This window comes from Dactylosporangium sp. CA-152071, assembly GCF_050936335.1.
Lineage (GTDB): Bacteria > Actinomycetota > Actinomycetes > Mycobacteriales > Micromonosporaceae > Dactylosporangium > Dactylosporangium maewongense.
In genome coordinates this window covers 1,877,410-1,934,208 of the sequence record NZ_JBNJMZ010000002.1, presented here as the reverse complement: position 1 = coordinate 1,934,208, position 56,799 = coordinate 1,877,410, and the positions used below count along the sequence as shown (strand labels likewise).

The following is a 56,799-nucleotide window of genomic DNA, read 5'->3' as shown; positions in this document are numbered from 1 at the left end:
GTGTGCACGTGGTCGCCCGCGCAGCCCGCCGGCAGGCGCTGCTGCGCTGGGCGGGCGGGTCCGCGTTCGGCGCCCTGGCCCTCGCGATGACCGGCATGGGCGTCGGCGCCGCCGTCAATGCCCGGGCCGGCGAGGTGCTCTTCGCGGCCGCGGGCGCCCTCGCGGTGTTCGCCGTGGCCACGGCCGTCGCCGGCTGGGTCCTGTCCGTGCGGGCCGGACGGGCGATCCGCGACGGTGTGACAGCACCGGACCTGCCGCTGGAGGGCATCCAGTGGGCGCGCAGCACCGAGGAAGGGGGGCGGGTGCGGGTGTCCGTCGGCATGGCCGACGGTGAGGTGCACGAGTTCGCGGCGGCGGGCATGACCGGCGCGGACCTGGTCCGCCAGTTCGCCGGGCTGCTGAATGCCGACGGCGGCCCGCCCGGCGGCTCCCCGGCGCCGGAATGAGCCCGGAAACACCCTCCTACTACGGCGGATAGGAGTCGCTGGTACCGTGGTGGCTCGCGTCTGATCGAGGAGCGCCGGTGGGGGACTTCTTCGCAGGGGTCGCCGCGGGCGGCCCCCTGCTGGCGGGAATGGCCGTAGCGCTGCTGGCGGGTGTGGTGAGCTTCCTGTCGCCGTGCGTGCTGCCGCTCGTGCCCGGCTACCTGTCCTACGTCACGGGCCTCGCCGCCACCACGCTGCCGGGACCGCGACCCGTGGCGTCCGGGAGCACGACGTCCGGGAATGCGACGTCCGGGAATGCGGCAGGAGGCGCGGTGGCCGCAGCGCCGGCGGCCGGGCGTGGCCGCATGCTCGCCGGTGCGTGCCTGTTCGTCGCTGGGTTCACCGTCGTGTTCCTGCTGACCGGGGTGACGTTCGCGCATGCCGGTCGCCTGCTGTGGCAGCACGCCCGGACGGTCGAGGTCGTCGCGGGGGCGCTGACCGTCGCGCTGGGACTGGCGTTCGCCGGCCTGCTGCCCCGGGTGCCCAGCGAGCGCCGGCTCCGGTTCCTTCCCCGCGCCGGGCTGGCCGGTGCGCCGATCCTCGGGGCGACGTTCGGGCTCGGCTGGGTGCCGTGCGTGAGCCCGACCCTCGGCGCGGTGCTGTCGCTGGCCGCGGTGGACGCGACGGTCGGCCGGGGGCTGCTGCTCGCCGCGGCGTACTGCGCCGGGCTCGGTCTGCCGTTCCTCGCCGTCGCGGTCGGCATGCGGCGCGGGCTGGCCTTCATCACCGCGACCCGCCCCTACCGCCGCGCCATCAACGTGGCGGGCGGCGTGATGCTGATGGTGGTCGGTCTCGCGCTGCTGACCGGCGCGTGGACCGAGTTCATCATCTGGCTGCGGGTGACCGTCGGGCCCGGAGTGATCGGCATCTGAGAGAACGTCCGGCGCGGCGGGATCGCTGCCACGCGGCGCGAGCCCCTGAGCGAGGCGGAACGCGCGCCGCGTCAAGCCGGGTTGACAGCGACCACACCAAGGTCCCCGGCTCGCGATGAATACTACTATCGGGACTAGTAGTAGGTCGAGAGGGTCTAGCCGACCGGGATTCTGGCGGTGACCGTCGCCTGGTTGATGTCGTCGACGCGGACGGTGACGCGCATGTCCCAGGTGCCGGCGGTGGGGAACGCGATCTGTCCGCTGGCGTGGTCCGGGGTGAGGGCCACGAGCGGCACCGTGATCGGTTCGACCTCCCTCGACGGCAGTGCGACCGTCGCCTTCCACTCCACGACCTTGAGCGGCGCGCTGCCGTCGGGTCTGCGGGCGTACAGGTGGACGGTGTTGATCCCGGTCCTGGCCGGCGAGACGTCGACGACGACCTGGAACAGGTCGCTGCTGACCTTGACCTCGACCGGCCGGCCGGGTCGGCCCGCGGCGGCCTCGACGCTGCGCGCCGGGGTCGTCTGCACCAGCACGGATGTCACGCCGAGGACGAGCACGACGACGCCGGTCTCGACGAGGACCCCGATCCGCAGCCGCCTGCGTACCGTGGCGCCGTCCACTTCCTCGTCCGCGTCGTCGGTGGCGGCCGGGTAGTTGCGGTTGGTGACGCTCCGCGCGTACGCGGCGGCCGCGAGGATGACGGCGAACAGGCAGACCTTGACGATGACCAGCCGCCCGTACAGGGTGCCGGTGAGCGCGCCGAGGGTGCCGATCTCGACGAGAGCCTGGGCGGTGCCCGCCAGGACGAGGACGGTGACGGCGAGCAGCGCCCAGCCGGACCAGACCGGCATGATGACGCCCAGCTCGCGGTGGTCGGCGTGGCGGAGCAGGAACCCGAACAGCATGACCAGGCCACCGACCCAGACGGCCATCGCGGCGAGGTGCGCGGCGTCGGCGACGACGGTGAGCACCGGGACCGGGGAGGCGCTCGGGTGCCCTGACAGCGGCCAGGTGGCGGCGCCGACGACGCTGAGCCCGATCAGCAGCGCCTGGTCGAGCCTTCCGGCGCGCAGGCCGGCGACCGGCCGCAGGAGCAGCACGGCCGCGACCACGGCGGCGAGCCGGATCAGGTGTGCGGCGCCGTAGGTGCTGCCGAGCACGTCGCCTGCGCCGTCGGTGGTTGCGTCGAGAAGGCCGCCGCCGGACGTGTACGGGATCTGCAGGTACAGCTCCAGCAGGGCGCTGACCGCGACCAGACCGGCACCGGCGAGCGCGAGGCGGACCGGACCGGTGGTGGGCAACCGGGCCGGCCACAGGGTGAGGAGGACGAGGGCCGGCCCGACCAGCAGGATCAGTCCCATGAACCCGATCCACCGCGCGGCCGACATGGTGTGCTTCACCAGGGGGTCGGTCTGGACGTCGGCGCCCGCGTCGTCGGTCGGGGTGGCGGTGACCTCGCCGTAGGAGAAGGCGAAGCCGCCGCTGATCGGGTGGTTGTCCGCGGAGATGACCCGGTAGCTGACCAGGTAGGTGCCTCGCGGTCCGTTGCCGCGCAGCGGGATGACGAGGTCGGCGCCGCGGGCCGTGACTTTGCCGGTGTCCAGGCGCCCGCCGTCCGGCGCGATGACCCTGACCTTGTCGGCGACGGGCCGGACGGGCTCGGTGAACGTGACGACGACCTCGCCGGGCAGCGCGTCGACGACGACGTCCGCCGTCGGGTTCGAGCCGACCAGCGTCGCGTGCGCGCCCGCCGGTGCGGCCGGCAGCGCGAGGACGGCGAGCCCGCCGAGCACCACCGCGGCGAACAGTGTCCGCCAGCTCATCGCAAGGTCCTCCAGAAGTCCCAGAACTCCACGCCGATCAACGCGACCAGGACCAGGAGCCAGGCGGTGAGGATCGTGCTGTGGAACCGCGCGACCGCGTCCACGATCGGCCGTCCGCCGAGGTTGTGCAGCGTCACGTACCAGAAGACGGCGATCGTCACGACCCACACGGCCATGCAGTACGGGCACAGGGCGCCGATGCGGTACACGCTCTGCACGAACAGCCAGTGCACGAAGACCACGCCGAAGACGGCGCCCGCCTGCAGCCCGAGCCACCACCAGCGGGGCAGGACGGCACCGGCGAGGACGGCGACGCCGGTGGTGACGACCACGGTGAACCCGACCAGGCCGAGCAGGGGGTTGGGGAACCCGAAGACCTCGGCCTGGTCGCTGCCCATGATCGAGCCGCACGACAGGATCGGGTTGATGCTGCACGTCGGCCGGTACGCCGGGTCCTGCAGCAGCCGGATCTTCTCGACGGTGAGCACGAACGCGGCGGCCAGCCCGAGCGCGCCGGCGACCGTGAGCAGCCACCCGAGCCTGCGGGCGTGGACCGGCATCAGCCGCCGGCCGCGAGGGCGTCGTCGACGGCCTTCTTCAGGTTGGCGTACGTGGGGGAGACCTGCAGCCGCTTGCCGTTGAGGAAGAACGTCGGGGTGCCCTGGACGCCGAGGTCGGTGCCGTCGGCCTTGTCGCGGTTGACGCGCTCGACCGTGGCCGGTGCGGTGACGTCGGCGCGATAGCGGGTCATGTCGAGGCCGAGCTGCTCGGCGTAGCCGGCGAACGTGTCCGCGTGCGAGGTCCGCGCCTCGCCCCACTCCTTCTGGGTGTCGAACAGCTTGGTGTACATGGCCTCGAACTTGTCCTGCTGCGCCGCGGCCTCGGCCGCCTGGGCGGCGTTCTGGGCGTTGGTGTGGTTGGGCAGCGGGAAGTACCGCACCACATAGGTGATCTTCCCGGTGTACTCCTTGCGGAGCCGCTCGACCGACGGGTAGGCGGCGCCGCAGGACTCGCACTCGAAGTCCAGGAACTCCACCAGGGTGACCTTTGCGTCGGCGGCGACGTCGAGGCGGTGGCTGTCCTCACGGACCAGCCGGGGGTCGGCCGCGCCGGTGACCGGCTCGGCTTCGCTGCCGGCGCCGTCGACGACGAGAAACGCGCCGACGGCGATCACGGCGGCGACCACGAGGGTGACGGTCAGCATCAGGTTGCCGTTCTGCCACCACCCGCGGGCCGGCCGCCGGGTCGGGCCGGCGCGTCGGGCCGGTGCGTTGAACGCGGAGGTGCGGGGCTTGGCCTTCTTGGTCATCGGCGGGTGGCTCCCTCGTCGGTGGCGTCGTCGGTACGTCGTGCCTCGGCGGCCCAGTCGGCCAGCTGGCGGTTGTAGGCGGCGAGGGCGTGGTCCTCGCCGGCGGCGTCGGCCCGGTCGATGGCCCGGTCGACGCGTCGCGCCTCGCGCTGGTCGGAACGCCACCACTGCGTGAGGAGCACGAGCGCGACGGCGGCGCTGGGGAGTTCACCGAACGACCAGGCGATGCCGCCACCGAGTCGCTGGTCCTGCAGCGGTGACGAGCCCCAGGGGCGGGCGAGGGCGGTGTACCAGTCGGCGGCGAGCACGGTCGTGGACTGCTGCACCGCGAGCCCGAAGATGGCGTGCAGCGCCATCGCGGCGAACAGCAGCACCATGCGCAGCGGGAACGGTGCGGGACGGCGGCCCGGGTCGACCCCGATCAGGGTGTGGAAGAAGAGGTAGCCGGCGGCGAGGAAGTGCGCCTGCATGGCCAGGTGCGCGGCGTGGGAGCGCAGCGCGAGCTCGAACAGGCCGGTGAAGTACAGCCCGTACAGGCTGCCGACGTAGACCGCGAGCGCGACGAGCGGATGGCCGAGCAGCGCGGCGGGGCGGCTGTGCAGGGCGGCGGTGAGCCACTCCCGGGGCCCGGGCCAGGTGGTCTCGCGGCTGGGGCGCAGGGCGCGCAGCGCCAGGCTCACGGGTGCGCCGAGGACGAGCAGGATGGGGGCGAGCATGCTCAACGCCATGTGCACCGCCATGTGCGCGCTGAACAGCACCGGCGCGTAGCGGGCCAGCCCGGAGCTGGTGGCGAGGACCACGACCGCCCACCCGGCGTTCCACACGACGAGGCGGTGGGCCGGCCAGGCGACGCCGCGACGCCGCAGCCGCCACCAGCCCGCGGCGTAGGCACCGACGGCGGCCAGCGCGACCGTCAGCGCGAGGGGCTCGACGAGCCATTGCGTCAGCAGCCGGCCGACCGACACCGGGCCGGGCATGGGGAAGCCCAGTGTCGCTCTCGTTCGGCACCCGGAACGTCAGCCGGGCGGTCCTGCCCGGGACGGCGTCCTCGGCGGTGACGCTGCCGGGTGCGGCGGCGACCCCCGGCAGCAGGAGCACCGCGGCGATGACGGCGCCGGCGACGGCGATGCGCTGCCACATGACGGTGAGCATGTACGTCCGTTCCTCCGATGGGGCGGTGGTCAGGTGGCGTCCGGTCCGCCGGTCTGGTCGGAGCGGCGGCGCCGCGGCCAGAAGGCGAGGGCCGCGGCGATCGCGATGAGACCGACGAGCAGCCCGACGACGAACGCGACGCCCCACGGCTGGACCGGCTCCTCCGCCGGGGCGGCGGCTTGAGACGTGGCGGCGGCGGTCGTGGGTGCCGGCGCGTTGGCGCTGGTCTGGGCCGGCACCGGGGACGGACTGCCGGCGGCCGGCGATGCGGCGGCCACCGTGAAGGTGATCTTGCCTTGGACCGGGTGCCCGTCGGTGGAGACGACGCGGTACGTGACGCTGACCGCACCGGCCACGGTCGCCGCCCGCAAGGGCTGGGTGAGGGTGGTCCCGGTGCCGGTCGGTGCTCCCGCGACCAGGTCGGCGCCGGCGGCGTCGACCACCGCCACCTGCGCCATGGCGGCGTTCGGCGACTCGCGGAACGTCATCGTGATCGCCGCCGGGCCGGTGGGCAGGCTGGCGCCCTCGGCCGGGGTGCTGCCGCGCAACGCGTTGTGCGCCCAGGCAGGCGAGGCGGTGGTGAGGGCCGTGACGACGGCCACCACCGTCAGCGCCGCGCCCGCCCGCCACCGGATCCGTCGTCGCGTGTCTGGCCTCACCGCACCCGTTCCTTCCCCTGACCTGACTCCTACGTCACGTAGTCGTTCGCCGGGACGTGAAAGTTCCCGGGTGGGGCAACTCAATCGCTCTCGGATCGCAACTACGAAGCAACATAGTAGAAGAGACCTGACTCTTGACGCGTCGTCGGTCACGCGTATTAATATGCGCATGTGAACATGTGTCGCGGGAGAGTGATGTGATGGGCCACGGACACGATCACGACCACCAGGTCACGGCGACCGGCCGGCACCGTGGCGCGCTCGCCGGGGCGCTCGCCGTCTCGGTGGCGATCTTCGCCGTCGAGGTCGTCGGTGCACTGGTCACCGGCAGCCTCGCGCTGTTCGCCGACGCCGGGCACGTCCTCGCCGACGCGGGTGGGGTGGCCCTGGCCCTCGGTGCGACGGTGCTCGCGGCCCGCCCGGCGACGGGCCGCCGCACGTTCGGGTGGGCCCGCGCGGAGATCCTCGCCGCCGCCGTCAACGGCCTGGTCCTCGCCGGAATGAGCGTCTACGTGTTCGTCGAGGGGGTCCGCCGGCTGGTCGAGCCGTCCACCGTCGAACCGGGCGGCATGGCGCTGTTCGGGTTCATCGGCCTGGCCGGGAACCTCGTCGGCGTCGCCCTGCTGTGGCGGGCCCGCAACGCCAGCCTCAACATGCGCGGCGCGTTCCTGGAGGTCGCCACCGACGCCGTCACCTCAGTTGGCGTCCTCGTCGCGGCGGGGGTGATCGCGGCGACCGGGTTCAACCGCGCCGACGCGATCGTGTCGGTGCTCATCGGCCTCGTCATCGCCCCGCGGGCGGTCCGGCTGCTGCGCGAGGCGGTCAACGTGCTCCTCGAAGCGACACCGTCCGGTATCGACCTGGACCAGATTCGTGACCACGTCACCGGGCTCGACCACGTCCTGGACGTGCACGACCTGCACGTCCACGCCGTCACGTCAGGCCTGCCGGTGCTCAGCGCCCACGTCGTCGTCCGCGACGAATGCTTCCAGGACGGGCACGCCCCACAACTGCTCGACGCGCTGCAGGCCTGCGTGGCCGGGCACTTCGACGTGGACCACTCGACGTTCCAGCTGGAGCCGGCCGGCCACGCCCGCCACGAACACCCCACCCATCCGTAGCGGCGCCCGCCGGCCGCTGCGCGAGGCCTACCGGGCCGGCCGGTCGGAGCCGCTCCTGCGCTCCTGCCTGCGCTGGACGCGGTCCTGCACGTCGGCGGTCACGTCGGCGCGGAGGCGGCGGAGCAGGAAGGCCGACAGGATCATGCTCACGACGAGCGCGATGGCGAGCTTGAACGCCGGGTCGAGGGCGATCGGCAGCATGTACATCACGCCGGCCGCGGCGACGAACAGCACGAGTCGCGCGGCGAGCAGCTTTGCTACGGAGCCCATCCGACGACTGTAGCGCCGGTCCACCGTGTACGGCCCATCGGTCCGAGCTGGTGGTCACCTCGGCATCAGGTCATGTGCCAAGCAGCTCGGCGCGGTCGGCCGGCCCGCTGGCCGGGTAGGCGTGTGTTTCGGTGGCCTTGACCGCGGCCCACAGCTGCTGGCCCGGGGCCAGGCTCAGGTGCGCGGCAGCGGCCGGGGTGACGTCGGCCGCGGCGGTGATCGGCCCGGCGAGCTGGATCCGTAGGTTGTCGCCGTGGCGTTGGATGCCGGCGACGGTCGCGCTCCACGTGTTGCGGGGGCTGCCGTCGGGCTGGTGCGGGTGCAGCGCGACCGCGGAGGGCCGGAACACGACGAACGCGTCGCCGTCGAGCCGGTCGGTGGTGGCGAGGTCGAACCCGCCGGGGAGGTGGACGGTGTGGCCGTCGGCGCGGCCGCGGTACAGGTTGAGGCCGACGAGCCGGGCGACGTAGTCGGTGCGTGGCCGGGCGGTGATGGTGGCCGCGTCGCCTTCCTGCACGACGTGGCCGTCCTCGACGATGACGAGCCGGTCGGCGAGGACGAGCGCGTCGAGCGGGTCGTGGGTGACGAGCAGCGCGGCGCCGGCGTGCTCGGCGAGGTGCCGTTGCAGCTCGGCGCGGGTGTCGAGCCTGGTGCGGGCGTCGAGGGCGGCGAGGGGCTCGTCGAGCAGCAGCAGCGCCGGGTGTACTGCGAGGGCGCGGGCCAGGGCGACCCGCTGGGCCTGCCCGCCGGAGAGCTGGCGGGGTTTGCGTTTTGCGTGCTCGGCCAGCCCGACCCGGGCGAGCCAGGCGGCGGCCTGCTCGCGGGCGGCGCGCCGGTCGACGCCGTGACGGCGCGGGCCGAACGCGACGTTGTCGAGCGCGGTCAGGTGCGGGAACAGCAGGTAGTCCTGGAAGACGACGCCGATCGGGCGGCGCTCCGGCGGGGTGAAGCGGCGCCGGTCGGGCCGGTCGAGGTCGGCGCCGTCGACGGTGACGTGCCCGGTCGTGAGGGGCTGGAGCCCGGCGAGGGCGCGCAGCGCGGTGGTCTTGCCGGCGCCGTTGGGGCCGAGCAGCGCGACGACCTGCCCCGGGTCGATCCGCAGGGCGACGTCGAGCCGGAACGTGCCCCGGTCCACGACGAGGTGCGCGTCGACGAAGGCGCCGGTCATGGGCTGGTGATCCAGCGGTCGCGGAGGCCGGCGAGGATGGCGACGGAGACGGTGAGCAGGATCAGGCTCAGCACGATCGCGGCGTCCAGGTCGGTCTCCAGGGCGAGGTAGACGGCGAGCGGCATCGTCTGGGTCGTGCCGGGGAAGTTGCCGGCGAAGGTGATGGTGGCGCCGAACTCACCGAGCGCCCGGGCCCAGCACAGCACCGCGCCGGCGGCGATGCCGGGCGCGACGAGCGGCAGCGTCACGTGCGTGAACGTGGTCCAGCGGCCGGCGCCGAGGGTGGCGGCGGCCTCCTCGTAGCGGCTGTCGGCGCCGCGCAGCGCGCCTTCGACGGCGATGATGAGGAACGGCATCGCCACGAACGACTCGGCGATGACGACCCCGGTGGTCGTGAACGGGAACGTGATGCCGAACGTCGTGTCGAGCCACTCGCCGAGCAGCCCGCGACGGCCGAAGACGAGCAGCAGCGCCACGCCGCCGACGACGGGCGGCAGCACGAGCGGGACGGTGACGAGCGCCCGGACGAGGCGCCGGCCGGGGAACTCGATACGGGCGAGGAGCCAGGCGAGGGGCACGCCGAGGAGCACGCAGACGAGCGTGGCGAGGGTGGCGCACTGCAGCGACAGCCGCAGCGCGGTGAGCACGCCCGGCTCGGTGAGCCGCTGCGGCAGCGTGGTCCAGGGTGCGCGGATCAGCAGGCCGATCAGCGGGACCGTGAGGAACAGCAGGCCGAGCCCGGCAGGCAGGAGCAGCCCGGCCGGGATCCGCTGCCGCCGGGGCGGCGCGACCGCTGGTCGCGCCGCCTTCGCGGAGTCCATGATCGGCATCGCCGGAGTTTACGGTGCCTGGAAGCCGGCGCCCGTGAGCACGGCCTTGCCCTTGTCGGACAGGACGTAGGCGACGAACGCCTGCGCGCCGGCCGGGTTCTTGGCCTTCTTCAGCACGATGATCGGGTAGTCGTTGATCGCACCGGCGGACTCGGGGAACTCGACGCCCTCGACGTCCGCCGCGGCGGTCTTGGCGTCGGTCCGGTACACCAGGGCCGCGTCGACCTCGCCGAGCTTCACCTTCGACAGGGCGGCCTTCACGTCCTGCTCGAGGGTCACCGGGGTGAGCTTCACGGTGGCGGCGTCGAGAGCCTTCTTCGCGGCGGCGCCGCACGGCACCTGCTCGGCGCACAGGGCGACCTTCACGCCGGGCTTCGTCAGGTCGGCGAGGCCCTTGATCGCCTTCGGGTTGCCCTTCGGCACCGCGATGACGAGCTGGTTCTTCACGAAGGTGGTGGCCGTGCCCTCGCCGCCGCCGGCGTCGGTGACGGTCTTCATGTTCGCCGGCGCGGCGGAGGCGAACACGTCCGCGGGCGCGCCCTGGTTGATCTGCGTGGCGAGGGCGGAGCTGCCGGCGAAGTTGAAGGTGACCTTCGTGCCGGGGTTGGCGGTCTCGAAGTCCTTGCCGATGGTCTTGAACGACTCGGTCAGCGAGGCGGCCGCGAACACGGTGATGTCGCCGGTGACCGCGGCGGCGCTGCTGGCGCTGCCGGTGGACGGCTGCGGGGCGGCGGTTTTCGTGTCGTCGGCGCAGGCGCTGATCCCCACGACGGTCAAGGCCGCGAACGCGGCCAGGCTGGTGCGGATCCAACGGGATGTCACGAGCTGGTCCTCCCCTTATTCGCGACGGCCGGGGTGGAGCGCTCCACCACGACCGTGGTCGACTTGATCACTGCGATGGCCACCGAGCCGACCTGCAGGTCGAGCTCGTCGACGGCTTCCCGGCTCATCAGCGACACGATCCGGAACGGGCCGGCCTGGATGTCGACCTGCGCCATCACCGTGTCCTTGACGACGGCGGTGACGATCCCGCGCAGCCGGTTGCGCGCCGAGGACGCACCGGTGTCGGTGCCCTCGGTGCGGACGAACTCGGCGAGATCGAGGCCGTCGATGAGCCGGTGGCCGTGCTCGTCCCGGCTGGCGGTCAGCCGGCCCGCGTCGACCCAGCGTCGGACGGTGTCCGCGCTCACGCCCAGCAGTTCGGCCGCTTCACTGATCCGGAACACTGTCACCGGCTCACCCTAGCTGTCGCATGTGCAGCAGCAAATCGGCTGTCGGGCTCGCGTCTTCGAGAGCCTGGTCTCATCAACCCAGCATCTGCATGGCGGCGTCATGACCGGGCCCGTGGGATGACCGCCCGCGTCGGCAGTGACCAGGCACGACTGGTTCACGGCCAGCAGCCCCGTCCCGGCTGACCCGGGACGGGGCTGGGTTGGGTAGGGGCCCGTCTACGGGTTGAAGACGGCGTTCTCCTCGGCGGTGAGCAGCCGTGACCGGATCAGGAAGCGGACGCCCTCGGGAGCCTCCAGGGAGAACCCGCCGCCGCGGCCCTTGACCACGTCGACGGTGAGGTGGGTGTGCCGCCACGCCTCGAACTGCGCCGCGGACATCCAGAACGTCACCGGCTCCGGGACGCCGTCGATCCGCAGCTCCTGCAGCAGCACGTCCGACCCGCCGGTGCGGAACTCACCATCGACGTAACACATCGGGGAGCTGCCGTCGCAGCAGCCGCCGCTCTGGTGGAACATCAGCGGCCCGTTGGCCGCGTACAGCTTGCGCAACAGCTCGGCCGCGGCGTCGGTGACCGCGACGCGTGACATCTCGGCCATCGGCTCAGAAGAAGCCGAGCTTCTTGGGGGAGTAGCTCACCAGGAGGTTCTTGGTCTGCTGGTAGTGATCCAGCATCATCTTGTGGTTCTCCCGGCCGATGCCCGAGCCCTTGTAGCCGCCGAAGGCGGCGTGCGCGGGGTATGCGTGGTAGCAGTTGGTCCACACGCGACCGGCCTGGATGGCGCGGCCGGCCCGGTAGGCCCTGGAGCCGTCGCGGGTCCAGACGCCGGCGCCCAGCCCGTACAGCGTGTCGTTGGCGATCTTGATGGCGTCGTCGAAGTCGGCGAACGGCGCGACCGACACGACCGGACCGAAGATCTCCTCCTGGAAGATGCGCATCGCGTTGTTGCCCTGGAAGATCGTCGGCTGCACGTAGTACCCGCCGGCGAGCTCGCCGCCGAGGTCGGCCCGCGCGCCGCCGGTGAGGACCTTGGCGCCTTCCTGCTGACCGATGTCGAGGTACGACAGGATCTTCTCGAGCTGGTCGTTGGACGCCTGCGCACCGATCATGGTGGCCAGGTCGAGGGGGTGGCCCTGCACGATCTGCTCGGTGCGGGCGACGGCGTCGTGCAGGAACCGGTCGTAGTGGCCCTGCTGGATCAGCGCGCGGGACGGGCAGGTGCAGACCTCGCCCTGGTTGAGGGCGAACATCGTGAAGCCTTCGAGGGCCTTGTCGTAGAAGTCGTCCTGGGCGGCGCTGACGTCGTCGAAGAAGATGTTGGGGCTCTTGCCGCCGAGCTCCAGCGTGACCGGTTTGATGTTCTCGCTGGCGTACTGCATGATCAGCCGCCCGGTGGTCGTCTCGCCGGTGAACGCGACCTTCGCGACCCGGGCGCTGGACGCGAGGGGCTTGCCGGCCTCGACGCCGAACCCGTTGACGATGTTGACGACGCCCGGCGGGAGCAGGTCGCCGATGAGGCTCATCAGGTAGTGGATCGAGGCGGGGGTCTGCTCGGCGGGCTTGAGCACGACGGCGTTGCCGGCCGCGAGGGCGGGCGCGAGCTTCCAGGTCGCCATGAGGATCGGGAAGTTCCACGGGATGATCTGGGCGACGACGCCGAGCGGCTCGTGGAAGTGGTACGCGACGGTGTCGTCGTCCAGCTCCGACAGCGACCCCTCCTGGGCCCGGATGGCGCCGGCGAAGTACCGGAAGTGGTCGATCGCCAGGGGGATGTCGGCGGCGAGCGTCTCCCGGATCGGCTTGCCGTTCTCCCAGGTCTCGGCGACGGCGAGGGCCTCGAGGTTCGCCTCCATCCGGTCGGCGATCTTGTTGAGGATGTTCGCCCGGTCGCCGGCCGAGGTCCGGCCCCAGGCGGGCGCCGCGCCGTGGGCGGCGTCGAGGGCGAGCTCGACGTCGTCGGCGGTGCCGCGGGCGACCTCGGTGAACGTCTGACCGGTCACCGGGGTGGGGTTCTCGAAGTACTGCCCCTTGACCGGCGGCACGAACTGCCCGCCGATCCAGTTGTCGTAGCGCGGCTCGTAGTGCATCTTCGCGCCGGACGTGCCGGGCGCGGCGAAGTCGGTCATCGTGGTGACCTTCCGTCAGCTGCCGCCGTCCGTCGTTGGACGGTTGGGCCGTGACGGGCACGGTAGTTTCGCGGACGTTACATGAATGTAGCGTCGGTGCTCGCTCAGCGGCTCAGTCCGTACTCGGCGCGGAGCTGCCGCACGCGGGCGTTGGCCACGCCGCGGTGCGCCGAGCGGTGCGGCGCGACGGCGGCGAGACGCTCCCACACCTCGAGGTCGTCGAAGCCGCTCCGGTCGGCCCAGGCCCGGACGAGCCCGGCGTCGAACGAGGCGAGCACCGCCGAGCGGAGCTGGGTGTGCAGCCACTGCCTCTGCCGAGCCACCCCGGGCGCCTCCGACGTCGGCAGCAACGGCCCGGGGTAGCCGGCGAGGGCCCGGGCGAGGTGGTCGCCGCGCAGCGCCGCCGCCACGTCGGCGAAGTCCGCGTCGATGCTCGTGCGCAGCCGGTACGGGCGGGATGCGAGCAGGTCGCCGACGACGTGCCGGAGCCGGTTCAGCTCCACCCGCACGGTGGCCGGGTTCGCCTGGTCGTCGTACAGGGCGCTCAGCAGCTGCTCGCCGGTCAGCCCGTCCGGGTGCAGCACCAGCATGATCAGGATCTCGGTGTGGCGGCGCTGCAGCCGGATCGTCCGCCCGTCGACGTGCAGGGTGCCGTCGTTGCCGCCGAGCGCTGACAGGCGCACCGACGGGCCGGCGGCGGGTGTCCACAGCCCCGGTGGTGCGAGCACTCGCCGGGGGCCGGCGGGATGGCGTGACAGCTGGCGGGCGAGCTCGGCCTCGGAGGCGCGGGCCGCCGAGCGCACCAGGGCCAGGCTCAGCGGGTTGGCCACGCCGTGCCCGCCGGTGATGTCGATGACGCCCAGCACCTGCCCGGAGACCGGGTCGTGGATCGGCGCGGCCGAGCACGTCCACGCCTGCACCGACGACAGGTAGTGCTCGGTGGCGAAGATCTGCACCTCGTGGTCGAGCGCCAGCGCGGTGCCGGGGGCGTTGGTGCCGGCGTGCGGCTCGTCCCACCGGGCGCCCTCGACGAAGTTCATCCGCTCGGCGCGGGCCCTGGCGACCCGGTGGCCCTCCACCCACAGCAGCTGGCCCGCGGCGTCGGACACCGCCATGAGGTAGTCGCCGTCGTCCGCCGTGTCGCCGACGAGCTGCCGCAGCACGCCGATGACGCGGGAGAGCGGGTGCGCCGCCCGGTACGCGGACAGGTCGTCGTCGGCGAGCAGGACCGGCGGGCTCGCGTCCTGGCCGACCCGCGCGGCCGACGACCGCTGCCAGGACCTGGCCACGACGTCCCGCAGCCCCGGGTCGATCCCGGCGAGGGCCCGCGTGGACAGGAACCGCTCGTGGGCGGCCGCGATCTCACGGGCCCGCCGCTGCGGGTCCGCGCCGACGTCGGCGAGCCACGCGTTTCCCATCAGCTCCCGCCTTGGCGTGCCACCTGGCAGGACCGCAGGTCGCCGCCAGACTCGTCCACCAAGAGTGCATGCGCCGCGGGACCAGCGCAACCTTCCCCGCAGGTGCACGGGACGGCCGCCGCCGGCCCTCGCAGGTGCGCGGCGTTACGGCAGCTGCAGGAGCGGCGCGGCGGCTCCGGCGGTCCAGCCGGCGTCGAGCACGGCCAGGGCGTCGGCGCTCGCGGCGGCCCGGAGGCTCCCGGAGCGGGCGCCGGGCACCACCAGGTCCCCGGGGAGCGCGTCCTCACCGGCGCGGCGGATGTGGCGCCGGGCCGTCCGGGGTCCGAGGATCATGTCGCCGTCGCGGCGGCAGTCCTCGTACGGCACGACGGCCTCAGCGCCGTCCGGGATCCGTGCGCCGGTCGCGATCTCGACCGCGTCGCCGCCACGCAGCGGTCGCGGATGCGGCGGGCGGCCGGCGAGGACCCGGCCGGCGACCAGCCAGGGGCCGGCACCGGCGACGGCGTAGCCGTCCATGGCGGCCGCGTCGAAGCCCGGTGCCATGACGGCGGCGACGATCGGGTCCGCGAGGACCTGCCCGGCCGCCTCGCCGACCGGCAGCCGCACGGCGGGCAACGGCGCGGCGACGTCCCAGGCCGTGGCGTACGCCTGAGCCCAGGGCACCTCGACGCCCGTCCCCAGTGCGAGCAGCTGTGTCCCCGTGGCGACCATGAGGGCAGCGAACCGCGCGCCGGTGTCACCGAAGTGCCGTTCCGGGTTCACGTGTGCAACCAACTTCTCCCGGGTCCGGTCCCGCGGCTGTGAGGTCAGCCGGGGCGGAGCGGTGTGACAGGGATCAGCCGGCGTCGTCCGGCGGCGGCGCGGGCGATGACCGGCCGATCGCGTCGAGGAACCGCACGGCGGCCTCGGCGTTCTCCAGCCGCCACAAGAGCAGGGTCTGGTCGAAGCCGGTCGCGGCGGCGTGCCGGCGCCGCAGGGTGTCGCGGACCGGGGCCAGGATGTCGTGCTGCGCGGCGATCAGGCCGGCGGGGTCCTCGCCGCGGCGGGTGAGCAGGGCCAGCTTCGCCAGCAGCGCCGAGCGCATGTCACGCACGTGCGGCACCGGCTCGTGCAGCCACTCGGCGACCGCCGCCGATCCGGCCGGGGTGGTGGCGAGGATCGAGCGTTGCGGGCCGCGGCTGCCCGCCTCCGTGGTCTCCACCTGGATCAGGGCGAGCCCGGTGAGGCGGTCCAGGCAGCGGTAGACGATCGGGCGCGGGATGTGCCACACCCGGCCGACCGCGCCGTCCTCGGCGGTGAGCGCGGCGATCGCGAAGCCGTGCGTGGGCTGCTCGTCGACGACGGTGAGCACGATCCAGTCGGCCAGGGACAGTGGCGGCAGCTCACCCATCGCGTCAGCCTACGGCGCGGGGTTCCGCCGGCGCCGCATCCTCGGTAGTCTCATTGCGACTACCAGCGCAGGGGAGGCACGGCGTGATCGCGGGGCACCTCGACGACGGCACGCCGTTCCACGCGCCGGTCGGCGTGATGCTGAGCGACGGCGACGGCGACCGTGTCTGCTGCCACCTGTGCGGTCGCTGGTACCTGTCGGTGGCCAGTCACGTGCGGGTGCACGGCTGGACCAAGGCCGCCTACATCGCCGCGTTCGGCCTGGAGGTCGGCAACCCGCTGGCGGGGCGGCGGACCCGGCAGCGGCGCGCGGAGGCGCTGCGGGCCCGCCAGCACCGCGACCAGGCCGTCCAGCGGGCGCAGGCGGCGGCCCGGGTCCGGGCGCGCAGCGGCGCACTGACGGTCGCCGCGGCCGAGGCCGCCCGGGGCCGGCCGCATCCGCAGGAGCGCCTCGTGAAGACCCTCGCGGCGCTGTCGGCGATCCGCCCCGCGGCCCGCGCCGAAGGCAACCGGCAGCGGTCCGAGCAGCATCTGTCCGACGTCGGCGCGAAGGTCGCGGCCCAGTTCGGGTTCGAGTCCTTCGCCGGCTACGTCCGCGACCGTCTCGCGAGCGGGCGGAGCCTCGCCGCGATCAGCCGCGAGGCCGGGCTGCACAAGGACTGGCTGTCCCGGCACCTGCCCGCGATCGCACCGGACCTCGCCGCGCAGCGCACGCGGATCCGCGCCCATCCCGGCGATGCCCGGCTGCTGCCGGCCGCCCGGGCCGCCGGTCACGCCGACGTCGGTGCGTACCTCCGCCACCGCCATCTGCGGCAGCACCGCACGGTTGCCGCGATCGCCGCCGAGGCCGGGGTGACGCGCTGGTCGGTCCTCGCCGCGATGGAGCGGCACGGCATCGCCGCGGTCCCGCACGCGACGAAACGGCACCGGGCCGCGAGCCGCAGTTCGAGCGCCGCCGCGCCGCTCGGGTTCACGTCGGTCGCCGCGTACGCCGCGCATCGGCGGGCGGAGGGCGCGACATGGCGGGCGCTGGCCGCCGAGTCCGGCCTGCCCGAGTCGACGCTGCAGCGGCACGCCGCGGGCCGCAACACCTGAAGGGCGTGGTCTGTCCATTGTGGACGGCGGCCACTGGATGAACCGGGTGGCCGCCGCCGGGTAGTGCTGTCAGTGCGCGACGGGGCAGCCGCCGGTGAGCTTGCCGAGGAACTGGTTCGGGTCGTAGTAGTGCTCGACCTCGAGGAGCTTCAGGTCGTCGCTGACCTTCGCGACGCTGATGCCGAACATCTCGATCGTCTGCCCGTTGGGCTGGTGGCCGTGGTACTCGCCCTCGAAGGCGCCCCAGTGCCGCCACTTGAACGTGACGACCGGCGGCGGGCTGAGGACCTCCAGGACCTCCCAGTAGAACCCGCCCGGGAACGCCTGGTGGAAGATGTGGTGCGACGACTCGAACGACTCCTGGCCCGTCTTGTAGAACGGGCTCTCGCCGATGAGGATGTTGTAGCTGCCGATGTCGGCGATGTCCTGCGCGCTCGCCCACGGCCCGCCGTTGACGTTCGTCCGGAAGTGCTCGGTCACCATCGACACCCAGGTCGCGGGGTCCTTCTTGTAGGAGACCTCCATCTCGAAGACCTGGACGATGGTCTCGACGACCGCCTCCAGCGAGTCCGGTGCGTGCTGGGTGGTGCGCTGCCCGGGCATGACCTGGTGGGACAGGTGGTAGTCGGGGGTGGTGCCGTCACGCCAGGCCGACGAGTCGGTGGCGTCGATGACGGCGGTGCGGCCCTGCAGCCACAACGGGGTTTCGGACACGATTCGGTTTCCGCCCTTTCAGGACGAGTGAGGGGGTGCCTGGCAGGACGGCCACCCGCCAATGGCTACCCCCGTCGGTAGTTGCAGTGAGACTACCGACGGGGGTGCGGCAGCGGAAGCCCGGGACCCCGCACGCGCGTCGATGCCCTGGTGGGGCACGATCCGGGCGCCGGGGTTCCGCCGCATCGGTCCTCGTCTACTGCAGGAGGTCGAACCGCTCCCACGGCCCGATCGCGGTCCGGTTCGCGACCAGCGCCGCGGCGCCGGCGTTCTCGGCCGTGACGTACCTGGCGTTGACGACGGCCTTGAACGACACGCTGCCGTCGCTGTTGGTGATGCGCTGGAAGATCTCCCACGCGCCGACGGCCGTCCGGTTGGCGATCAGCGGGTTCGCGCCGCCGTTGTCCGCGCAGACGATCTTGTTGTTGGCGTGGGCGCGCAACGCCACGAAGTCCTCGCCGAGGTTCAGCATGTCGAACTGCTCCCACGGGCCGATCGCCGTCCGGTTGGCGATCAGCGGGCTCGCGCCGGCGCTGTCCGCCGTCACGTACCTGTTGTTGATCCTGGCCCGCAGCGACACCACCTGCTGCTGGGTGCCCGTCGGCACGGCGACCCCGGTGCCGATGAAGTCCATCCAGTCGACGTTGAACAGGAACTCGGTGCCACCGCCGGGGCTGCGGCCGACGAAGTAGAGCTTGCCGGTGCCGGCCGGCGGCGCGGTCAGACCGACGGCGACGTCGGTGTAGTTCTGCCAGCCGCTGGTGCCGGGCACCGTGGCGCTGCCGAGCAGGGTGCCGTTGACGGGGTCACCCCAGCGGACGTCGACGATGCCGCCGGTCGTCGCCGACGCGGCCCGCACCCGGATCACGTTGACGCCCGCGAGCGACACCGGTTCGACGCTCCACCAGTCGCCGTCCTCGACGAAGCCGATGTGCCTGCTGCCGTCGGCGCTCGCCTCGACGATGACGCCGGCGTCGTCGGTGCCGTGGCCGTTCGAGGCGCGCCCGGTGTTGGTGTAGAACTCCGCGCCCGTCCGTTTCGGGTGCAGGATGACCTGGCTGCGGGTCGTCAGCGGGGTCGAACCGCCCGCGCCGCCGTGGTCGGTGTAGACGGCCTCCAGCACGTAGAAGACGTTGTCGCCCTCGGCGTGCCCGCTCGACAGCGTGGTGGTGACGGTGCCGCTGCAGCCGTTGTAGGAGTCCAGCGGGTGGCCGTGCTCGTCGTGGCCGAGGATGGCGTTGAGTTGGAGCTCGGTGCAGTTGACCGCGCCGTCCTCCGGGTCGGTGACCGTGGCGGAGAACGAGACCTGGTCGCCCCACTGGTAGAACCCGCCGTCCGGCGGTGCGGTGAGGGCGACGGTCGGCGCGGTGTTGCCGACCGTGATCGGCACGCTCGCGGTGCTGGACTTGCCGATCGTGTTGGTCACCTTCAGCACGGCCGTGTAGTTGCCGTTCGCGGTGTAGGTGTGGCTCGGGTTCGCCGCGGTGGAGGTGCCCCCGTCGCCGAAGGTCCAGAGGTACTGCAACGCGCCACCGGCCGGGGTGCTCGACTTGTCGCCGGTGAAGGCGACGGTGAGCGGCGCCGGCCCGTTCGTCCGGTTGGCCTCGGCCTTCGTGACCGGTGACGCGCCGCCGACGACGTGGTCGATGCGGTAGATGCCGGAGTCGGTGTTGTTGCCGCCGAACCCGTTGCCCCACTCGATGAGGTACAGCGCGCCGTCCGGGCCGAACTTGAAGTCCATCGGCTTCTTGAACGAGAACGCGCCCAGCAGCCGGTCGATCGCCGTGACCGCCTTGCCGTCCGCGGACAGCTGGAACGTGTACATGAAGCTGCTGTTCCACTCGGCGAAGATCGCCCGGCCGTCGAAGTACTGTGGCCACTTGCGGTCCGAGACGAGGTTCGGGTCGAACCGGTAGACGGGCCCCGCCATCGGCGCGCCGCCGGACAGCTGCGGGAACTGGTTCGGGTCGGGATTCTTGTGATACCAGACGGTCGCCGGCTTCGCCGCGGGCAGCGTTGTCAGGCCGGTGTTGTTCGGCGACGTGTTCGCCGGGCCGGTGCCGCACGCGAACGGCGCGCCGGACGTGCCGTTCGCGAAGTTGTAGGCGACGTACGGCGTGTTGTTGCCGATGCAGTACGGCCAGCCGGAGTTCTCCGGCGCGGACATGATGTTCCACTCGACGGTGTTCTGCGGGCCGCGGGCCGGGTTCGCGGTGTCGGCGTCCGGCCCGTAGTTGGCGACCATCGCGTAGCCGGTCTTCGGGTCCAGGCCCATCCGGAACGGGTTGCGCTGCCCCATCGCGTAGATCTCGGGCCGGGTCTTCGCGGTCCCCGGCGGGAACAGGTTGCCGCTCGGGATCGTGTACGTGCCGTCCGGCTCCGGATGGATGCGCAGCACCTTGCCCGACAGGCTGTCGGTGTTGCCGGCGGTGCCCTGCGCGTCCCAGATCGCCCGGCCGGACCGCTGGTCGATGGGGGTGTACCCGTCCGAGGCGAACGGGTTCGTCGCGTCGCCCGTGGCCAGCCACAGGTTGCCGTTGGTCTTGTCGATCGCGAGCCCGGCGCCGTGGTGGCAGCAGTCGGCCCGCTGCACCGGCACGTCCAGGATGACCTTCTCGCTGGCCGGGTCGATCGTGTCGCCGTTGACCGTGAAGCGGCTCAACCGGTCGACGTTCGCCGTCAGCGGCGAGTAGTACAGGTACAGCCAGTGCGTGGTGGTGAAGGCCGGGTCGAGCGCGATGCTCAGCAGCCCGCTCTCGTACGACGTGAAGACGCTCAGGCGCCCGGACCGCACGGTCCCGCCGCCAGGCTGGATCACGTTGACGTCGCCGAGCCGGTCCACGTAGAAGACCCGGCCGTCGGCGGCGATGTCGAGCATCATCGGGTTGGACGTGTTCTCGTCCAGCGGCACCTTCTGGAAGTTGGTGTCCGGTGGCGCCGGCTCCGCGGTGGACGGACCGGCGTGGAGCGCGACGACGGCGACGGACAGCAGCACGGCGGCCGCGGTGGTGCGGGCAGCACGACGCAGCCCGCGGGTGGCAGATGGCATGCCGAACAGACCTCCCCCGTGAGGTAATCGAATGCCGAACGTAGACACCGGTGAATGACCCGTCAATGCGGCGAACGTGCTATGTACGCCGATGGATCTGACCGCTACGGTGTCGGCCGCTTCCGGCCGTGGGGACCGCGATATTCGATGGCCGCGCCGATCGGGCCGGTGCGATGATCGACGCACGGGTCGCTAGCTCAACTGGTAGAGCATTCGACTGAGTAGCGCGTCCGCTTCCCGCGTCAGCGGACATGGAGGCGCTTCCTTCTCCTTGTTGGATCGAAGGGTTCGGGGTTCGAGTCCCCGGCGGCCCACCCGTGCCGGCCCCGGCCGGCTGTTGACCGAATGGGGTCCGCATGCTCGAGAAGCTGCTCATCTCCAGGACGCTGCGCGTGCCGGCGAGCACCGGTGCGGCCGGTGACGGTGCCGCGGTGGCCCGGCAGCTGGACGCGGCGCTGCTCGACGCCGGGTTCTCCGCGTCGCGGGCGCTGCTGGAGCACGTCGGTGGCCTCGCCCCCGGGCCGGCGATGGACCTCGCCGCGACGGTGGTCTCCGCGGTACGGGAGCTGGTGGGCGACCACGTCCAGCACAACGCGTACTTCATCGGCTTCCCGCACGACGTGCCGGACACCGTCGAGTTCTGGACGCAGCGACTGCGCGCGGCGGTGCTCGCCGGCGGCGGGACGGCCTCCGACGCGGTGCTGCGCGACGCGGTGCGCTCCGGTGCGGTGAACCTGCTCGACCTGCCGGGCTACGGCACGTACCAGCACACCTACGCGGAACTGCTGGCCGCGCACGACGCGCTGATCGCCTCGGCCGGTGACCGGCTGACGCTGCTGCACCTCGGCGACACCGCCGACGTGGAGGCGGAGCGGCTGTACCTGGCCCTGGCCGGCAGCACGACGCCGCTCGGGGAGGCGGACCTCGCGCTCCTCGGCGAGCTCGCGGTCGCGTGCATGGACGGCACGCAGCCGGACGTGATCCCGGTGCGGGAGCACCGGGCGGTGCTCAACGGGGTCAGGCTGGTGCTCGGCCGCCCGCTGGTCGCCGTGGACACCACGACCGACGTGCTGCGCCTCGCCTGCCAGGTCTCCGGCGGGGACGTCTCGCTGGCGGCACCCACCCGGTTCCGGTCCTTCCGGCGCCCGGAGCGGCGCATCCTGCTGGCCGCGCTGGACCGGGTCGTCGCCGCCGACCAGGACCGGCTCGGCGACGTCGCCCGGCACGCCGAGCCGTGGAAGCGGCTCGGCGAGCGGCTGCACCCTCACGAGCACGAGCAGTGGCCGCACGCGCAGGCGGTGTTCGCGGTCGCGCGTGGCGAGCGGCGGGTGCGCAACCTGGCGGCCCGTGCGGAGGAGGCGATCGGTGCGGGTGGCGCCGGCGCGGCGGCGTCGGTGCTGTCGGCGGCGCCGGGCCTGCTGCTGCGCTCCGCGGACCGGCTGCTGCGGCTCGCCTCGCCGGCGGAGCAGGGCGTCGTGGTCGACGCGGTCAGGGGTGCGCTCGGCTCGGCGTCGGGGCGGGTGCTGTGCTCGCTGCGGGAGCATGTCGGCAACCGGCTGGCGCCCGTGTCGGCGCGCATGTACGTGAACCGGTCGCGCCGCGCGTGGATCGGGCCGGACGAGCGGCCGCCGCTGCCTGCGGGACTGGTCGCCGAGCTGTCGGCGCTGCTCGACGCGCAGATCGCGGCGCGGCTGCCGCGGCCGCAGCGGCCGCTGCTGGTCGACCCGGACGTGCTCGACGTCGCGCTGCCGCTGTCGGGCAAGGCGGCGGAGGGCGGCTTCGGCGTGCTGCCGCGCGGCTCGCGGGCGCCGGTCGCGGGGGAGCTGCTGCGCTTCTTCACCTACTGGCGCCAGACCAGCCTCCGCACGGACTTCGACCTGTCGGTGCTGCTGCTCGACGACGAGTACCACAGCGTCGGCCAGGTGTCGTGGACGAACTACCACCACGAGGGGGTGGTGCACTCCGGTGACATCACCGAGGCACCGGACGGCGCGACCGAGTTCATCGACGTGCCGCTGACGATCGGCGCGCCGCACGTCGTGCCGCAGGTGCACATCTACTCGGGCGAGTCGTTCCAGCAGGTCGCCGAGTCGATGTTCGGCTACCAGACCAGCGCCCTGGACCAGCGCGGCGCCCCGTTCGACGCCCGGACCGTGCGGGCCCGATCGGACCTGCGCGGCAAGGGCCGCATCGCCCTGCCGATGGTGTTCGCCCGCGGCGAGCGCGGCTGGGAGGCGGTGTGGCTGCACCTGTACCTGGAGGGCCGCCCGTCGTTCAACCGGGTCGAGGAGCAGACGTTCACCACGGCCGACCGGGTGCGGGCCCTGATGGAGCGCCGGTACCTCACCGTGTCGTACCTCGTGGACCTGTGGCGCGCCGGCGCCGACGTGACCACCTGGGACGGCAGCGTCCCCGGCGAACCGGTCACGTTCATCGGCATCGACGCGCCGGAGGGCCTGCCCGCCGGCTCGGAGACCTACACTGTGAACCGGCTCCACGAGCTGATCCCCGCGTAATGCGGCGGCGGCCGAGGCCATGTGGGCGCTTCCTGCTGTTTCCGTTCGACTCGGGAACCTCCGCGCAGGCGGAGGATCAGGTATTTCAGCGTCCACGCTTCCCTCGGCCGCCCACGCGTGTCCCCCGAGCGAGCTACGGTCAGGTGTCCACCGCGCGGTGACGCGCCGGCGTACGCGAATCCATACCGTTCACTGCATGCGATCATTCCTGCAGCTCGCCGCGGTCTTCGCGGTCTCGTTCCTCGGCAGTCTCGTCGCGGGCGTCAACCCGTGGCTCACCCTCCTCGCCGGCACCGGCACCGCGGTCCTGGCCCTCGTCGTGTACGTCCGGATCGGCCGCCGGCCGTCGCCCGACCTGCCCCGTGAGGACGCGGCCACCGCGTTCGGCCGCGGCGCGGTCCTGGGCGCCGGCCTGTTCACAGCGGTCATCGCCGTGATCGCGCTCCTCGGCGGGTACCGCGTCGAAGGCTGGGGATCGCTGTCCGGCGCCGCCGCGCTGCTCGGCCTGATGCTCGCGGCCGCCGTCACCGAGGAGCTCATCTTCCGGGGTGTGCTGTTCCGCGTCGTCGAGGCCCGCACCGGCACCTGGACCGCCCTCGCCCTGACCGGCGCGCTCTTCGGCCTCATGCATCTGCTCAACCCGCACGCCAGCCTGTGGGGCGCGGTCGCCATCGCGATCGAGGCGGGCGGCATGCTCGGCGCCGCCTATGCCGCGACCCGCACCCTGTGGCTGCCGATCGGCCTGCACTGGGCCTGGAACTTCGCGGAGGCGGGCGTCTTCGGCACCGACGTCTCCGGCAACGACACGGCGCAGGGGCTGCTCGACGGCGCGTTGTCCGGGCCGGTGCTGCTGTCCGGCGGCGCGTTCGGCCCCGAGGCGAGCCTGGCGTCGGTCGTCGGCGGCGTGACGGCCACCGTGGCCTTCATGGCCCTCGCCCGGCGCCGGGGCCGCGTGCTGCCACGCCGGAGCCGCCGCCCGGCCGCTACGCTCGGCCGGTGATCGACGCCCAGCGGCTCCGGGAGCGGTGGGCGGGTCTCGACGTCACGGTCCGGGACCTGCCACTCGCGCTGCTGCTCGCCGCCGCCTCGCTCGTGCCGGCGCTGCACGGCTACGGCACGCGCCTCGCCGAGGACCTGCCGGCCCGCCCGTTCGACGGGTGGGCCGTCGCGGTCGCCGCGCTCGAGTGCCTGCCGCTGGTGCTCCGGCGGCGCCGGCCGGCGCTGTGCCTGGCGCTCGTCGCGGCGGGGTTCGCGGCCGACCAGCTCCTCGGCTACCACCTCGTCGCCGGCACCGCCCTGCCCATCGCCCTGATGAGCGCTGGCGCCCACCTCGGCGGGGACGCGCTCCCCGCCGAGCGTCCAGGTGCTGCTCGCCGGGTCCGCGTGCTCACGGCGGTGGCGGTGACGGTGGCGTACGTGCCGCTCGCCGTGGCCCTGGACCGGCGGGGCTCGGCGGAAGGCGTCACCGGGTACCTCACGTTCTATCTCGCCGTGGCGCTCGCGTGGGGGATCGGCGCGTGGCTGCGCGTCACCCGCGCCGCCGAGGCCGAGCGCCGCCGGCACGTCGCGGAGAGCACCCGCGCCGCCGAGCGGGCCAGGATCGCCCGCGACCTGCACGACGTCGTCACCCACCACGTGACGGCGATGGTCGTGCAGGCCGAGGCGGCCCGGTACCTGACCGCCGCGCCCGACCGCCTGGACGGGTCGCTGACCGCCGTCGCCGGCACGGGCCGCCGCGCCATCTCCGACCTGCGCCGGCTCCTGGACGTCCTGGACCCCGGCCACGGCGGGCAGGCCGACCTCCGCGCACCGGTCGATCAGGCCCGCGGCGCCGGCCAGCCGGTCGAGGTCACGGAGTCCGGCACGCCCCGGGAGACGCCCGGCGACCCGGAGGCCGTCGCCCACCGCGTGGTCCAGGAGTCGCTGACCAACGCGCTCAAGCACGCCCACGGCCGCCGTACCGTCGTGCACCTCCATCACGGCCCGGACGAGCTCACGGTCGAGGTCTCCACCGACGGCGGTCGCGGCCTGAGCGGCCTCGCCGAGCGCGTCCGGGCCCTCGGCGGCACGTTCACCGCGGCGCCGCGGCCCGACGGCGGCTTCACCACGACCGCCCGGATCCCGCTGTGACGATCCGCGTGCTGGTCGCCGACGACCAGGCCCTCGTACGGACGGGATTCGTCACCATCATCGGCGCGCAGCCCGACATGGAGGTGGTCGGGGAGTGCGGCGACGGCCGGGCGGCGGTCGGCCTGGCGGAGCGCCTACGGCCGGACGTCGTGGTGATGGACGTGCGCATGCCGGTCCTCGACGGGATCGAGGCGACCCGGCGGCTGGCCGGCGCCGGCGTGGCCGAGCCCGTGAAGGTGCTGGTGGTGACGACGTTCAACCTCGACGAGTACGTCTACGAGGCACTCCGGGCCGGGGCGAGCGGCTTCCTGCTCAAGGACGCGCCGACCACCCAGCTGCTGCACGGCGTCCGCACCGTGGCGGCCGGCGCCGCGCTGCTGGACCCGGAGGTGACCCGGCAGCTCGTCGGGCGCTACGCCGCGCGTATCCGGCCCGCCGCCGACGGCCCGGCCGGCACGCCGCTCACCCCGCGCGAGCTGGAGGTGCTCCGGCTCATCGCCGAAGGGCTGACCAACGCCGAGATCGCCGCCGCGCTGGTCATCAGCCCCGAGACCGTGAAGACGTACGTGTCGCGGCTGCTCACCAAGCTGGATCTGCGCGACCGGGTGCAGGCGGTCATCTACGCGTACCGGCGCGGCCTGGTGACCTGAGCCCGGCCCGCCGGCTCAGGAGACGCTGGTCCACGCCGGGTACTTCGCCACGCGCCCGTCGCCGGACGAGCGGCCGCGGACCCGGCGCAGCACCCACGGCAGGACGTGCTGGCGGTAGTACCGGGCCTGGACGACCAGCCCGCGCGCCGCCGCCGCGGTGTCGTCGAGCCGGTGCTCGGCGCCGGGGACGCCCAGGGCGGCCAGGACGAGCCCCGCGACCCGCCGGTGGCCGGCGGCGTTGAGGTGCAGCCGGTCGGCCGACCAGTACCCGGCGCGGCGCAGCTCGGCGTCGCCGAAGCAGTCGACGAACAGCACGCCGTGGCGGGCGGTCAGCTCCCGCACCGCCTCGGTGAGCTGCTCGGCGCGGCGGCGCAGCACCCGCCCGAGCGGCAGGTGGTCCGACGGGTCGGCGCCGCTGAGGACCATGAGACGGACCCCGGCCGCCGCGCAGCGCTCGACCGCCCCCTCGATGAGCCGCACGAGGTGCGCGAGGTCGGCGCCGCGGCGCATCATGTCGTTCCCGCCGCCGTTGAGCGAGATCAGCGTCGGCAGCGGCGACATGGCGAGGGCGGCGTCCAGCTGGGTGGTCACGATCGGTTCGAGCAGCCGGCCCCGGATCGCCAGGTTGGCGTAGCGCCACTGCGGGTCGGCGGCGCCGAGCGCGGCCGCGACCAGATCGGCCCACCCGCGCGGGATGCCGTCCGCCCGCTCGTCACCCATACCCTCGCTGAAGCTGTCACCGATCGCCACGTACCGCATGACCCCGACGATACCGAGTCGATCATCGCGGCCCGATCAGGGTCGTCCGCACCGGACTCTTACAAAGATGTATTGACGTCGCCGAATGGGTTTCTCCTATCGTGAAAGGAACTCCCTGCCCAGTTGGCGGCCGCGGCGGGACTGCCTACGGCAACATGCTGTTAGAACGTGTCGACGCGGTCGGTTACGTCACCGGCGCGGAGAGTGTGGTTCCCGGGCCGTACAGCCGGCGGGCGTTGCCGGCGCCGACCAGCGCGGTGATCCGCTCGGCGTCGGCGATGCTGACGCTGTCGTCGGCGCGCCAGGTGTCGAGCAGGCGGCGCAGGGCGTGCCGGAAGCGGGCGGCGCCCACGAGGTACAGCTCGGGCAGCAGGTAGGCGTCGGTGGAGAACAGCAGTTTGCCGAACGGCGCCAGCTCGAAGAACTCGGGCAGGACCGCGTCGCCGACGTGGGTGAGGGTGAGGCCGACGTCGACGTGCACGTGCGGGTACACCTGGGCGAGCCAGCCGGCGTTGCGGTGGAACGGGTAGCAGTGCAGCAGGACGACCGGCGCGCCCCGCGGGTCGAGCGCGGCGAGGAACGGCTGGGCGAGGGCCGGGTCGGCGCGGTGCAACGCGAGGTCGCGGTCGCCGAAGCCGGTGTGCAATTGCAGCGGCAGGCCGGTGCCGACGCCCGCCCACAGCAGGTGGCCGAGCAGGTCCGGGTCGGTGATCCGGCCGCCCCCGCCGCGCAGCCACGCGCCGGCGGCCCGCTGGACGGCGCGCGGCGGGGGCGGCCGCGCGGGGACGGCGAGGCCGTGGCGGTAGGCGGCGACGGACTTGACGGCGGCGGCGGTGCGGACCCGGCCGTCAAGGGCGGCGGCGAAGGCGGCGGCGAACTCGGCGGCGCCGGTGTCGGCGGGGAGCGTCTCGGCGACGCGTTCGAGGCGGACGACCTCGCGGACGCGGGCGCCGGAGGCCGCGGCGAGGCCGGCATCGCCGAGCAGGTCCGGGTCGTCGAGGCCGGTGTCGACGAGCAGCTCGGCGAGGCCGGCGGCGCGCAGCAGGGCCCCGGTCGTGGCCCACCAGCCGAGCTCGGCGCGGCGGGCCAGGTAGTCGTCGGCGGGCGCGTGGACCGGCAGGCCGAGGGCGGGGGCGCACCAGCGGCGCACGGCGAGCCCGACCCGGCTGTCCAGATAGGACACACCCGGCGGGGGCGGCAGGTCGGCCTCGGTGCAGGCGGTCTCGAACGCGGCCCGGTCGAGGTCGCGGGCCAGCACCCGGTGACAGTGCCCGTCGATCAGCCCGTCGATCAGCCCGTCGGTCAGTACCTCCACCGGGTCGCCTCGACGATCTCCTGCGGGGTCGCGCCGGCGAACCGGTCGGCCTCGGCGAGCTGGACCGCGCAGTACGCCTCCAGCAGTGCCGGTCCGAGCAGGCCGGCCAGCAGGTCGTCGGCGCGCAGCGCGGCGACGGCGGCGTCGGCCGTCTGCGGCAGCCGTTCGGGGCGGCGGTCCTCGGGCAGGAGCGCCGGGTCGCCCGGCACCTCGGCGGGCAGCGGCAGGTCGTACCCGCACGAGGCGGCGACGATCTCGGTCACGGCGGCGACGACGAGGTACGGGTTGGCGGCGCCGTCGCAGCACTTGACCTCGACGTTGGCGGCCCGGTCGCGTTCGCCGGGGCTGCCGGTGACCAGCCGCAGGGCGGCCTCCCGGTTCTCGTGCCCCCAGCAGCGGAACGGCGCGGCCCAGTGCTGCGGCTCCAGCCGGAGCCGGCTGGCGACACCGGGGGAGCCGAGCGCGGCGAGCGCCGGCAGCCGCCGCAGGAGCCCGGCCATCGCGGCCTCGCCGGCCGGGCGCAGCCCGTGCGGCCCGGCACCCCCGCTGAACAGCGTCTGCCCGTCGCGGCGCGCCGAGACATGCAGGTGCTGGCCGTTGCCGACCTGGCCGGCGCTGACGACGGGGGCGAACGACACCCGCAGGCCGTGCCGCTGGGACACGGCCCGGACGGTCTGGCGGACCAGCACCGTCCGGTCCGCGGCGAGCACCGGGTCGGCGGCGGCGACGGACACCTCGAACTGGCCCGGCGAGTACTCCGGGTGGATCTGCTCGACGGGCACGTCCTGCGCGTCGAGGGCCTGGTACAGCTCGTCGAGGTAGGCCGCCGCCTCGACGACGCGGGTCATCCCGTAGGCGGGCCCGGTCGCGGCCGGTTCGCCGTCGGCGGTGGCGAGGAACCACTCCACCTCGAACGCCATCCGCAGCTCGAGGCCGGTCTCGGCGGCGCGGGCGGCGGCGGTGCGGGCCAGCGTCCGCTGGCAGCACGGCCACGGTTCGCCTTCCTGGGTCCGCCGGTCGGCCGGCGCCCAGGCCCAGTGCGGCTGCGCGGCCAGGACTGTGGCGCGGTCCAGGTCGGGGAACAGCCGCAGGTCCCCGGCCGGCCCGCCGACGTGCTCGCTGGTGGTGACCGAGTCGTCGACGAGGAACACGTCGAAGACCGGCGACATGCCGACGCCCCAGCCGGCCGCGTGGGTGAGCCGGCGGACCGGCACCGTCTTCACCCTGGTGATGCCGGCGTTGTCGACCCAGGTGAGGGCGACCGCGTGGACGTCGCGGGAAGCAAGCTCGGCGGCGATCCTGCCGGCCCGTGCGGTGTCATCCATCGACGCGTCCTTCCCGGAGGCGGGCGCAGGGGCAGATGTACACCTACCCGCGCCGGGCCCGCTGAACCGGGAAGGCGTCGTCCTACCGGGCCTGGCCTTGCGGCACCAGGTCGAGCGCGGCCTCGACGGCGACCTCCTCCATTCCGCGCAGGAACGCTTCCGCGTCGCCGGGCGAGACGAAGTGGGTGTCCATGAACACGGTGATCTGGATCGTGTCCGGCACGTCGTCGATGTGGACGAACAGCCGCTCGAATGGGTCGTCCTGCTGGATCGTCCAGCGGAACGTGGTGTCGCCGCCGGAGAGCGCCTCGCGGATCTGGTCCGGCGTCGGGGCCGGGCCGGTGGCGCCCGCCCGGGTGGTGATGCGCCGGTCGTTGTAGAAGCAGCCGAGGTCGAAGTCGGGGTCCCGCTCCGCGGCCACGCTCGCGATCAGGTCCTGCAGGTGTACCGGATGGAAGTAGGCGTGTTTGTACGCCGTCATCGCCGCCCGCTGGGTCCGCGCCAGCGCCTCGGAGAACGGTACCCCCGCGACATCCAGCGCGCAGAGACCGCTCTCGGCGACGGTGCACACCACGTCGGCGAGGGCGGGGCGGAACCGGTTGTTCACCGTGGGCCGGAACACCACCGGATTGATCCCGGTCATCCGGTGCAGGGCCACCCCGTAGACGGCCATCAGCACCGGCGAGGCGTCCATGCCGGCCCGGGCGGCGATCGCCTGCGTCGCCAGGTGCAGGGCCTGGGACCTGAACTCGCCCCGCCAGTGGCGTGGCTGCCGCGGGTCGTCCGAGCCGGCGAACCGGCGGGACGGGATGGTCCGCAGCAGCCGTTCCCAGTAGCGCAGCGCCGCCTCGTTCTGCCGGACACCGGCCGGTGAGCGCTGCCAGCGGGCCTGCTCCAGCGGCTGCATCCCCTTGACCGGCGTGGCCACCCGCGCGCCGGACTCGGCGATCATCACCGCGGCGCCCGAGCCGTCGGTGACCAGGTGACACATGATGGCGACGAGGTGCGTCGGCCGTCCGGACCGGACCACCACACCCATCCGCATCGGCCACTGCGTCACGTAGTCGTAGTCGGTCTCCTCGTACCGCCGCCGCATCGCGTCGGCGAGCTCCGCCGGGTCGTCGTCATCGCCCGCTTCGACGACGTCCAGCGCGATCTCACCCGAGCTGGACACCACCTGGGACGGCCGGTCGTCGGCGTCGAAGCGCAGCCGGGTCCGCATCGGCTGGTAGCGGCTCATCAGGTAGCGGAGGTTCTCCACGACGTCGGCGAGGCTGGTGCCGTCGGGCAGCGGCGTCGCGCCGCCCATGGGCAGCCAGGAGTTCTGGCGGCGCATCGCCATCCACAGGTCCAGCTGGCCCCAGGACAGGTCGTCGACACCGGCACCCTCACCCTCGAAGGCGACCATGATCTGTTCTGCCATGCCACCGGTCCTTCCGTGTCACCGCGGCGTTCATCGATCACCCGGCAGTATCGTACAGTTTCTTTACAGATAGGTGTACCGCGATGCCGACGCTCCGGATGGTGGGTCGTCAGGGCCGCTGACGTGCGGCAACGCGCCAGGATGACTTTGCGGGTGATCGGCGGGGCCGTACACTCGGCGGCACGTCGCCGGGTTCAGGGCGTCCTTCGGGTCCTGTGTGGCCACCCGGTGGCGAGGTGGCCGCCGGCGCCGCCCGCTTCCTTGCCCGACTCAACCCCGCCACGTGTGCGCCTGCCGCGTGGCGTGGAGTCGCCCGTGCCTTCTCCGGTCGGCGACCGAAGCCTAGGGAGATCATGAGAAAAGCAGTCATTACCGTGGGAGTGGTGTGCGCCGCGCTCATCGCGTTCATGCTCGCCGTCAAGCACCCGTCCCGGTCGTCGCAGTCGCTGCAGACGGGGACCGGGCCCGGGCTCCACGTCAGCGGCAGGAACATCGTCGAGGCCAACGGCAACAGCTTCGTCATGCGCGGCGTCAGTCACCCGTACGCCTGGCACAAGGACCAGAACCAGGCGTTCGCCGACATCAAACGGCTGGGTGCCAACGCCCTGCGGGTCGTGCTGACGAACGACGTCGGCGCCGGCGAGGTGTCCGACGTCATCGCGAAGTGCAAGCAGAACCGGCTCATCTGTGTCCTGGAGTACCACGACACCACCGGGCACGGCGAGAAGGACGAGGCCACCGACCTGGATGCGGCCGCCGGGTACTGGACCGGGCTGAAGAGCGTCCTCGCCGGCCAGGAGAACTTCGTCGTCATCAACGTCGGCAACGAGCCGTACGGCAACAACGACACCGCGGGCTGGGCCGGCGCGACGAGCGGCGCGGTCAAGAAGCTGCGCGACGCCGGCCTGCGGCACCTGATCATGGTCGACGGGCCGAACTGGGGACAGGACTGGTCGGGCGTCATGCGCAGCAACGCCACGTCGGTGTTCAACAGCGACCCGCGGCGCAACATCGTGTTCTCGGTCCACATGTACGGCGTGTACGGCACCGCCTCGAAGGTCACCGACTACTACGACGCCTTCCAGAACGCCGGGCTGCCGCTGGTGGTCGGTGAGTTCGGGTGGAAGCACACCGACGGCGACGTGGACGAGGACACCATCATGAACGAGGCGCAGTCCCGCGGGATCGGATACCTGGGCTGGTCGTGGAGCGGCAACAGCGGCGGCGTCGAGTACCTCGACCTGGCCACCGGCTTCGACCCCGGCCGGTTGACCGAGTGGGGCCAGCACCTCTTCAACAGCGCCAACGGCATCAAGGCGACCGCGAAGGAAGCCACCGTCTACGGCGATCGGGCGATGGCCCGGTAGAGCGGCAGTCGCGGGCGGGGGCGCCGCCGCCCCCGCCGGCCTGTAGCGGCAACGGCCCGCTACATCGGTACTACTCCGAAAGTAGGGCCGACTTCCGCACCATCGCCCAAGCCACCCCTGAGCTGTCCACGGGTAGTAGCCCATCGCCCAGCGACAACGCGCACGCAGGGGGAGGCGAACGTGAGAGCGTCGAAGACCGCGACTCCTGACCGGGACGCCTGGCATCATCGCGACGCCTGGCTCGCGGACCGGGAAGCGCAGGCCACAGGGCAGCCCCAGGTGACGCAGACCCCGTCCGGCCCGAGGCAGGCGCGAGGGCCGCACCGCGGCCTCGCCCGCTGGCGGCCGGGATACTGGCCGCTGATCCTGTCCTATCTGCTCGTCGTGGCGAGTGACTTCTGGTTCGTCAACCCGTTCGCCACCGGCGCGCTCAGCTGGCCGCTGACCGTGCTGTGGACCTGGCCCATCATCACCACGATCACCGGCATCGTCGGCATCCGGCGGACCCGCAGGACACTGCGCGAGTCGGAGGCGCGCTGGTCCGGCCGCGGGGTGACGGTGAGCGCGGGCTTCCTGATCGTCGTCGTCCCCACCATCGGGCGGAACGACACCTACCCCGCGCTCAAGCGCTCGGTGCAGTCCTACCTCACCTACCTGCCCCCGTGCTTCCCGCGGCTGCGGATCGACATCGTCATCGACGAGGGCTGCGAGGCGGCGGACAGGATCGCCGGGCTGGCCGCGCGGAGCGAGCTGATCCGGCTCGTCGTCGTGCCGAGCCGGTACCACACCGCGAACGGGACGAAGTTCAAGGCGCGGGTCACCAACTACTCGCACGAGCTGCGGATCCACGAGCGGGAGAACCGCGACGACGTGTGGGTGCTGCACATGGACGACGACACCGGAGTCGGCCCCGACACCGCCCTGACCATGGCCCGGTTCATCGAGGAGCAGGTCGAGGCCGGCGCCGACGCCAAGCACCTGGCTCAGGGCGTCCTGACGTACCCGCGCGAATACGCCGTGAACACGCTCACCTGGCTCGCGGACTCGGTCCGGCCGGCCGAGGACGTCGGGCGCTTCTCGGCCTGGACCGGCAGCGGCACCCCGCGCGCGGGCGTGCACGGCGAGCTCCTGCTGGTGCGGGCGTCGATCGAGGCGACGATCGGCTGGGACTTCGGCCCCCGGAGCATCGTCGAGGACGCGCAGTTCGCGCTGATCTTCAGTGCCCGCTACAAGGGCCGGAGCGCCTGGTTCAGCGGGCGGTGCTACGGCGCGTCGCCCGCCGGCCTCCGCGACTTCGTCCGTCAGCGCGAACGCTGGTCGTGGGGGCTGACGGCCCTGGTGTTCAACCGGTCGCTGCAGCTGCGGAACCGGCTGCTGCTCGGGTACTCGGTGGCGTCGTGGGTCGTCGGCCCGATCACGAACGTCGCGGTCGTCATGACGCTCAGCATCCTTGTCGCCGAACGCAACACCTCTCCGGTGGCGCTCTTCATCATTCCGTTCTGGGCGCTGAACATGGCCTACACGATCTGGATGTACTGGGAGGGCCTGCGGCTCAACGCCGTGGTGTCCGGCGACGGCCGGCGCAAGTGGTGGGAGCCTCCGGTCGTCATCCTGCTGATCCCGGTCTTCGGGATGATGGAGAGCATCCCTGGACTGCGCGGATCCATGAAGTTCGCCCGGCGCACCGAGCACAGGTTCATGGTCATCCGGAAGCCCTCATGACCGACCCACAGGATCGGCCTTCGACCCGTTTCCGGCGGGTCGGAGGCCGACGCGGTGCGGGAGATGATCCGGTCGGCTATCGCGCGCCCACCGGGACCTGGAGCCGCTTGCCGCGTCCCCGCATCTCCTCGTACCAGCCCCAGTCCTCGTTCTGGTCGATGACGGTCTGCAGGAAGCCCTCGACCGTCTCCGTGCGGGCCCAGTCGCGCTGGAGCTCACACGCCACCGAGTTCCACGTCGTGGGCTGGGCTCCGGCGTGGTTGATGCGCTCGAGCGCGTTGTCGTGCGCCTCGATCGTGGTGCCGCCGAGCGCGTCGACGACCGGGAACACCTGGTATCCCTCGTTGAGCGCGTCCAGGCTCGGGAACAGCAGGCACGCCTCCGTCCACAACGCGCACATGATGAGCTTGCGGCGGCCCGTGGCCTTCACCGCGTCCAGGAACTCCTTGTCTTCCCACGCGTTGATCTGCGTCCGGTCGTACGAGGGAAGGTCGGCGATCTCGTTCCTCAACTGCGGGATCGTGTCCGGGTTCACGCCGGACTTCACGTTGACGGTCGAGAGAATGGTCGGAACATTGAACACCCGGGCGAGGCGCGCGAGGGCGATGATGTTGTTGACCATCCGGCCCGTGTCCATGGACCGCACCGTGTAGATCTGCGGCGGCTGGTAGTCGATGATGACGAGGGCCGCGTTCTCCGGAGTCAGCAGGTGGTCTTTTTCCGGGTTCCGCTTGGGCAGGCTTACCATGACGTCCTCCTAGCTGGTGCTGAGGGTCGTATCCTGGTTTCCTCCGGCGTCCTGATCCGGCTCGCCCACAGCTACCCGCGCCCTACCGGATCATGCGGCGGGACCTCGCCGCGGCTGACGACACCAGCGCCCGTGCGGGCCCCGCCGGACGACGCCGACGGGGCCCTGACGGTGCCGGGCTACTGCTCCGGCGTGATCTTGCCGCTGGAGCCGAAGACCTGCACCTCGGCGATGCGGACCTCGTTGCGGAACTGGCTGTTGGCAGCGCAGTCCGTGTTCGCCCGCGGGTCGTTGTCCTGCTCACCGGCGTACAGCGGGTTGCCCGTGCACTGGCTGGTCAGCACGACCACACGCACGTGCGTGGCCAGCGTCGGGTGGATGTCGAAGGCGCGCAGGTTCAGCTGCGGCGCCACCGGACGCCAGGCGCCGCCCGGGAAGGCGTCGTCGGTGCTGCGGAACGTTTCCGTGTAGCTCGAGTCCTTGCTGCAGTCGGCCGTGGTGGCGTCGCAGGTGAGGACCGCGAACGAGCGCAGCGCGCTGAACCGGTTCTGGTTCGCCGTGCTGGCGTCGACATCGCCTCGGAGGGCCGGGCGCAGCATGGCGCTGACGTTGAGCGAGTGGACGTTGACCGGCTTGTCGCCGGCCAGGTCGATCGTGACCTGCTTGCCGGCCACGCCGTTCACCGACGCCCAGTTGGTGCCCTCGGTCTCGTCGTTGATCTTGTCGACGTTGACGCCGTCACCGGACGCCACCGCGCCCAGCGTCGAGGAGGCCACGTTCTGCGGCAGCTTCAGCTTGAGGTCCTGCGCCTTGCCGGGCTTGAAGGAAGCGGTGAACTTCTGGCTGCCCCAGCCCTTGCCGTTGACCACGAAGTGGAACTCGGTGTTGGGCAGGATCTGGAACGTGTCCGGCAGCGGGGTCGACGGGTCGGTGTCGGCCACCGGGGTCACCCGTGCCTCGTAGTCGCCGACGTACAGCGTGACGTTCGCGCCCGAGGAACCGGCCATCGGCCGGAGGGTCACCGTGGCGTTGTCGGCGTACGGCGAGTGGAAGCTCGGCGTCGGGTCGGTGTCCGACGACGAACCCGTCGCGCCCTCACCCAGGCCCGACTCGGCGAACGCCTTCCAGATGATGTCCTGGTTGGCCCCGCCGAAGCGGACGAGGTCCGCGGCCAGCATGTTGTCGCGCATGCTGGTCATGGTGGCGCCGCTGGCCGCCTGCAGCAGGTACGAGTCGAACATCAGCTGGATCCAGCGCCGGTTGCCGGGGCAGGAGGCGGCGTCGACGGCACCGTCGGCGCACTGCTGCTGCAGCTCGGGCGTGCCCAGGCCGTAGCGGTTGATGAATTCCTGCCGCACCCGCAGGTTGGTGGCCACCCAGATCTCGCCGTCGGCGTGCACCTCGGGACCGACCAGGTCGAACCCGAAGTCCGAGTAGTTCAGCGGGCTCTTGCTGGCGTCGTAGTCGCGGATGCCCTCGTGCATGTTGCCGGTGACGTACGCGCCCGTGACGAACGGGGTGTCGCCGGCGGCGCGCAGGCCGTTCTCGAACAGGTACTCGGCCGCCACCAGGTCGCCCCAGCCCTCACCCATCGAGCCGCCCTGCGTGCCGGTGATGCCGTTGTTCGGCCCGGCGATCATGCGGTTGGTGATGGCGTGGGTGTACTCGTGGCCGATGACGGTCATGTCGTAGTCGCCGTCGACGCACGGCGGGTACGCCGAGCCGGCCACGGGCTGCCACAGGTACATGTTGGTCGTCGGCGCCTGGCCGTCGCGGCCGGTGCTCTGGTTGGCGTTGTTGCGGCTGCCGCTGAGGGCGCCGGACTGGGCGCGCCCCTGCTCCGGGTCGTTACCCAGGCCGCCGGGCTGGATGTTGACGACCTGCATGTTCCACGCGGCCTCGGTGAAGCCCAGGTGGTAGCTGAAGTCGTGCATCCGGTTGTGCATGGCGAACAGGTTCGACACGGCCGCGTCGCCGTCGTTGCGCCCGGCCGCGGTGAACACGTCGGGGTTGCACTTGGCCTCGTGCCACGCGTCGGTGAACGGGTAGGTGTAGTTGCGGTCCGTCCGGGTCGCCGCCGGGAACGCGGCGACGCCGCCACCCCACTGCACCACGTTGTTGGCCGCGTTGCCCGACGAGGTGAACGTCGGCTGGCCGGTCACCTGGTTGACGTCCCAGGCCTTGCCCGATGCGGCGTCCTTCACGGGCTTGATGCAGTTGGCCGCCGGGGTGAAGCACCACGTCACCCGCGGGTCGGTGCCCGCCGGGAGCGTCTGCGGCGCGGTCGCCGGGAAGACGGCCCAGGTCGGGTTGTCGGAGTCGAAGTCGACCATGTCCTCGCGGACCAGGATGCCGCCGGTGCGCGCGTCGACGAAGGTCGAGTACGCCGTGGGGTTGTCGGCATCGGTGGAGACCAGGCTCACCTGATAGGCGGCGCGCACCCCGTCCTCCGGAGTGGGCACGCCGACCTCGATGACGTCGGGCTCGCTGACCTGACCGGCCGTGAGACCGGCGTCGGCGAGGGCCGCGGCGACGGCGTCGGCCGCCGACAGCGTCGCCGGCTCCGGCGCGGCGGTGTCCCGCGTCAGCGACGACGTGACCCGCACGACGTTGCCCTTGTCGATCAGGATCGACACGAGCCCGTCGTGGCCGGCCGGCAGGCCGCCGAAGGTCTGCCGCAGCAGCACGACGTTGCCGGTGCCGAGCTGCTGGACCAGCAGGGGTTCCATCGCGGCGACGGCCGGGGCGTCCAGCGCGTACAGGTCCTGGTTGCCGAGCAGGTACTGGCGGGCCGCGGCGACCGGGTCGCCGGTCAGGCCGGTGGCCAGGGCCTTGTCCGGGCCGACGGCCTCGGGCTGACCGAGCGAGTTCCAGCGGACCTTCGCGCCGCCGACACGGTCGGCGGCCGCCTTCTGCTTCGCGGTCGGCGCCTTGCCGCCGCGGCGGTTGTCGACGTCGCGCGGGCCGTGCCCGTCGACGTCATGGGCTTTTCCGGGGTTGGGCTTGGGATCGGCAGCGGCGGGCGCGGCGGTTACCGCGCCCGTCGCCACGACGGCGGCGGCAGTGAACGCGGCTAGCGTCCTGCCCCGCCAGCGCCTGGGGTTCAACCCAGATTTGCGCACGATCGGTTCTCCTCTGGTTGGTTGGGGGCGCGTGTGTTGCTCCGGGGGCGCCAGTTGATCTCATAGGGCCTATCACGGCCCTGCGCAGGGACACCAGGTCGCGCACACTTTCGTCCACAATGGACAGCTCGGAGATGGCTCGGAGCCGGTCCGGCCCGGCCGGGCGGCCGGCGCGGCGCTTCGGGCGACAAGGGGCAAATCGATCAACGGGCGTGCCCGGCGATTTACGGGAACTTCCGGATACGGCTTCATTGCGCGAATGTTCACCAATAGCGATGACCGACATTCGCCGCACAAGCCCATCAATGGGCAACCGTTCGCGTGCCAATGCATTATGCCATGTCGCCGTTCGACATCTGTCGCGACCGCGATTTCGTCCCGGACGAGCGTCGGGCACCTCGTGGAAAACGGCGAGCGTCGATGTCCCGGTGTGGTGTGCGAAGGCGCCGCTGAGGCGTGTACCAGGAGTACATCGCAGCTCAGCCAGCCGCGCCGTACCGTCGAAGGTGTGAACAACCGAGCCGAGGTGCGAGATTTTCTCACCACGCGCCGCGCGAAGATGACCCCGGAGCAGGCGGGCGTACCGACGGCCGGGCAGCGGCGCGTGCCCGGGCTGCGCCGCAGCGAGGTGGCGTCGCTGGCGGGAATGAGCGTCGAGTACTACGCCAAGCTCGAACGCGGCGCGCTGGCCGGCGTCTCCGCCGGGGTCCTGGAGGCGATCGCCCGCGCCCTGCGGCTCGACGACGCCGAACGCGCGCATCTGATGCGCCTGGCCCAGGAGGCCAACGGCAGCAGCGTGCTGGTTCGGCCGAGTCACCGGCCCAAGCGATTCACCGTGCGGCCGAGTCTGCAATGGACACTGGACTCGATCACCGCACCGGCGATCGTGGTGAACAACCGGCAGGACCTGCTCGCCGCCAACCTGCTCGGCCGCGCCATGTACAGCGACGTCTACGCGAGCGCCGCCGGCGCGCCGAACTTCGGCCGGTTCACGTTCCTCGACAGCGCGGCGCGCCGCTTCTACCCGGATTGGAACCTCGCCGCCGACATGCTCGTGGCGAACCTGCGGACCGCCGCGGGCAAGGATCCGCGCGACAAGGGACTGCACGACCTGGTCGGCGAGCTGTCGACCCGCAGCGACGACTTCCGCCGCCGCTGGGCGGCGCACAACGTGCGCATCCACGGCACCGGCACCAAGACGTTCCGCCATCACATCGTCGGCGAGCTCGAGCTGGCCTACGAAACCATGGATCTGCGGGCCGAGGACGGCATCTGCATGACGATCTACGCCGCCGCACCGGCTTCACCGGCCGCGCAGGCCCTTGCCCTGCTCGCCTCGTGGGCCGCCACCGAAGCCGTGCAGTACGTCGCCGGCAACCAGGCCTGACCATCCCGACCATCCCGACCATCCCGACCATCCCGACCGGAGGGACTTCCCGATGCCCGAGCAGCCGAAGCAGGTCGGCGGTGGGCGCCGCGCCGTCGGCGACATCGCCCCGAAGCTCGCCGAGCTCACCGACGACGTGCTCTTCGCCGATGTGTGGAACCGCGGCGAGCTGGCCGCCCGCGACCGCAGCCTCGTCACCGTCGCGGCCCTGGTCGCCGGCGGTGACGCCGAGCAGCTGCGCTTCCACCTCGGTCGCGCCAGGGAGAACGGCCTGACCGAGACCGAGCTCATCGAAGCCATCACCCATCTCGCGTTCTACGCCGGCTGGCCGAAAGCCATGACCGCGATCACCGTCGCCAAGCAGGTCTTCGCCGGCTGACATCACATCCACGGAGGAGCAGCACCATGCGAGCAACCGTCCTGCACGGCCCCCGCGACGTCCGCGTCGAGGACCGCCCGGACCCGACCGTCGAGCAGCCGACCGACGCGATCATCAGCCTGGCCGCGGCCTGTGTCTGCGGCTCCGACCTGTGGCCCTACCGCGGCGCCGACGCGGTGAGCGAGCCGGCGCCGATGGGCCACGAGTACGTCGGCGTCGTCGAGGAGGTCGGCAGCGACGTCCGCACGGTCAAGCCGGGGCAGTTCGTCGTCGGCACGTTCTTCGCCAGCGACAACACGTGCGAGATCTGCCGGGCCGGGTACCAGACCCACTGCGTCAACCGCCAGCCCGGCTGCACCGGCTCCCAGGCCCAGTACACCCGCGTCCCGCTCGCCGACGGCACCCTCGTCGCCACGCCCGGCCAGCCGGACGCCGACCTGATCCCGAGCCTGCTCACCGCGTCCGACGTGCTCGGCACCGGCTGGTTCGCCGCCGACGCCGCGCAGGCCGGACCCGGCAAGACCGTGGCCGTCGTCGGTGACGGGGCCGTCGGCCTGCTCGGCGTCCTGGCCGCCCGGCAGCTCGGCGCCGAGCGGGTCATCGCGATGAGCCGCCACGCCGACCGGCAGAAGCTGGCTCTGGACTTCGGCGCCACGGACATCGTCACCGAGCGCGGTGACGAGGGCGTCGCCCGGATCAAGGACCTCACCGGCGGGCTCGGCGCGCACTCGGTCATCGAGGCCGTCGGCACGCAGGAGTCGATGCTGCAGGCCATCCGCGCCACCCGCGCCGGCGGGCACGTCGGCTTCGTCGGCGTCTCCCACGACGTCAGCCTGCCGGGGCGGGAGCTGTTCTACTCCGGCGTCCACCTGCACGGCGGGCCCGCTCCGGTACGGCGGTTCCTGCCCGAACTGATCGACCTCATCGCCAGCCGGACGATCGACCCGGGCAAGGTGTTCGACCTGACCCTCCCGCTCGAGCAGGCCGCCGAGGCGTACCGGGCGATGGACGAGCGCCGCGCGGTCAAGGTCCTCCTGCAGCCCTGACGCGCGTCATGACCCGATACTGGGGGGAGACCGGGCGAGCGCCTACGGCCGGTCGGCGTCCGGCAGCGGCAGCACGAAACCGAGGTCGTCGTCGGGGTCTGTCCAGGGTGCTTCGCGGTCGAGCATCCCGGACAGCCGCTCCACCTCCGGCAGGAGGCGCACCGCGAACGTGAGCTCGCCGAGTCCCACGCACGCGGCGGCGACGACGAGGCCGGTCGCCGGCGCGACGGCGACCGTCATCGCGGCGACCAGACCGCACAGGGCCCGCATCCGCAGGCAGCCGCGGGCGAGGCTGGGGAACTGCGCCGCGGCCCCGGCGTCGCCGGCCGCCGCGACACCGAGGGCGAGGCTGATCGCCGCGACCGCGACCGTCGGGTCGTACGCCGGCAGCTGGATCACGATCACACCGGCCACCGCCAGCAGCGCCGCGCCGGCCTGGAACCATCGGGCGCCGCCGTACCGGGCGCGTAGCAGCTGCCCGCCGCCGAACCGGCCGAGCGCGACGAACAGCAGCCATGAGCCGACCGCGGCGGCGCCGAACGTCCGTACCGACGACGGCCACACCATCGCGAAGACCGCGAGCAGCAGGCTCAGCAGGCCGAAGCTCGTCACCGCCCACCAGCCGAGCACGCCGTTCAGCGGACCGGCCTGGCGCCCCGCGGCGCGCAGCCAGACCCGGGCCTGCCGCGGTGCGGCCCGTAGCGTGGCCACGTCGATGGGTTGCATGAGCCGCCTCCTTCGATCGGGGTCGGCTACCTGGTACCCGCCGCGCCGGTCGATCGAACGCACTGCGGTGCGTACAGGACAATCGTCCCCGGATCCGGTCATGCGGGCCACGGATCCGGGGGCACGACACCCGAACGGGGCCGCGCCGCCGGCGGTCAGGCCGTGGGGCGGTCCACCCGGTAGACGTGGTGCCGCCGGTCGTCGATCGGGTTGTCGGGCTCCAGCTCGGCGTGGGCGACGCGGATCAGGCCGGCCTTCTCCAGCATCCGCCACGACGCGATGTTGTCGGCGTGCACCGGCACGATCACGCACTCGGCGTCGCCGTGCCCGGCCCACAGGTGCTCGAGCGCCGAGCGGATCATGCGGGTGCCGATCCCGCGCCCGACGTCCGCCACGTCGCCGATCAGGTAGTCGATCGTCATCGCCCGCGGCGGCACCGTCATGGTCGGCGCCATCTCCCGCACGTATTCGGGGTAGTCGTGCCAGAACGAGCGCTGCACCAGCCCGAGCGGTAGGCCGTCCAGGAGCGCCAGGAGGTCCTCGTTGGGCTCCTCGCGGCGGGCGGAGGGCCCGAAGTCGCGCTCCACGGCCTCCGCCGACGTCTCGTGATTCCACCACCGGGCCACGTGCGGTGCCGCCAGCCACCGGGCCAGCAGCGGGAAGTCCCGCGGGGTGACGTGCCGCCAGGTCATCATGCCGCTGACGGTAACAGCATCGTCTTACCGTCAGCATAGAATATTCCGCATGCACGACGAGGAGCTGCCGATCCTGGGCACCGAGCCGCTGGTGGTGGAGTTCGTCAACACGCTGCACGGCGGCGAGGACTTCCTCGGCACGGCCGAGCTGTCCAGGCTGTGGTTCACCACCGCCGGCGCGCGACCGGCGCGCGACACGGCCGCCGCCAGGGAGCTACGCGACAGCATCCATGCGCTCTTCACGGCGGCGGTCACCGGCACCGCACCACCCGCCGCCGCGATCGCGCACGTGAACGCGGCCGCGGCGCAGGCGCCGACGTACCCGCACCTGACCCGGCAGCCCACCGGCGAGCTGGTGGCGGACGACCGGGGCGCCGCGACCGGCGACGCGGCGCTGCTCGGCGCCCTGGCAGCCGCCTGCGCCGGACTGCTCACCGACGGCCGGGCCCGCCTGCTGCGCCGTTGCGAGACCCCGGACTGCTGCCTGTTCTTCGTGCAGCACCACCCGCGCCGCCGGTACTGCCACGAGTCCTGCGCCCACCGCGACCGGCAGGCCAGGTACTACCGCCGCCGCGCCCCGTCCTGAAGCCGCTGCCCGGACGGCGTGCCGCAAGCCCGCAGCGACGCCACGGCCGGGAGGACCGCGCCCGTCGCCCGGGCGGGGCGATAGCCTGGCGCCGGGCACCGGCGACGGTCGATGTTAGGCTAAATCAATTCGATGGATAAATTCCTCCGGGCGGGCGAGCAGAGGATGGCGATGGGCAGACAGTTGCCGATGCGGCGCGGCACCAACCTGCCGCGCATGGGCGACTTCAACGAGTCGGTGGTGCTCGACGCGATCCGCCGGGTGCCCGAGGGACTCAGCCGGGTCGAGCTGATCGAGTCGACCGGCCTGTCGGCGCAGACGGTGTCGAACATCTGCCGGCGGCTGCTGGACTCGGGGCTGGCCCACGAGGCCGGCACGCGGGTCACGGGCAGCGGCAAGCCGCGCCGGTTGCTGCAGGTCAACGCCGAGGCGCGGTACGCGGTCGGGGTGCACCTCGACCCGGCCGTCGTGACGATGGTCGTGCTCGACCTGCTGGGCCGGGTGGTGGCCCGCGCGCAGCGGCCGACGCCGCCGGCCGCGGATCCGGATCACACCCTCGCGGAGATGGGCGACTCGATCAACGCCCTGATGGCCGAGTCCGGGGTGGCCCGGGAAGCGATGCTCGGGCTGGGCATCGCCGCCCCGGGCCCGGTCGACGTGGCGGCGGGGCTGGTCATCGCGCCGCCCGAGCTGGTCGGCTGGGGGCGGGTGCCGCTGCGCGACCATCTCGCCGGGGCGACCGGGCTGCCGGTGCTGCTCGACAAGGACGTGATCGCCGCCGCCGTCGCCGAGCGCTGGGCGGGCGCGGCCACCGGCACCGGCAACTTCCTGTTCTTCTACCTGGGCACCGGGTCCGGCATGGGGCTCGTCGTCGACGACGTGGTGCTGCGCGGACTGTCCGGCAACGCCGGCGAGGTCGGCGGGCTGTACGCCGCCTGCACCACGAACGCCCTGGTCGCCGAGGCGATCGAGGAGGGTGTGCTCGGGCCGGAGTCCAAGCCGGCCGGGCCGCGGGACGCCGAGCAGAGCCTGCGCGCGCTGTGCCGGCAGGCCAAGGCCGGCAACCGGACCGCCGGTGAGATCATCGACCGCTGGGCGGTGCGGGTCGGCCGGGGGGTGAGCGCCGCGGCGACGCTGGTGGACGCGGAGATGATCGTGTTCGGCGGGCCGATCTGGCCACTGCTGGCCGACCGGTTCATGGCGATCGTCCCCGGCATCGTGGAGAGCTCGCCGTTCGTGGAGCGCATCCATCCGACGGTGGTGACGACGACCGGGCTGGGCATCGACGTCGGTGCGATCGGCGCCGCCTGCCTGGTGCTGGAGCAGTTCCTCTCCGCCCAGCCCCATTCGTTGCTGCTCGGCTGAGAACGGCGGTCAGGGGCGTTCTGCGGCGCCGTCGACGCCCCGGACGAGGGCCCAGCGGTCGTGCCGCAGCGGCGGGGGAGCGGGGTGGTGGCGCGCCGCCGACTCGTCGAAGTCGACGCCCAGGCCGGGGGACTCCGACGGGTACAGGACCCCGCCGACCGGCATCGGAGCGCCCGGGAACACCTCGAGGGTGGCGTCGTGGAACCGGGCCGCCTCCTGCACGCCGAACGCGGGCGTCGACACGTCGAGGGCGACGTTGGCGGCCTGCGCGACCGGGCTCACGTCGCCCGGGCCGTGCGGGGCGATCCGGGCCCCGAACAGCTCGCACGCCGCGGTGAGCTTGCGCGCCGGGGTCAGGCCGCCGAGGGTCGGGATGCGCAGCCGCACGAAGTCGATCGCCCGCGCGGTCAGCAGCGGCAGGAACTGCCCGACGTCGTCGAACAGCTCGCCGACGGCGAGCGGCACCGAGCCGGCTGAGCCGGCGGCGAGCCGCGGGAAGTGGTCGCTGTCCTCGGGGGCGAGGGCGTCCTCGAGGAAGAACAGCCGCGCGCCGGCGAGCGCGGCGACCAGCCGGACCGCCTGGGCCGGGGTGAGCCGCTCGTGCGCGTCGTGCAGCAGCTCGACGCCGTCGCCGACCCGCCGGCGGACCTCGGCCAGGGCGGGCGGGACGTGCCGCAGGTACGCCAGGGGGTCCCACGCGCTGCCGGTGGACGCGGTGCCGTAGTTCTGCACGCCGGGCACCGCGACCTGGACCCGGACGTGCCGGTAGCCGGCCTCGGCGGCCGCGAGGACGTCCTCGGCGATGCGGGCCGGGTCGTCGCCGTCGACGTGGGTGTAGGCCGCGGCGCCGTGCCGTGCCCGGCCGCCGAGCAGCGAGTACAGCGGCAGGCCGGCCGCCTTGGCCTTGATGTCCCACAGCGCGACGTCGACGGCGCCGAGGGCGTTGCCGGCGATCGAGCCGCCCCGCCAGTAGCCGGCGTTGCGCAGCAGGCGGTGGATGTCCTCGATGTCGCCGGCGTCGCGGCCGAGCAGCAGCGGGCCGAGGTAGTCGTCGAGGACGGACCGCACCGCCAGGGTCCGCTGCGGGTCGCTGGCGCAGCCCAGTCCGTACAGGCCGGGCTGGTTCGTCTCGACCCGGACGATCAGGTACGGGCAGCCCTGTGGCCCGCACAGGAAGGTGCGGACCCGGGTGATCCGGGCGGCGTCCGCCGGGGCGGGCCAGGGCGCCGCAGCGATGAGTTTCGAAGGATCGTACCGAAGTTCGTCCATGGATTGACAGAGTACATCAATTCGATTTACGTTCTCGGCAAGTGGCGCCCGTCGATGGCGCCCCAGACGCGAAGGCCGCGCGATGACACCCCCACGAAGCGCGTGGCGGCCGGCTCTGGCCGCCCTGATAACCCTGGCCCTCGCCGCGACGGGCACCGCCGCGTGCGGCGGCGACGACACGTCCGGCGGCGGCAAGACGCTGACGATGTGGACGTTCAAGCAGTCGCACGTCAAGGCGCTGCAGAAGGTCGCCGACTCCTTCGCCAAGGAGTCCGGCATCACCGTGAAGGTCGAGGCCTACGGCCCCGACGAAGCGTTCGTCACCAAGGTGCAGGCCGCCGCGCAGACCAAGAACCTGCCCGACCTGCTCGAGGTGCACACCAACGGCGACGACCTCGCGTTCGGCGCCCCCGGCCTGCTCACCGACCTCGCCAAGGACGTCGACGACGCATGGCTGGCCGGCTACCTGCCGGCGGTCCGCCAGGACGGCGTCGTCACCGAGCAGTACTACAAGCAGTCCCTCGCCCAGGACGCCAAGACCCACGGGATCAAGCTCGGCCAGCGCTTCAGCGTCCCGCTGACCGTCGGCACGTTCGGCATCGTCTACGCCAACAAGCAGCGCCTCGCCGACGCCGGCGTCACCGGCGCCCCGGCCACCTGGGAGGAGTTCATCGCCGCCCTGGGCAAGGTCAAGGCGAAGTACCCCGACAACGGCGGCGTGAGCATCGGGTTGAAGTCGCCGACGACCGGGCTGGAATGGTTCCTGCAGCCCATGGCGTACGGCATGCTCGGCGCCGACAAGTTCCACGCCCTGTTCGGCAAGGACAAGGCCGGCACGTTCTCCTCCCCGGCCGGCGTGCAGGCGCTGCAGACCTACGGGCAGGTCCAGCCGTACTGGCACCCGGGCACCCAGAGCCTCGACATCGACGCCGCCGACCTCGCCTTCGCGCAGGGCAAGTCCACATTCGACATCGGCGGGACGTTCACCCTGGCGTTCCTGGCCCAGAACGGCATGGACGCCGGCAACGTCATTACGTTCCCGGTGCCGGTGCCGGCCGCCGGTGCCATCAAGAACATGACCCTCGCCCCGTTCACGCTCACCGGTGTGTCGGTCTCCTCGACCACGAAGAACCGGGCCGGCGCCATCCAGTGGCTGAAGTACCTCGCCAAGGCCGACGTGTCCGCCACGTTCGCCAAGGAGGCCCTCGACGTCCCGCCGACCGACCTCGGCGCCGACCCGGCCGCCGCCGTCGGCCCCGCCCTGGGCGCGATGATCAAGGCGTTCGGCTCCGGCCCGTCGGCGTACAACCCGGGCGACACCTCCTACCGGCCCAACAGCTACGACGGCCCCACGGTCGCCTCGGCGCTGATGGACTACACGCCGCTGGCGAAGAAGTCGGCGGAGCAGGCCGGCGCCGAGATGACGAAGGTCATCGACTCCTACTGGGCCAAGCAGTAATGACGGTGGCGAGTCAACCGAAGAGGCGGGCCCCGGGCGAGGCGGTCTGGGGCTACGCCTTCGTCCTGCCCGCCATCGGCCTGTTCCTGGTGATGGGCGTCTACACCATCGTCTACGGCTTCTCGCTGAGCTTCGCCACCTGGAACGGCTTCCAGCCGCACTGGATCTGGGTCGGCCTGCAGAACTACGCCGACCTGCTGTGGGCCAGCCCCCGCTACGCACCACGGGTGCACCAGGCCGCCCTCAACACGTTCTGGGTGATGCTGACCGTGCCGGTGCTCACCGTCGTGGTCAGCTTCCCCCTCGCCGTGCTGCTCAACTCGGTGCGCCGGCTGCGCACGCTGCTGCGCTCCGTGTACTTCGTGCCGCAGGTGACCGCCGGCATCGCCGTGTACTTCGCATGGCAGTACGTGCTGCAACCCGACGGCGCCGTCAACGCGCTGCTCGGCGCGCTCGGCCTCGGCAGCCTGCGCCAGCCGCAGGGGTTCCTGGGCAACCCGGACACCGCGCTGCCCACGCTGATCGTCATCACCGTGTGGTCGGCCGTGCCGGTGTCGATGATGCTGTACCTCGCGGGCCTGCAGGCGGTCGACCCGGCCCTGACGGAGGCGGCGCAGATCGACGGGGCCGGACCGTGGCGGGTCACCCGCGACATCGTGTGGCCGCTGGTGCGCCCCATCACCGCGATCGTCGTCCTGCTGGCGTTGCGCGACTCGCTGCAGGGCTTCCAGACGTTCCTCATCATGACCAACGGCGGGCCCGGCAACCACACCAACGTGCTCGGCCTGGAGACCTACCGGCTCGCGTTCCTCTCCCAGCTCGACCCGACGCTCGGCCTGTCCAGCGCGCTGGGCTGGATGCTGTTCGTCGCCGCGCTCGTCCTCGCCGCGGTCAACCTGCGCGTGATGCGGCGGGCGACATGACCGCCGTACGGAGCTGGACCGCGCGGATCATTGTCGGTGCGCTGCTGGTGCTGTACGCCGCGATCAGCCTCTACCCGTTCCTGTGGATGGTCTCGGCCGCGTTCAAGGACCAGTACGAGGTCGTCGCCGGCGGGCACCTGATCCCGCACCGCCCGACGCTGCGCACGATCGTCGACACCTGGCAGGAGCTGCACTTCTTCGACTACTTCCTCAACAGCATCAAGGTCACCGCGCTGACCGTGGTGCTGGTCCTGGCCATCTACGCCGCCGCCGGCTACGCGTTCGCGGTGCTGCGGTTCCCCGGCCGCACCGCGCTGTACCGGATGTTCATGGCGTTGCTGTTCGTCCCCGGCGTCGCCGTCCTGCTGCCGATCGTGCTGCTGGAGAACCGGCTCGGGCTGCTCGGCGGCCACTGGGGCCTGATCCTGCCGTTCGTCAACGGCTCGGCCCCGCTGGCCGTCCTCATGCTCACCAACGCCTTCGAGGCGGTCCCGGCCGAGCTGCGCGAGGCCGCCCGCGTCGACGGCGCCGGCGAGCTGCGCATCTTCGGCACCATCTACCTTCCGCTGGCCCGGCCGGTGCTCATCACCATCGCCGTGCTGACCGCGATCCCGACGTGGAACGAGTACCTGCTCACCCGCGTCTCGCTCAACGACCCCGACACGTACACGCTGCCGATCGCCCTGCAGAACCTGCAGTCGGGCGCGGTGCAGCACTACAACGTGCTCATGGCCGGCGCGCTGATCGTGGTCATCCCGGTGATCCTGCTGTTCGCCGCCGCGCAGCGGTACGTCGTCAACGGCCTCATGGGAGCGGTGAAGGCATGACATCCCGCAGACTTCTGTTCCTCGTCCTGCTCGTCGTGGCGCTCGTCGCCCCCGGCACCGCCGCGGCCGCCGGACCAGGGCCGGTCATGTACCCGCGCGGGGTCGGCGCCGACCTGGGCCCGGTCCCGAGCACGCTGGGGCTGTCCGTGCGCGCGGGCGACGCCGCGACCGGGCTTCGCACCGGCACCCTTGACGGCAAGGGCTACTGGCAGACGCAGGTGGCCGCGGGCACCACGTACCTCGGGCTGACCGCCGACACCGGCTACGCCGCGTCCGTCGCGGGCGACAGCCTGGTCGTGGTCGTCACCTACCACGACGACGGGACCGGCGCCCTGACCCTGCGCACCGCGGCCGGGCAGACGACGACGGTCGCCGAGCTCGCCGGCACCGGCACGTGGAAGCTCGCCGCCATCGGGCTCGCCGGCGCCGACCTCGCCGCCGGTGAGCTGCGGCTCGGCGGCGCCGCCGACATCACCGTTTCCCAGGTGCGGATCACCGCGAGCGGGCCGCAGGCGGTCCTCGGCCCCACGGCGTCGGACACCGGGCTGTCGGCCCGGGCCGGCGACAACGAGGCGGGGCTCGTCACCGGCACGGCCGCCGGCCGCGGCTTCTGGCGGACCAACGCCGCCGCGCCCGCGCCGGGCACCAACTATGTGTACCTCAACGTCGCCGACGGCTACGCCTACGACACCCGCGACATCGTCCTCGTCAGCGTCGACTATCTCGACGCCGGCAGCGGCACGCTGTACCTGCACTACGACTCGCCCGGCGAGAGCCTGCCCGACCGGTTCAAGCCGTCGGCGGCCGTCACGTACGGCGACACCGGGCAGTGGCGCACCCACGACTTCGTCCTCGACGACGCCGTGCTCACCAACCGCACCAACGGCGCCGACCTCCGCATCACCCACGACGGGTCCCCGGTCGAGCTCACCATCGCCGCGGTGCGGGTCACCGTCGTGCCGCGGCAGCTGGACGCGAAAGCGGGGCTGCGCGACCTCGTCACCGCCGCCGACCTCGCCCACTACGCGGCGCGCGAAGGCAGTCGCGACGGGCAGTTCCCGGCCGGCGCCAAGGCCACCCTCGCCGCCGCGATCGGCCGCGCCCGGGCCGTCCACGACGACGCCGCGGCGACCGAGGAGCGGATCCGCGCCGCGCTGCGGGACCTGTACGACGTCCTCGGGGCGTTCCGCTCGTCCGCGGTCGACACCGACCTCGCCCGCGCCGCGCTGCTCACCGCGAGCGCCACCGCCGCCGGGTCGGCGCCCGGCAACGCCAACGACGGCGATCCCGGCACCGTGTGGACCAGCGGCGGCACCGGCGCGTGGCTGCGTGCCGACCTCGGCGCGGCCCGCCCGGTCGACGAGGTGTTCGTCCGGTGGGGCGGCGCGTTCTCTCCCGACTACCGCGTCGAGCTGTCCACCGACGGCGTGCGGTATACCGAGGCCGGGCACAACGGCGGCCAGGCGGTGCGCACCCGCTTCGCCGAGACGAGCGCGCGGTATGTGCGGCTGAGCGTCGCCGCGTACGCCGCCGGGCTCGACCACGTCGACGTCGCCGCGTTCGAGATCCGTGACCGGCGCACGGTGACGCCGTCGCCGCGGCTCGTCGACACCCGCTTCCCGACCGGGGACGTCGTCGTCGCCGACTTCGACGCGACCGCGTACGGCGCGGACGGCACCGGCCGCCGCGACGCCACCGCCGCCCTGCAGGCGGCGCTCTGGGACTGCTACGACGCCGGCGGCGGGACCGTCTGGCTGCCCGCGGGCACCTACCGGGTCACCGGCACGGTCGAGGTGCCGGCGTTCTGCACCCTGCGCGGTGACCGCCGCGACCCCGACAGCGGCGGCGGCTCCTACGGCACCGTCGTCAGCGCCGACCTGCCGTCCGGGGACGCCGGCCCGGTGCTGTTCCGCATCGGCGGCAGCGCCGGCGTCGTCGGGCTCACCACCTACTACCCGCGGCAGAACGCGACCGCCCCGGTGCACTACAACTTCACCTTCGAGATCCCCGGCAGCGCCTGGAAGGGCGCCTCGGGCGCCGACGAGAACTACATGATGAGCACCGTCGCCGAGGTGACGATGCTCAACTCGTTCCGCGGCATCGGCATCAGCACCATGCGCGACGAACGCGGCCGCCCACCCGGCAACGGCCAGACCCACGAGTCGGCGACCGTCCGCGACGTCCGCGGCACCGTGCTCTACCGCGGCGTCGAGGCGTACAACGGCGCGGATGTCGGCACCTGGGAGGACGTCCGGTTCAGCAACGCCTACTGGGCGCAGGCCCCGGCCGCGTACCAGCCGCCGGCGCGCTCCACAGTGGACGCCTGGACCCGGGCCAACGGCACCGGGTTCGTCCTCGGCGACCTCGAGTGGGACCAGTTCACCGGCCTCGCCGCAGCCGAATACCGCATCGGCATCCACGTCGTGGCCGGGCTGCGGGCCGAGTTCACCGGCGTGTTCGACCGGGTGCGCATCGAGCGGACCGGCGTCGCGCTGCAGGTCGACAGGTTCGACGAGCGGTGGGGCCTGGCCATCGCCGGCGGTCAGCTGCGCGGCGACGAAGCGGCCGTGGTCAACAACGGCGGCGGCTACGTGAAGCTCACCGGCACGCAGGTGAGCGGCGCCGTCCGCGGGACCGTGCACCAGATGGACGGCGCGCTGCCGGACGACGACGGCAGCCGCACCGCCACCCGCCCGGCGCGACGGGTGCTGGTCCAGGCGGACGCGCCGCACGGCAACGGCTACCTGCCCGCCGCGGACGCCACCCCGGCGATCCAGCGGGCCCTGGACAAGGCCGGTCGTGGTGGCGGCGTGGTCTACCTGCCCGCCGGCTGGTACCACCTCGCCGGGCGCCTCAGCGTGCCCGCCGGGGTCCAGCTGCTCGGTGCCTCGCCGGTGCCCAACCGCGACGAGGACGGCCGCAGCGGCGGCACCGTGCTCTGGGCCTTCGCCGGCCGGGGCAGCGCCACAGCCGACACCGACCCGGCCGCGATCACGCTACGGGGTGACCGGGCCGGTGTCGCCGGGCTGCGCGTGTTCCACCCGGAGAACAACCCCGCGGCGCCCGGCGGCCTGGTGCCCTACCCGTACGTCGTGCGTGGCCTCGGCGACAGCACCTATGCGGTCAACCTCGGCCTGCCCAACGCCTGGAACGCGCTCGACATGACCGGCGACCGGTTCCTCGTGCGGAAGATCAAGGGCACGTTCGTGCGGCACGGCGTCACCGCCCGCGGCGCCGACGGGCACGTCGAGGGCGTGCTGTCCAACGGCAACACGTTCGTGCGGACCGGCTTCGCGGTGCCCCGCTGGGTGCTGGGCGCCGACCTGTTCCCGCAGGTCATCGACGCCTGGACGCGCACCAACGCCGACCTGGTGACGGTCGACGGCGCCCGCCGGCTGACCGTCGCGGGTGCGTTCGGCTACGGTCTGCACAACGGCCTCGTGGTGAAGTCCGGTGACGTGCGGGTGGTCAACCTCGGCACCGACAACCTCGGCGGCGACGGCCACACCGTGCGGGTCGACGGCGGGCGGGCGAGCGTCGTGAATCTCATGCGGTACAACGGCGCGACGAGCCAGGGCGCCGTGACGCTGTACAACGTCATGGTCATCAACATCGTCGAGCACGAGGTGACGGCCGTCCCGGACGGCGCCGGCACCGTCCGGCTCACCGGGAACGCGACCCGCCCCGGTCATTACGAGCCGGGAACCGTGGTCACCGCGGTGGCGCGGCCGGCCAGGGGCTTCCGGTTCACCGGCTGGAGCGCCGGGGGAGTCGTGGTGTCGACGGCGGCCACCTATCCGTTCACCGTCACCGCCCCGGTCGCGCTGACCGCCACGTTCGTCGCGGACGCCACGTGAAGATCCTCGTGACCGGCGCCGCCGGGATGCTCGGCCGCGCGGTTGTGGCCGGTCTGCTGGCCAGTGGGCACTCGGTGCGCGCTCACGACCGCACCCCGCCACCGGCCGGCATCGCCGACGACACCGTCACCGGGGACCTGCGCGACACCAGCCTGGACGGGCTCGTGGCCGGGATCGACGCGGTGGTGCACGCGGCCGCGATCCCGGCCCCGGTCGAGCCCGACGTGTTCGACAACAACGTCGGCTCCGCGTACCACCTCCTCGAGGCGGCGGCGACCGCCGGCGTGCGGCGCATCGTGTACGTTTCCAGCCTCTCCGCCGTCGGCCTGGCCTGGTCGGGGCGCGGCGCCTCGCCGGTGCGGCTGCCGCTGACCGAGGACCACCCGTACGTCGGCGACGACCCCTACGGCCTGTCGAAGCGGGTCGGCGAGCTCGTCACCGCGACGGTCAGCAACCGGTGCCGCATCCCCGCGGTCAGCCTGCGCCTGCCGTTCATCGGCACCGGCGCCCGGCTGCGCCACCACCTCGACCACGTGGCCGCCGACCTCGGCGGCCACCGCGGTGACCTGTGGAGCTGGCTCGACACCCGCGACGCCGTATCCGCGGTCGCCGCCGCCCTCACCGCGCCGCTGGAGGGGCACGCCGTGGTGAACGTGGCCGCGCCCGACACCACGGCGACCTTGCCGACGGCGCGGCTGCTGGCGGAGTATCACCCTTCAGCCATGCTCGCCGAGACGCTGGAGGGATACGCCGTGCCCGTCTCCACCCACCTGTGCCGGGAACTGCTCGGCTTCACGCCCGTGCACACCTGGCGGAGCTCGTGAGTACCGTCGTCGTGGTCCGCGGCGGCTGGGAGGGGCACCGCCCCGTCGAGGCCACCGACCGTTACGTGACCAGGCTGCGCCAGCTCGGGCACGAGGTCGTCACGTCCGGGACCCTCGACACGTACCTCGATGCCGACCTGCTGCGCCGCGCCGACCTCGTCGTGCACTGCTGGACGATGGGCACGGCCACCGGCGAGCAGGTCGCCGGACTGGCCGCCGCCGTGCGGGCCGGCACCGGACTCGCCGGCTGGCACGGCGGCATCATCGACTCGTTCCGCGGCTCGCCGGACTACCAGCGCATCACCGGCGGCCAGTTCGTGCACCACCCGGCCGAGTTCGTCACGTACGACGTCACCCCGATCGGCACCCACCCGGTCGTGGCCGGCATCCCGCCGTTCACGGTGCACACCGAGCGGTACCAGGTGCACGTCGACCCGGCGATCGAGGTCCACGCCGTCACCGTCGTCGACTCCGTCGCGGTGCCGGTCGTGTGGACGACCCGCTTCGGCGCCGGCCGTGTCTTCGTCACCACCGTCGGCCACGAGCTCAAGGACCTCGAGGTCCCCGAGCACGACGAGATCATCATGCGGGGGCTGGCATGGGCGAGCCGTTGAGGGTCGGCATCGTCGGCGCTGGGAAGATCAGCCGGCAGTACGCCACCACCCTGGCCCGGCTGCCCGGCGTCGCCCTGACGCGGGTCGCGGACCTCGCCGCCGACCGGGCGAGCGCCCTGGCCGCGGATTTCGCCGGTGTACAGGCGGTGTCGGTATCCGACCTGATGGCCGACGACGCCGTCGACCTCGTGCTCAACCTCACCGTGCCCCGGGCGCACGCCGAGGTGGCGCTGGCCGCGCTCGCCGCCGGCAAGCACGTCTACGGCGAGAAGCCCCTCGCCGCCACCACGCTCGAAGGGCGGGCGATCCTCGACGCGGCGCGCGCCGCCGGTCGCACCGTCGGCTGCGCACCCGACACCGTGCTCGGCACCGGCGTCCAGACCGCCCGTGCCGCGCTGGACGCGGGCGAGATCGGGGTCCCGGTCGCCGCGACCGCCTTCATGGTCACGCCCGGCCACGAACGCTGGCACCCCGACCCGGAGTTCTACTACGAGCCCGGCGGCGGCCCCCTGATGGACATGGGCCCGTACTACCTCACCGCGCTGGTCACCCTGCTCGGCCCGGTCCGTCGCGTCACCGGCCTGGCCTCGACCCCGCGCGCGACCCGCACGATCGGCGACGGCCCCCGCGCCGGGACCGTGTTCCCGGTGCGCGTCCCGACCCACCAGACCGGCGTGCTGGAGCACGCCGGCGGCGCGCTGACCACCATCATGATGAGCTTCGACGTGTGGGCCGGCCGGCTGCCGCGCATCGAGGTGTACGGCACCGACGGCACCCTGAGCGTCCCCGACCCCAACCACTTCGACGGCCCGGTGGAGGTGTTCACGTCGGCCTCGGCCTCGGGAGACGGTTGGACGCGCCTGCCGGAGCGGGCCGGCTACCGCGACGCGGGACGCGGCACCGGCGTGGCCGATCTCGCCGAGGCGCTGCGCTCCGGCGCGCCGCCCCGCGCGAACGGCGAGCTCGCCTACCACGTCCTGGACGTCATGGAGTGTCTGCACACGGCGGCCGAGACCGGCGCCGCGGTGACGGTCCGCAGCACGTGCGAGGTTCCGGCGCCGGTCCCGCTCGCCTGACGCCGGCGGCCTGCATGCGGTGCCCCGCACCGTCGTGACGGTGCGGGGCACCGGGGATCGTGCTGTCCGGGACGGTGCCGGACGTCCGGCCGTGTCCGCCGGTGTCCGCCGGGGTCCGGAATCGGCGTCGCGGCGCGTCTCGCATCGGCAAGGTGGCTCTCGCCGCTGACGCCGATCCTGAGGAAGCCGCCATGCCAGAGCTGCCCGAGCCGCCGAGTCTCGTCGCCGACCGGATCGACGCCTGCCGCATCGAGGGCTGGACGGTCACCGCCCGGGACATGTGGACCGTGCTCGACCCGCCCGGGCGGCCGGAGCGGGTGCAGGGCTGGAAGCTGCACGTGTCGGCGACCGTGTGGTCCGCGCCGGAGGTGCTGCGCCGGTGTCTCGACCTCATCGCGGCGACCGCGACGTCGTTCAAGTTCGCGAGCACCGCGTCGGACGTGCAGCGGCTCAACGACTTCCAGTGCCCCCGCGGGCAGTCCGGCAAGTTCATCACGGTGTACCCGCTGGAGCGGGCCACGCTCATCGAGCTGGCCGAGCGCCTGCACGAGGCGACGGCGGGCCTGCCGGGGCCGGTCATCCTGTCCGACCGCGCCTACCGCCCGGGCAGCCTCGTGCACTACCGGTACGGCGCGTTCGACGGCTTCCGGGTCCTCGGCAACGACGGCACGTACCGCGACTGCGTCCTGGACCCGGAGACGAACCCGGTCGAGGACAAGCGGCCGGCCGTGTTCGACCCGCCGGCGTGGGCCGAGCTGCCGTTCGCCGCGGATCCGCCGACTGCCGGCGGGGGCGGCGGGGTGCTGCTCAACGACCGCTACGAGGTCCGCGGCGCGATCCGGCACGCGAACAAGGGCGGGGTGTACCGCGCCCTGGACCGCACGACCGGCGCCACCGTGCTGGTCAAGGAGGCCCGGCCGCACGTCGGCACCGACGCGGAGGGCCGCGACGCCCGCGACTACCTGCGGCACGAGGCCGCCATGCTGCGGCACCTGGCCGGGCTGGGCGTGGTGCCCGAGTTCGTCGACGAGTTCGAGCAGGGCGGCCACGCGTTCCTCGTCGAGCAGTTCCTCGACGGGCGGACCCTCGCCGAGACGGGCGGGGCGTCGGTGCGCGGCGCGGACGCGCCGCCGGAGCCCGCGGACACGCTGGGCGTCGCGCTGCGGCTGGCCCGGATCCTCAAGGCGGTGCACGGGCGCGGCGTCGTGCTGCGCGACCTGAGCCCCAACAACGTGCTGGCGCTGCCGGACGGCACGCTGCGCCTGATCGACCTGGAGCTGTCCGCGCGGTGCACCGGGCCCGGGTCCGCGGATCCGGTCCACGGCGACGGCCACGGCACCCCCGGCTTCAGCGCGCCGGAGCAGTTCCGGAACGCACCCGTGGACGCCGCCGTCGACCTGTACTCGCTGGGCGCCCTGGTGCTGTTCCACGCGACCCGGCGCAACCCGCGACTGGCGCTGGACGAGCCGCCGCACCGGACCCTCGAGGAGCGCATCACCGGCCGGACCGTCGCGCCGGCGGTGCCGGAGACGCTCGCCGATCCGGTGCGCCGGATCGTCACGGGGCTGCTGCGCGCCGAGCCGGGTGAGCGCATGCCGCTCGCCGAGGTGATCGCCCTGGCCCGCCAGACCCCGCCCGCAGACGTCACGACGGACCTGCCGGACGATCCGGACGGCTGGTGGGAGGAGCTCGTCGGCGGCGTGCTCGGGCACCTCGCCGCGACGGTGACGCCCGACACCGGGCCCCGGCTGTGGCGGGAGTACGCACTGGGCGAGACGGCCGAGCCGTGCGCCGTGCAGTACGGCAGCGGCGGCGTGCTCGCGATGCTCAGCGGCCTGCGCCGCCACGGCGTCGGGGGGACGATCGGCGGCCTCGTCGACGAGCTCGCCCCGGTGGTGCTGCGGCGCCTCACCCGCCACCTCGACACGGTCCCGCACCGGCTGCCCGGCCTGCACTTCGGCTTCGCGGGCACCGC

General features: G+C 72.9%; 48 protein-coding genes, 1 tRNA gene and 1 pseudogene (2 of these 50 cut by a window edge). 24 read left to right on the top strand and 26 right to left on the bottom strand.

What is annotated here, in order from left to right:
• Both ACQEVZ_RS48475 and ACQEVZ_RS48470 read left to right on the top strand, forming a co-directional pair.
• Positions 1 to 446, top strand: partial view of a hypothetical protein gene (locus ACQEVZ_RS48475; RefSeq protein WP_433381411.1) — the 3' portion only. It extends 64 nt beyond the left edge of the window; 446 of the gene's 510 nt are visible here — the last part of the coding sequence; its start codon lies beyond the left edge, outside the window; its stop codon occupies positions 444 to 446.
• A gap of 77 nt (positions 447 to 523) precedes the next feature.
• On the top strand, positions 524 to 1,357 hold the full coding sequence (locus ACQEVZ_RS48470; RefSeq protein ID WP_433381408.1) for a cytochrome c biogenesis CcdA family protein: 834 nt from the start codon (positions 524 to 526) through the stop codon (positions 1,355 to 1,357).
• A 155-nt stretch (positions 1,358 to 1,512) separates the two neighbouring features.
• Here the strand turns inward: ACQEVZ_RS48470 and ACQEVZ_RS48465 are convergent, their stop codons facing one another.
• From ACQEVZ_RS48465 to ACQEVZ_RS48445, 5 genes and pseudogenes are all read right to left on the bottom strand, one after another.
• On the bottom strand, positions 1,513 to 3,183 hold the full coding sequence (locus ACQEVZ_RS48465; protein ID WP_433381405.1) for a copper resistance CopC/CopD family protein: 1,671 nt from the start codon (positions 3,181 to 3,183) through the stop codon (positions 1,513 to 1,515).
• Positions 3,180 to 3,743 carry a vitamin K epoxide reductase family protein gene (locus ACQEVZ_RS48460; protein ID WP_354894546.1) on the bottom strand — a complete coding sequence of 188 codons (564 nt, stop codon included), beginning with the start codon at positions 3,741 to 3,743 and terminating at the stop codon, positions 3,180 to 3,182. The genes ACQEVZ_RS48465 and ACQEVZ_RS48460 overlap by 4 nt, the downstream gene beginning before the upstream one ends.
• Entirely contained in the window at positions 3,743 to 4,387 is a 645-nt protein-coding gene (locus ACQEVZ_RS48455) for a DsbA family protein (RefSeq protein WP_433386116.1), read from the bottom strand. The genes ACQEVZ_RS48460 and ACQEVZ_RS48455 overlap by 1 nt, the downstream gene beginning before the upstream one ends.
• 101 nt (positions 4,388 to 4,488) lie before the next feature.
• Positions 4,489 to 5,487, bottom strand: a pseudogene (locus ACQEVZ_RS48450) (cytochrome c oxidase assembly protein); the annotation flags it as partial.
• 186 nt (positions 5,488 to 5,673) lie between these two features.
• Positions 5,674 to 6,303 carry a copper resistance CopC family protein gene (locus ACQEVZ_RS48445; protein WP_433381401.1) on the bottom strand — a complete coding sequence of 210 codons (630 nt, stop codon included), beginning with the start codon at positions 6,301 to 6,303 and terminating at the stop codon, positions 5,674 to 5,676.
• A gap of 200 nt (positions 6,304 to 6,503) precedes the next feature.
• Here ACQEVZ_RS48445 and ACQEVZ_RS48440 point away from each other — a divergent pair, with 200 nt between their 5' ends.
• Positions 6,504 to 7,424, top strand: coding sequence for a cation diffusion facilitator family transporter (locus tag ACQEVZ_RS48440; protein WP_433381398.1), 921 nt, complete (start codon positions 6,504 to 6,506; stop codon positions 7,422 to 7,424).
• A 27-nt stretch (positions 7,425 to 7,451) separates the two neighbouring features.
• Here the strand turns inward: ACQEVZ_RS48440 and ACQEVZ_RS48435 are convergent, their stop codons facing one another.
• The 10 genes from ACQEVZ_RS48435 to ACQEVZ_RS48390 all read right to left on the bottom strand — a co-directional run bounded on the left by ACQEVZ_RS48435 (position 7,452) and on the right by ACQEVZ_RS48390 (position 15,857).
• The gene (locus tag ACQEVZ_RS48435) at positions 7,452 to 7,694 is read right to left on the bottom strand and encodes a DUF4229 domain-containing protein (protein WP_344500049.1); all 243 of its coding nucleotides are present in this window, start codon (positions 7,692 to 7,694) and stop codon (positions 7,452 to 7,454) included.
• A gap of 70 nt (positions 7,695 to 7,764) precedes the next feature.
• Positions 7,765 to 8,862 carry an ABC transporter ATP-binding protein gene (locus tag ACQEVZ_RS48430; RefSeq protein ID WP_433381394.1) on the bottom strand — a complete coding sequence of 366 codons (1,098 nt, stop codon included), beginning with the start codon at positions 8,860 to 8,862 and terminating at the stop codon, positions 7,765 to 7,767.
• Entirely contained in the window at positions 8,859 to 9,683 is an 825-nt protein-coding gene (locus ACQEVZ_RS48425; RefSeq protein WP_360568068.1) for an ABC transporter permease, read from the bottom strand. Before ACQEVZ_RS48425 ends, ACQEVZ_RS48430 begins: the two co-directional genes overlap by 4 nt.
• A gap of 18 nt (positions 9,684 to 9,701) precedes the next feature.
• On the bottom strand, positions 9,702 to 10,460 hold the full coding sequence (gene modA / locus ACQEVZ_RS48420; RefSeq protein ID WP_433386113.1) for a molybdate ABC transporter substrate-binding protein: 759 nt from the start codon (positions 10,458 to 10,460) through the stop codon (positions 9,702 to 9,704).
• 50 nt (positions 10,461 to 10,510) lie between these two features.
• Complete coding sequence (locus ACQEVZ_RS48415) at positions 10,511 to 10,924, bottom strand: TOBE domain-containing protein (protein WP_344500055.1); 414 nt, start codon at positions 10,922 to 10,924, stop codon at positions 10,511 to 10,513.
• A 216-nt stretch (positions 10,925 to 11,140) separates the two neighbouring features.
• On the bottom strand, positions 11,141 to 11,512 hold the full coding sequence (locus ACQEVZ_RS48410) for a DUF779 domain-containing protein (protein WP_425552134.1): 372 nt from the start codon (positions 11,510 to 11,512) through the stop codon (positions 11,141 to 11,143).
• A gap of 13 nt (positions 11,513 to 11,525) precedes the next feature.
• The gene (adh, locus tag ACQEVZ_RS48405; protein WP_344500059.1) at positions 11,526 to 13,049 is read right to left on the bottom strand and encodes an aldehyde dehydrogenase; all 1,524 of its coding nucleotides are present in this window, start codon (positions 13,047 to 13,049) and stop codon (positions 11,526 to 11,528) included.
• A 104-nt stretch (positions 13,050 to 13,153) separates the two neighbouring features.
• The gene (locus ACQEVZ_RS48400; protein WP_433381390.1) at positions 13,154 to 14,467 is read right to left on the bottom strand and encodes a transcriptional regulator; all 1,314 of its coding nucleotides are present in this window, start codon (positions 14,465 to 14,467) and stop codon (positions 13,154 to 13,156) included.
• Between the two features lie 144 nt (positions 14,468 to 14,611).
• A complete protein-coding gene (locus ACQEVZ_RS48395) occupies positions 14,612 to 15,229 on the bottom strand; it encodes a hypothetical protein (protein ID WP_433381387.1) in 618 nt (205 codons plus the stop codon).
• A 73-nt stretch (positions 15,230 to 15,302) separates the two neighbouring features.
• A complete protein-coding gene (locus ACQEVZ_RS48390; protein WP_433381384.1) occupies positions 15,303 to 15,857 on the bottom strand; it encodes a PadR family transcriptional regulator in 555 nt (184 codons plus the stop codon).
• Positions 15,858 to 15,940: 83 nt separating this feature from the next.
• Between ACQEVZ_RS48390 and ACQEVZ_RS48385 the strand changes: the two genes are divergently transcribed.
• Positions 15,941 to 16,951 carry a hypothetical protein gene (locus ACQEVZ_RS48385; protein ID WP_433381381.1) on the top strand — a complete coding sequence of 337 codons (1,011 nt, stop codon included), beginning with the start codon at positions 15,941 to 15,943 and terminating at the stop codon, positions 16,949 to 16,951.
• Positions 16,952 to 17,020: 69 nt separating this feature from the next.
• On the opposite strand, the gene ACQEVZ_RS48380 is transcribed toward ACQEVZ_RS48385, so the two are convergent.
• On the bottom strand, positions 17,021 to 17,665 hold the full coding sequence (locus ACQEVZ_RS48380; RefSeq protein WP_344500069.1) for a SnoaL-like polyketide cyclase: 645 nt from the start codon (positions 17,663 to 17,665) through the stop codon (positions 17,021 to 17,023).
• A 196-nt stretch (positions 17,666 to 17,861) separates the two neighbouring features.
• Positions 17,862 to 20,714 (bottom strand): PQQ-dependent sugar dehydrogenase, encoded by a 2,853-nt coding sequence (locus ACQEVZ_RS48375; protein ID WP_433381378.1) that lies wholly within the window; start codon positions 20,712 to 20,714, stop codon positions 17,862 to 17,864.
• A 186-nt stretch (positions 20,715 to 20,900) separates the two neighbouring features.
• Between ACQEVZ_RS48375 and ACQEVZ_RS48370 the strand changes: the two genes are divergently transcribed.
• The 5 genes from ACQEVZ_RS48370 (at position 20,901) to ACQEVZ_RS48350 (ending at position 26,010) form a co-directional block, all read left to right on the top strand.
• Positions 20,901 to 21,028: transfer RNA gene (locus ACQEVZ_RS48370), tRNA-OTHER, on the top strand.
• A 42-nt stretch (positions 21,029 to 21,070) separates the two neighbouring features.
• Positions 21,071 to 23,230: a hypothetical protein gene (locus ACQEVZ_RS48365; RefSeq protein ID WP_433381375.1), complete on the top strand. Its 2,160-nt coding sequence runs from the start codon at positions 21,071 to 21,073 to the stop codon at positions 23,228 to 23,230.
• Positions 23,231 to 23,426: 196 nt separating this feature from the next.
• Positions 23,427 to 24,230 (top strand): lysostaphin resistance A-like protein, encoded by an 804-nt coding sequence (locus tag ACQEVZ_RS48360; RefSeq protein ID WP_433381372.1) that lies wholly within the window; start codon positions 23,427 to 23,429, stop codon positions 24,228 to 24,230.
• The gene (locus ACQEVZ_RS48355; protein ID WP_433381369.1) at positions 24,227 to 25,360 is read left to right on the top strand and encodes a sensor histidine kinase; all 1,134 of its coding nucleotides are present in this window, start codon (positions 24,227 to 24,229) and stop codon (positions 25,358 to 25,360) included. Before ACQEVZ_RS48360 ends, ACQEVZ_RS48355 begins: the two co-directional genes overlap by 4 nt.
• A complete protein-coding gene (locus ACQEVZ_RS48350) occupies positions 25,357 to 26,010 on the top strand; it encodes a response regulator (protein ID WP_433381366.1) in 654 nt (217 codons plus the stop codon). Before ACQEVZ_RS48355 ends, ACQEVZ_RS48350 begins: the two co-directional genes overlap by 4 nt.
• 15 nt (positions 26,011 to 26,025) lie before the next feature.
• On the opposite strand, the gene ACQEVZ_RS48345 is transcribed toward ACQEVZ_RS48350, so the two are convergent.
• The 4 genes from ACQEVZ_RS48345 to ACQEVZ_RS48330 all read right to left on the bottom strand — a co-directional run bounded on the left by ACQEVZ_RS48345 (position 26,026) and on the right by ACQEVZ_RS48330 (position 30,832).
• Positions 26,026 to 26,769, bottom strand: a complete 744-nt coding sequence (locus ACQEVZ_RS48345; RefSeq protein ID WP_433381363.1) for an SGNH/GDSL hydrolase family protein — start codon at positions 26,767 to 26,769, stop codon at positions 26,026 to 26,028.
• 184 nt (positions 26,770 to 26,953) lie between these two features.
• On the bottom strand, positions 26,954 to 28,084 hold the full coding sequence (locus ACQEVZ_RS48340) for an amidohydrolase family protein (RefSeq protein ID WP_433381360.1): 1,131 nt from the start codon (positions 28,082 to 28,084) through the stop codon (positions 26,954 to 26,956).
• Positions 28,072 to 29,409 carry a glutamine synthetase gene (locus ACQEVZ_RS48335; RefSeq protein ID WP_433381357.1) on the bottom strand — a complete coding sequence of 446 codons (1,338 nt, stop codon included), beginning with the start codon at positions 29,407 to 29,409 and terminating at the stop codon, positions 28,072 to 28,074. Before ACQEVZ_RS48335 ends, ACQEVZ_RS48340 begins: the two co-directional genes overlap by 13 nt.
• Positions 29,410 to 29,491: 82 nt before the next feature.
• Positions 29,492 to 30,832 carry a condensation domain-containing protein gene (locus ACQEVZ_RS48330; RefSeq protein WP_433381354.1) on the bottom strand — a complete coding sequence of 447 codons (1,341 nt, stop codon included), beginning with the start codon at positions 30,830 to 30,832 and terminating at the stop codon, positions 29,492 to 29,494.
• Between the two features lie 374 nt (positions 30,833 to 31,206).
• Here ACQEVZ_RS48330 and ACQEVZ_RS48325 point away from each other — a divergent pair, with 374 nt between their 5' ends.
• Both ACQEVZ_RS48325 and ACQEVZ_RS48320 read left to right on the top strand, forming a co-directional pair.
• Positions 31,207 to 32,199, top strand: coding sequence for a glycoside hydrolase family 5 protein (locus ACQEVZ_RS48325; protein ID WP_433381351.1), 993 nt, complete (start codon positions 31,207 to 31,209; stop codon positions 32,197 to 32,199).
• A 180-nt stretch (positions 32,200 to 32,379) separates the two neighbouring features.
• Positions 32,380 to 33,921 (top strand): glycosyltransferase family 2 protein, encoded by a 1,542-nt coding sequence (locus ACQEVZ_RS48320; RefSeq protein WP_433381348.1) that lies wholly within the window; start codon positions 32,380 to 32,382, stop codon positions 33,919 to 33,921.
• Positions 33,922 to 33,997: 76 nt separating this feature from the next.
• On the opposite strand, the gene ACQEVZ_RS48315 is transcribed toward ACQEVZ_RS48320, so the two are convergent.
• A complete protein-coding gene (locus ACQEVZ_RS48315) occupies positions 33,998 to 34,669 on the bottom strand; it encodes a hydrolase (protein WP_344500107.1) in 672 nt (223 codons plus the stop codon).
• Between the two features lie 179 nt (positions 34,670 to 34,848).
• A complete protein-coding gene (locus ACQEVZ_RS48310) occupies positions 34,849 to 37,791 on the bottom strand; it encodes a M36 family metallopeptidase (RefSeq protein WP_433381345.1) in 2,943 nt (980 codons plus the stop codon).
• 508 nt (positions 37,792 to 38,299) lie between these two features.
• Here ACQEVZ_RS48310 and ACQEVZ_RS48305 point away from each other — a divergent pair.
• The 3 genes from ACQEVZ_RS48305 to ACQEVZ_RS48295 are packed head-to-tail and all read left to right on the top strand — an operon-like array spanning position 38,300 to position 40,603.
• Positions 38,300 to 39,178: a helix-turn-helix transcriptional regulator gene (locus tag ACQEVZ_RS48305; RefSeq protein WP_433381342.1), complete on the top strand. Its 879-nt coding sequence runs from the start codon at positions 38,300 to 38,302 to the stop codon at positions 39,176 to 39,178.
• Positions 39,179 to 39,230: 52 nt separating this feature from the next.
• A complete protein-coding gene (locus tag ACQEVZ_RS48300) occupies positions 39,231 to 39,557 on the top strand; it encodes a carboxymuconolactone decarboxylase family protein (protein WP_344500117.1) in 327 nt (108 codons plus the stop codon).
• Positions 39,558 to 39,583: 26 nt separating this feature from the next.
• On the top strand, positions 39,584 to 40,603 hold the full coding sequence (locus ACQEVZ_RS48295) for a zinc-dependent alcohol dehydrogenase family protein (RefSeq protein ID WP_433381339.1): 1,020 nt from the start codon (positions 39,584 to 39,586) through the stop codon (positions 40,601 to 40,603).
• A gap of 42 nt (positions 40,604 to 40,645) precedes the next feature.
• On the opposite strand, the gene ACQEVZ_RS48290 is transcribed toward ACQEVZ_RS48295, so the two are convergent.
• Entirely contained in the window at positions 40,646 to 41,329 is a 684-nt protein-coding gene (locus ACQEVZ_RS48290) for a hypothetical protein (protein WP_433381336.1), read from the bottom strand.
• Between the two features lie 155 nt (positions 41,330 to 41,484).
• The gene (locus tag ACQEVZ_RS48285) at positions 41,485 to 42,024 is read right to left on the bottom strand and encodes a GNAT family N-acetyltransferase (protein WP_433381333.1); all 540 of its coding nucleotides are present in this window, start codon (positions 42,022 to 42,024) and stop codon (positions 41,485 to 41,487) included.
• Between the two features lie 49 nt (positions 42,025 to 42,073).
• Between ACQEVZ_RS48285 and ACQEVZ_RS48280 the strand changes: the two genes are divergently transcribed.
• Both ACQEVZ_RS48280 and ACQEVZ_RS48275 read left to right on the top strand, forming a co-directional pair.
• Positions 42,074 to 42,610 (top strand): ABATE domain-containing protein, encoded by a 537-nt coding sequence (locus tag ACQEVZ_RS48280; RefSeq protein WP_433381330.1) that lies wholly within the window; start codon positions 42,074 to 42,076, stop codon positions 42,608 to 42,610.
• Positions 42,611 to 42,781: 171 nt separating this feature from the next.
• Positions 42,782 to 43,975 carry an ROK family transcriptional regulator gene (locus ACQEVZ_RS48275; protein WP_433381327.1) on the top strand — a complete coding sequence of 398 codons (1,194 nt, stop codon included), beginning with the start codon at positions 42,782 to 42,784 and terminating at the stop codon, positions 43,973 to 43,975.
• A gap of 9 nt (positions 43,976 to 43,984) precedes the next feature.
• Here the strand turns inward: ACQEVZ_RS48275 and ACQEVZ_RS48270 are convergent, their stop codons facing one another.
• Positions 43,985 to 45,244 carry an enolase C-terminal domain-like protein gene (locus ACQEVZ_RS48270; protein WP_433381324.1) on the bottom strand — a complete coding sequence of 420 codons (1,260 nt, stop codon included), beginning with the start codon at positions 45,242 to 45,244 and terminating at the stop codon, positions 43,985 to 43,987.
• 82 nt (positions 45,245 to 45,326) lie between these two features.
• Here ACQEVZ_RS48270 and ACQEVZ_RS48265 point away from each other — a divergent pair, with 82 nt between their 5' ends.
• The 8 genes from ACQEVZ_RS48265 to lanL all read left to right on the top strand — a co-directional run.
• Entirely contained in the window at positions 45,327 to 46,703 is a 1,377-nt protein-coding gene (locus ACQEVZ_RS48265; protein ID WP_433381321.1) for an ABC transporter substrate-binding protein, read from the top strand.
• A 5-nt stretch (positions 46,704 to 46,708) separates the two neighbouring features.
• Entirely contained in the window at positions 46,709 to 47,626 is a 918-nt protein-coding gene (locus tag ACQEVZ_RS48260) for a carbohydrate ABC transporter permease (RefSeq protein ID WP_433381318.1), read from the top strand.
• Entirely contained in the window at positions 47,623 to 48,453 is an 831-nt protein-coding gene (locus ACQEVZ_RS48255; RefSeq protein WP_433381315.1) for a carbohydrate ABC transporter permease, read from the top strand. The genes ACQEVZ_RS48260 and ACQEVZ_RS48255 overlap by 4 nt, the downstream gene beginning before the upstream one ends.
• The gene (locus ACQEVZ_RS48250; protein ID WP_433381312.1) at positions 48,450 to 52,310 is read left to right on the top strand and encodes a glycosyl hydrolase family 28-related protein; all 3,861 of its coding nucleotides are present in this window, start codon (positions 48,450 to 48,452) and stop codon (positions 52,308 to 52,310) included. Before ACQEVZ_RS48255 ends, ACQEVZ_RS48250 begins: the two co-directional genes overlap by 4 nt.
• A complete protein-coding gene (locus tag ACQEVZ_RS48245) occupies positions 52,307 to 53,134 on the top strand; it encodes an NAD-dependent epimerase/dehydratase family protein (protein ID WP_433381309.1) in 828 nt (275 codons plus the stop codon). The genes ACQEVZ_RS48250 and ACQEVZ_RS48245 overlap by 4 nt, the downstream gene beginning before the upstream one ends.
• Positions 53,131 to 53,748: a ThuA domain-containing protein gene (locus ACQEVZ_RS48240; protein WP_344500140.1), complete on the top strand. Its 618-nt coding sequence runs from the start codon at positions 53,131 to 53,133 to the stop codon at positions 53,746 to 53,748. The genes ACQEVZ_RS48245 and ACQEVZ_RS48240 overlap by 4 nt, the downstream gene beginning before the upstream one ends.
• Positions 53,733 to 54,824: a Gfo/Idh/MocA family protein gene (locus ACQEVZ_RS48235; protein WP_433381305.1), complete on the top strand. Its 1,092-nt coding sequence runs from the start codon at positions 53,733 to 53,735 to the stop codon at positions 54,822 to 54,824. The genes ACQEVZ_RS48240 and ACQEVZ_RS48235 overlap by 16 nt, the downstream gene beginning before the upstream one ends.
• Before the next feature lie 191 nt (positions 54,825 to 55,015).
• A protein-coding gene (lanL, locus tag ACQEVZ_RS48230; RefSeq protein WP_433381302.1) for a class IV lanthionine synthetase LanL crosses the window boundary here: on the top strand, positions 55,016 to 56,799 show its 5' portion. The gene runs 943 nt beyond the window's last position; only the first 1,784 of its 2,727 coding nucleotides appear in the window; it begins with the start codon at positions 55,016 to 55,018; its stop codon lies off the right edge, out of view.

What these genes read in the sequence shown, in the direction of transcription:
- ACQEVZ_RS48465 (WP_433381405.1), bottom strand. Translation starts at nt 3,183, where the DNA reads ATGAGCTGGCGGACACTGTTCGCCGCGGTGGTGCTCGGCGGGCTCGCC.
- ACQEVZ_RS48460 (WP_354894546.1), bottom strand. Translation starts at nt 3,743, where the DNA reads ATGCCGGTCCACGCCCGCAGGCTCGGGTGGCTGCTCACGGTCGCCGGC.
- ACQEVZ_RS48455 (WP_433386116.1), bottom strand. Translation starts at nt 4,387, where the DNA reads ATGCTGACCGTCACCCTCGTGGTCGCCGCCGTGATCGCCGTCGGCGCG.
- ACQEVZ_RS48440 (WP_433381398.1), top strand. Translation starts at nt 6,504, where the DNA reads ATGGGCCACGGACACGATCACGACCACCAGGTCACGGCGACCGGCCGG.
- ACQEVZ_RS48435 (WP_344500049.1), bottom strand. Translation starts at nt 7,694, where the DNA reads ATGGGCTCCGTAGCAAAGCTGCTCGCCGCGCGACTCGTGCTGTTCGTC.
- ACQEVZ_RS48430 (WP_433381394.1), bottom strand. Translation starts at nt 8,862, where the DNA reads ATGACCGGCGCCTTCGTCGACGCGCACCTCGTCGTGGACCGGGGCACG.
- ACQEVZ_RS48425 (WP_360568068.1), bottom strand. Translation starts at nt 9,683, where the DNA reads ATGGACTCCGCGAAGGCGGCGCGACCAGCGGTCGCGCCGCCCCGGCGG.
- ACQEVZ_RS48410 (WP_425552134.1), bottom strand. Translation starts at nt 11,512, where the DNA reads ATGTCACGCGTCGCGGTCACCGACGCCGCGGCCGAGCTGTTGCGCAAG.
- adh (WP_344500059.1), bottom strand. Translation starts at nt 13,049, where the DNA reads ATGACCGACTTCGCCGCGCCCGGCACGTCCGGCGCGAAGATGCACTAC.
- ACQEVZ_RS48400 (WP_433381390.1), bottom strand. Translation starts at nt 14,467, where the DNA reads ATGGGAAACGCGTGGCTCGCCGACGTCGGCGCGGACCCGCAGCGGCGG.
- ACQEVZ_RS48390 (WP_433381384.1), bottom strand. Translation starts at nt 15,857, where the DNA reads ATGGGTGAGCTGCCGCCACTGTCCCTGGCCGACTGGATCGTGCTCACC.
- ACQEVZ_RS48375 (WP_433381378.1), bottom strand. Translation starts at nt 20,714, where the DNA reads ATGCCATCTGCCACCCGCGGGCTGCGTCGTGCTGCCCGCACCACCGCG.
- ACQEVZ_RS48365 (WP_433381375.1), top strand. Translation starts at nt 21,071, where the DNA reads ATGCTCGAGAAGCTGCTCATCTCCAGGACGCTGCGCGTGCCGGCGAGC.
- ACQEVZ_RS48360 (WP_433381372.1), top strand. Translation starts at nt 23,427, where the DNA reads ATGCGATCATTCCTGCAGCTCGCCGCGGTCTTCGCGGTCTCGTTCCTC.
- ACQEVZ_RS48345 (WP_433381363.1), bottom strand. Translation starts at nt 26,769, where the DNA reads ATGCGGTACGTGGCGATCGGTGACAGCTTCAGCGAGGGTATGGGTGAC.
- ACQEVZ_RS48335 (WP_433381357.1), bottom strand. Translation starts at nt 29,409, where the DNA reads ATGGATGACACCGCACGGGCCGGCAGGATCGCCGCCGAGCTTGCTTCC.
- ACQEVZ_RS48330 (WP_433381354.1), bottom strand. Translation starts at nt 30,832, where the DNA reads ATGGCAGAACAGATCATGGTCGCCTTCGAGGGTGAGGGTGCCGGTGTC.
- ACQEVZ_RS48315 (WP_344500107.1), bottom strand. Translation starts at nt 34,669, where the DNA reads ATGGTAAGCCTGCCCAAGCGGAACCCGGAAAAAGACCACCTGCTGACT.
- ACQEVZ_RS48300 (WP_344500117.1), top strand. Translation starts at nt 39,231, where the DNA reads ATGCCCGAGCAGCCGAAGCAGGTCGGCGGTGGGCGCCGCGCCGTCGGC.
- ACQEVZ_RS48295 (WP_433381339.1), top strand. Translation starts at nt 39,584, where the DNA reads ATGCGAGCAACCGTCCTGCACGGCCCCCGCGACGTCCGCGTCGAGGAC.
- ACQEVZ_RS48290 (WP_433381336.1), bottom strand. Translation starts at nt 41,329, where the DNA reads ATGCAACCCATCGACGTGGCCACGCTACGGGCCGCACCGCGGCAGGCC.
- ACQEVZ_RS48285 (WP_433381333.1), bottom strand. Translation starts at nt 42,024, where the DNA reads ATGATGACCTGGCGGCACGTCACCCCGCGGGACTTCCCGCTGCTGGCC.
- ACQEVZ_RS48280 (WP_433381330.1), top strand. Translation starts at nt 42,074, where the DNA reads ATGCACGACGAGGAGCTGCCGATCCTGGGCACCGAGCCGCTGGTGGTG.
- ACQEVZ_RS48275 (WP_433381327.1), top strand. Translation starts at nt 42,782, where the DNA reads ATGGGCAGACAGTTGCCGATGCGGCGCGGCACCAACCTGCCGCGCATG.
- ACQEVZ_RS48270 (WP_433381324.1), bottom strand. Translation starts at nt 45,244, where the DNA reads ATGGACGAACTTCGGTACGATCCTTCGAAACTCATCGCTGCGGCGCCC.
- ACQEVZ_RS48265 (WP_433381321.1), top strand. Translation starts at nt 45,327, where the DNA reads ATGACACCCCCACGAAGCGCGTGGCGGCCGGCTCTGGCCGCCCTGATA.
- ACQEVZ_RS48255 (WP_433381315.1), top strand. Translation starts at nt 47,623, where the DNA reads ATGACCGCCGTACGGAGCTGGACCGCGCGGATCATTGTCGGTGCGCTG.
- ACQEVZ_RS48250 (WP_433381312.1), top strand. Translation starts at nt 48,450, where the DNA reads ATGACATCCCGCAGACTTCTGTTCCTCGTCCTGCTCGTCGTGGCGCTC.
- ACQEVZ_RS48235 (WP_433381305.1), top strand. Translation starts at nt 53,733, where the DNA reads ATGGGCGAGCCGTTGAGGGTCGGCATCGTCGGCGCTGGGAAGATCAGC.